The sequence below is a fragment of the Paraglaciecola sp. 20A4 genome, assembly GCF_011378905.1.
Taxonomy (GTDB): Bacteria; Pseudomonadota; Gammaproteobacteria; order Enterobacterales; family Alteromonadaceae; genus Paraglaciecola.
Genome location: NZ_WTPY01000007.1, coordinates 57,672 through 115,342 on the forward strand (window position 1 = coordinate 57,672; position 57,671 = coordinate 115,342).

Annotated in this window: 49 protein-coding genes and 1 tRNA gene (2 of these 50 cut by a window edge); 29 read left to right on the top strand and 21 right to left on the bottom strand. The window is 41.8% G+C overall.

Going from position 1 to position 57,671, the window contains the following annotated elements:
* From GQS54_RS09635 to GQS54_RS09645, 3 genes are all read left to right on the top strand, one after another.
* A protein-coding gene (locus tag GQS54_RS09635; RefSeq protein ID WP_166423791.1) for an ANTAR domain-containing protein crosses the window boundary here: on the top strand, window positions 1-184 show its 3' end. The gene continues 455 nt to the left of window position 1, outside the view; the window shows 184 of its 639 coding nt (coding positions 456-639); its start codon lies beyond the left edge, outside the window; the stop codon is at window positions 182-184.
* Complete coding sequence (locus GQS54_RS09640) at window positions 177-1,289, top strand: CmpA/NrtA family ABC transporter substrate-binding protein (RefSeq protein ID WP_166423882.1); 1,113 nt, start codon at window positions 177-179, stop codon at window positions 1,287-1,289. The genes GQS54_RS09635 and GQS54_RS09640 overlap by 8 nt, the downstream gene beginning before the upstream one ends.
* A 118-nt stretch (window positions 1,290-1,407) precedes the next feature.
* Window positions 1,408-2,016, top strand: coding sequence for an NAD(P)H-dependent oxidoreductase (locus GQS54_RS09645; protein WP_166423792.1), 609 nt, complete (start codon window positions 1,408-1,410; stop codon window positions 2,014-2,016).
* An 81-nt stretch (window positions 2,017-2,097) separates the two neighbouring features.
* Here the strand turns inward: GQS54_RS09645 and GQS54_RS09650 are convergent, their stop codons facing one another.
* Entirely contained in the window at window positions 2,098-2,649 is a 552-nt protein-coding gene (locus tag GQS54_RS09650) for a glutathione peroxidase (RefSeq protein WP_166423793.1), read from the bottom strand.
* Window positions 2,650-2,810: 161 nt separating this feature from the next.
* Here GQS54_RS09650 and GQS54_RS09655 point away from each other — a divergent pair, with 161 nt between their 5' ends.
* The 5 genes from GQS54_RS09655 (at window position 2,811) to GQS54_RS09675 (ending at window position 14,390) form a co-directional block, all read left to right on the top strand.
* Complete coding sequence (locus GQS54_RS09655; RefSeq protein ID WP_166423794.1) at window positions 2,811-5,390, top strand: prolyl oligopeptidase family serine peptidase; 2,580 nt, start codon at window positions 2,811-2,813, stop codon at window positions 5,388-5,390.
* A 214-nt stretch (window positions 5,391-5,604) separates the two neighbouring features.
* A complete protein-coding gene (gene yeiP / locus GQS54_RS09660) occupies window positions 5,605-6,177 on the top strand; it encodes an elongation factor P-like protein YeiP (RefSeq protein WP_166423795.1) in 573 nt (190 codons plus the stop codon).
* 449 nt (window positions 6,178-6,626) lie between these two features.
* On the top strand, window positions 6,627-7,004 hold the full coding sequence (locus tag GQS54_RS09665; protein WP_166423796.1) for a hypothetical protein: 378 nt from the start codon (window positions 6,627-6,629) through the stop codon (window positions 7,002-7,004).
* A 71-nt stretch (window positions 7,005-7,075) separates the two neighbouring features.
* Entirely contained in the window at window positions 7,076-13,615 is a 6,540-nt protein-coding gene (locus GQS54_RS09670) for an FG-GAP-like repeat-containing protein (protein ID WP_166423797.1), read from the top strand.
* A 4-nt stretch (window positions 13,616-13,619) separates the two neighbouring features.
* Entirely contained in the window at window positions 13,620-14,390 is a 771-nt protein-coding gene (locus GQS54_RS09675; protein ID WP_166423798.1) for a tetratricopeptide repeat protein, read from the top strand.
* A gap of 327 nt (window positions 14,391-14,717) precedes the next feature.
* Here the strand turns inward: GQS54_RS09675 and GQS54_RS09680 are convergent, their stop codons facing one another.
* The 5 genes from GQS54_RS09680 to GQS54_RS09700 form a co-directional block, all read right to left on the bottom strand.
* Window positions 14,718-16,844 (bottom strand): TonB-dependent receptor, encoded by a 2,127-nt coding sequence (locus GQS54_RS09680; protein WP_166423799.1) that lies wholly within the window; start codon window positions 16,842-16,844, stop codon window positions 14,718-14,720.
* Between the two features lie 79 nt (window positions 16,845-16,923).
* Window positions 16,924-17,193 (bottom strand): hypothetical protein, encoded by a 270-nt coding sequence (locus tag GQS54_RS09685; RefSeq protein ID WP_166423800.1) that lies wholly within the window; start codon window positions 17,191-17,193, stop codon window positions 16,924-16,926.
* Between the two features lie 243 nt (window positions 17,194-17,436).
* A complete protein-coding gene (locus GQS54_RS09690; protein ID WP_166423801.1) occupies window positions 17,437-17,727 on the bottom strand; it encodes a YciI-like protein in 291 nt (96 codons plus the stop codon).
* 423 nt (window positions 17,728-18,150) lie between these two features.
* The gene (locus tag GQS54_RS09695; protein WP_166423802.1) at window positions 18,151-18,348 is read right to left on the bottom strand and encodes a hypothetical protein; all 198 of its coding nucleotides are present in this window, start codon (window positions 18,346-18,348) and stop codon (window positions 18,151-18,153) included.
* 342 nt (window positions 18,349-18,690) lie between these two features.
* Window positions 18,691-19,326 carry an SDR family oxidoreductase gene (locus GQS54_RS09700; RefSeq protein ID WP_166423803.1) on the bottom strand — a complete coding sequence of 212 codons (636 nt, stop codon included), beginning with the start codon at window positions 19,324-19,326 and terminating at the stop codon, window positions 18,691-18,693.
* Window positions 19,327-19,718: 392 nt separating this feature from the next.
* Here GQS54_RS09700 and raiA point away from each other — a divergent pair, with 392 nt between their 5' ends.
* A complete protein-coding gene (gene raiA / locus GQS54_RS09705; RefSeq protein ID WP_166423804.1) occupies window positions 19,719-20,075 on the top strand; it encodes a ribosome-associated translation inhibitor RaiA in 357 nt (118 codons plus the stop codon).
* Window positions 20,076-20,228: 153 nt separating this feature from the next.
* Here raiA and rrtA read toward each other — a convergent pair whose 3' ends face one another.
* The gene (rrtA, locus tag GQS54_RS09710) at window positions 20,229-20,810 is read right to left on the bottom strand and encodes a rhombosortase (RefSeq protein WP_166423805.1); all 582 of its coding nucleotides are present in this window, start codon (window positions 20,808-20,810) and stop codon (window positions 20,229-20,231) included.
* A 460-nt stretch (window positions 20,811-21,270) separates the two neighbouring features.
* Between rrtA and GQS54_RS09715 the strand changes: the two genes are divergently transcribed.
* On the top strand, window positions 21,271-21,693 hold the full coding sequence (locus GQS54_RS09715) for a CBS domain-containing protein (RefSeq protein WP_166423806.1): 423 nt from the start codon (window positions 21,271-21,273) through the stop codon (window positions 21,691-21,693).
* A 377-nt stretch (window positions 21,694-22,070) separates the two neighbouring features.
* Here the strand turns inward: GQS54_RS09715 and GQS54_RS09720 are convergent, their stop codons facing one another.
* From GQS54_RS09720 to cysK, 3 genes are all read right to left on the bottom strand, one after another.
* A complete protein-coding gene (locus GQS54_RS09720) occupies window positions 22,071-23,246 on the bottom strand; it encodes a crosslink repair DNA glycosylase YcaQ family protein (protein WP_166423807.1) in 1,176 nt (391 codons plus the stop codon).
* A gap of 127 nt (window positions 23,247-23,373) precedes the next feature.
* Window positions 23,374-23,826, bottom strand: coding sequence for a hypothetical protein (locus GQS54_RS09725; protein WP_166423808.1), 453 nt, complete (start codon window positions 23,824-23,826; stop codon window positions 23,374-23,376).
* A 112-nt stretch (window positions 23,827-23,938) separates the two neighbouring features.
* Complete coding sequence (cysK, locus tag GQS54_RS09730) at window positions 23,939-24,901, bottom strand: cysteine synthase A (RefSeq protein WP_166423809.1); 963 nt, start codon at window positions 24,899-24,901, stop codon at window positions 23,939-23,941.
* Window positions 24,902-25,268: 367 nt separating this feature from the next.
* On the opposite strand from cysK, the gene GQS54_RS09735 reads away from it, so the two are divergent.
* The 7 genes from GQS54_RS09735 to GQS54_RS09765 are packed head-to-tail and all read left to right on the top strand — an operon-like array spanning window position 25,269 to window position 33,059.
* Complete coding sequence (locus tag GQS54_RS09735; protein WP_166423810.1) at window positions 25,269-26,105, top strand: MoxR family ATPase; 837 nt, start codon at window positions 25,269-25,271, stop codon at window positions 26,103-26,105.
* Window positions 26,105-27,283, top strand: coding sequence for a VWA domain-containing protein (locus GQS54_RS09740; RefSeq protein ID WP_166423811.1), 1,179 nt, complete (start codon window positions 26,105-26,107; stop codon window positions 27,281-27,283). The genes GQS54_RS09735 and GQS54_RS09740 overlap by 1 nt, the downstream gene beginning before the upstream one ends.
* 12 nt (window positions 27,284-27,295) lie before the next feature.
* Window positions 27,296-28,669 (top strand): RDD family protein, encoded by a 1,374-nt coding sequence (locus GQS54_RS23260; RefSeq protein ID WP_166423812.1) that lies wholly within the window; start codon window positions 27,296-27,298, stop codon window positions 28,667-28,669.
* Window positions 28,670-28,676: 7 nt separating this feature from the next.
* The gene (locus GQS54_RS09750) at window positions 28,677-29,660 is read left to right on the top strand and encodes an XdhC/CoxI family protein (RefSeq protein ID WP_166423813.1); all 984 of its coding nucleotides are present in this window, start codon (window positions 28,677-28,679) and stop codon (window positions 29,658-29,660) included.
* A complete protein-coding gene (locus tag GQS54_RS09755; protein ID WP_166423814.1) occupies window positions 29,660-30,256 on the top strand; it encodes a nucleotidyltransferase family protein in 597 nt (198 codons plus the stop codon). The genes GQS54_RS09750 and GQS54_RS09755 overlap by 1 nt, the downstream gene beginning before the upstream one ends.
* A 47-nt stretch (window positions 30,257-30,303) precedes the next feature.
* Window positions 30,304-30,804 carry a (2Fe-2S)-binding protein gene (locus GQS54_RS09760; RefSeq protein WP_166423815.1) on the top strand — a complete coding sequence of 167 codons (501 nt, stop codon included), beginning with the start codon at window positions 30,304-30,306 and terminating at the stop codon, window positions 30,802-30,804.
* Complete coding sequence (locus tag GQS54_RS09765; protein WP_166423816.1) at window positions 30,801-33,059, top strand: molybdopterin cofactor-binding domain-containing protein; 2,259 nt, start codon at window positions 30,801-30,803, stop codon at window positions 33,057-33,059. The genes GQS54_RS09760 and GQS54_RS09765 overlap by 4 nt, the downstream gene beginning before the upstream one ends.
* 20 nt (window positions 33,060-33,079) lie before the next feature.
* Here GQS54_RS09765 and GQS54_RS09770 read toward each other — a convergent pair whose 3' ends face one another.
* The 3 genes from GQS54_RS09770 to GQS54_RS09780 form a co-directional block, all read right to left on the bottom strand.
* Window positions 33,080-33,580, bottom strand: a complete 501-nt coding sequence (locus GQS54_RS09770; RefSeq protein WP_166423817.1) for a PTS glucose transporter subunit IIA — start codon at window positions 33,578-33,580, stop codon at window positions 33,080-33,082.
* A gap of 5 nt (window positions 33,581-33,585) precedes the next feature.
* Complete coding sequence (locus GQS54_RS09775; protein WP_166423818.1) at window positions 33,586-33,969, bottom strand: ACT domain-containing protein; 384 nt, start codon at window positions 33,967-33,969, stop codon at window positions 33,586-33,588.
* 476 nt (window positions 33,970-34,445) lie between these two features.
* Window positions 34,446-35,495, bottom strand: coding sequence for a patatin-like phospholipase family protein (locus tag GQS54_RS09780; RefSeq protein WP_166423819.1), 1,050 nt, complete (start codon window positions 35,493-35,495; stop codon window positions 34,446-34,448).
* 514 nt (window positions 35,496-36,009) lie between these two features.
* Here GQS54_RS09780 and GQS54_RS09785 point away from each other — a divergent pair.
* The 5 genes from GQS54_RS09785 (at window position 36,010) to GQS54_RS09805 (ending at window position 42,601) form a co-directional block, all read left to right on the top strand.
* Window positions 36,010-36,086: transfer RNA gene (locus GQS54_RS09785), tRNA-Val, on the top strand.
* 746 nt (window positions 36,087-36,832) lie between these two features.
* A complete protein-coding gene (locus tag GQS54_RS09790; protein WP_166423820.1) occupies window positions 36,833-38,185 on the top strand; it encodes a porin in 1,353 nt (450 codons plus the stop codon).
* Between the two features lie 51 nt (window positions 38,186-38,236).
* Window positions 38,237-39,862 (top strand): BCCT family transporter, encoded by a 1,626-nt coding sequence (locus tag GQS54_RS09795; protein WP_166423821.1) that lies wholly within the window; start codon window positions 38,237-38,239, stop codon window positions 39,860-39,862.
* A gap of 73 nt (window positions 39,863-39,935) precedes the next feature.
* Complete coding sequence (locus tag GQS54_RS09800) at window positions 39,936-41,825, top strand: DUF294 nucleotidyltransferase-like domain-containing protein (protein WP_166423822.1); 1,890 nt, start codon at window positions 39,936-39,938, stop codon at window positions 41,823-41,825.
* A gap of 20 nt (window positions 41,826-41,845) precedes the next feature.
* Entirely contained in the window at window positions 41,846-42,601 is a 756-nt protein-coding gene (locus GQS54_RS09805; protein WP_166423823.1) for a 3'-5' exonuclease, read from the top strand.
* Here the strand turns inward: GQS54_RS09805 and GQS54_RS09810 are convergent.
* From GQS54_RS09810 to GQS54_RS09820, 3 genes are all read right to left on the bottom strand, one after another.
* Window positions 42,598-43,596, bottom strand: coding sequence for a DUF3080 family protein (locus tag GQS54_RS09810; protein ID WP_240919890.1), 999 nt, complete (start codon window positions 43,594-43,596; stop codon window positions 42,598-42,600). The genes GQS54_RS09805 and GQS54_RS09810 overlap by 4 nt on opposite strands.
* 57 nt (window positions 43,597-43,653) lie before the next feature.
* Window positions 43,654-44,397: a pteridine reductase gene (locus tag GQS54_RS09815; protein WP_166423825.1), complete on the bottom strand. Its 744-nt coding sequence runs from the start codon at window positions 44,395-44,397 to the stop codon at window positions 43,654-43,656.
* A 139-nt stretch (window positions 44,398-44,536) separates the two neighbouring features.
* On the bottom strand, window positions 44,537-45,196 hold the full coding sequence (locus GQS54_RS09820; RefSeq protein ID WP_166423826.1) for an START domain-containing protein: 660 nt from the start codon (window positions 45,194-45,196) through the stop codon (window positions 44,537-44,539).
* 163 nt (window positions 45,197-45,359) lie between these two features.
* Between GQS54_RS09820 and thrS the strand changes: the two genes are divergently transcribed.
* The 4 genes from thrS (at window position 45,360) to rplT (ending at window position 48,525) form a co-directional block, all read left to right on the top strand.
* Window positions 45,360-47,276, top strand: a complete 1,917-nt coding sequence (gene thrS / locus GQS54_RS09825) for a threonine--tRNA ligase (RefSeq protein ID WP_166423827.1) — start codon at window positions 45,360-45,362, stop codon at window positions 47,274-47,276.
* 35 nt (window positions 47,277-47,311) lie between these two features.
* Window positions 47,312-47,839, top strand: a complete 528-nt coding sequence (gene infC, locus GQS54_RS09830) for a translation initiation factor IF-3 (RefSeq protein WP_158772201.1) — start codon at window positions 47,312-47,314, stop codon at window positions 47,837-47,839.
* 116 nt (window positions 47,840-47,955) lie between these two features.
* A complete protein-coding gene (gene rpmI, locus GQS54_RS09835; RefSeq protein ID WP_007105571.1) occupies window positions 47,956-48,153 on the top strand; it encodes a 50S ribosomal protein L35 in 198 nt (65 codons plus the stop codon).
* A 15-nt stretch (window positions 48,154-48,168) separates the two neighbouring features.
* Window positions 48,169-48,525, top strand: coding sequence for a 50S ribosomal protein L20 (gene rplT / locus GQS54_RS09840; RefSeq protein WP_007105570.1), 357 nt, complete (start codon window positions 48,169-48,171; stop codon window positions 48,523-48,525).
* A gap of 67 nt (window positions 48,526-48,592) precedes the next feature.
* On the opposite strand, the gene GQS54_RS23420 is transcribed toward rplT, so the two are convergent.
* Window positions 48,593-48,721 carry a hypothetical protein gene (locus GQS54_RS23420; RefSeq protein WP_277344131.1) on the bottom strand — a complete coding sequence of 43 codons (129 nt, stop codon included), beginning with the start codon at window positions 48,719-48,721 and terminating at the stop codon, window positions 48,593-48,595.
* A gap of 163 nt (window positions 48,722-48,884) precedes the next feature.
* Between GQS54_RS23420 and pheS the strand changes: the two genes are divergently transcribed.
* From pheS to GQS54_RS09855, 3 genes are read left to right on the top strand one after another with little or no spacing between them, the layout of a single operon-like run.
* Window positions 48,885-49,865: a phenylalanine--tRNA ligase subunit alpha gene (pheS, locus tag GQS54_RS09845; RefSeq protein ID WP_166423828.1), complete on the top strand. Its 981-nt coding sequence runs from the start codon at window positions 48,885-48,887 to the stop codon at window positions 49,863-49,865.
* Window positions 49,866-49,877: 12 nt separating this feature from the next.
* Window positions 49,878-52,265, top strand: a complete 2,388-nt coding sequence (pheT, locus tag GQS54_RS09850; protein ID WP_166423829.1) for a phenylalanine--tRNA ligase subunit beta — start codon at window positions 49,878-49,880, stop codon at window positions 52,263-52,265.
* Between the two features lie 5 nt (window positions 52,266-52,270).
* Window positions 52,271-52,567 carry an integration host factor subunit alpha gene (locus GQS54_RS09855; protein ID WP_158769694.1) on the top strand — a complete coding sequence of 99 codons (297 nt, stop codon included), beginning with the start codon at window positions 52,271-52,273 and terminating at the stop codon, window positions 52,565-52,567.
* A gap of 225 nt (window positions 52,568-52,792) precedes the next feature.
* On the opposite strand, the gene fadE is transcribed toward GQS54_RS09855, so the two are convergent.
* The 4 genes from fadE to purM form a co-directional block, all read right to left on the bottom strand.
* Complete coding sequence (gene fadE, locus GQS54_RS09860; RefSeq protein WP_166423830.1) at window positions 52,793-55,255, bottom strand: acyl-CoA dehydrogenase FadE; 2,463 nt, start codon at window positions 55,253-55,255, stop codon at window positions 52,793-52,795.
* 206 nt (window positions 55,256-55,461) lie between these two features.
* Complete coding sequence (locus GQS54_RS09865; RefSeq protein ID WP_166423831.1) at window positions 55,462-56,187, bottom strand: DUF3108 domain-containing protein; 726 nt, start codon at window positions 56,185-56,187, stop codon at window positions 55,462-55,464.
* Entirely contained in the window at window positions 56,147-56,803 is a 657-nt protein-coding gene (gene purN / locus GQS54_RS09870) for a phosphoribosylglycinamide formyltransferase (RefSeq protein ID WP_166423832.1), read from the bottom strand. The genes GQS54_RS09865 and purN overlap by 41 nt, the downstream gene beginning before the upstream one ends.
* On the bottom strand, window positions 56,803-57,671 hold the 3' portion of the coding sequence (gene purM / locus GQS54_RS09875; RefSeq protein ID WP_166423833.1) for a phosphoribosylformylglycinamidine cyclo-ligase. Its footprint extends 169 nt past the window's final position; 869 of the gene's 1,038 nt are visible here — the last part of the coding sequence; the start codon falls outside the window, past its right edge; its stop codon occupies window positions 56,803-56,805. The genes purN and purM overlap by 1 nt, the downstream gene beginning before the upstream one ends.

Genomic DNA, 57,671 nt, shown 5'->3' on the forward strand with positions numbered 1-57,671 from the left:
TGAATCAAGAAAGAGCATCGATTTGGCTAAGCGTCTACTCATGAAAACCAATAAAATGAGTGAAGAACAGGCATTTCATAGTATGCGAAAAACTGCAATGGACACTGGTCAGAAGCTCGAAAACGTTGCGAAAACGATCGTTTCTATGTTGCGTTCGTTGGAAAAAGGAAATGAACATGATTAAACCAGAGCAATCGGATATTACCCTTGGCTTTATTCCCCTAACCGATTCAGCCCCTCTTATTGTCGCCAAAGAATTAGGTTTTTTTGAACAATGGGGGTTGAATGTTACTCTGCAAAAGCAGAACTCTTGGGCAACACTGCGCGATAAACTACACGCCGGTGTATTAGACGCGGCACAAATGCTAGCACCGATGCCAATTGCTAGTGCGCTAGGCTTAGGATCTTCGCCCGCTAACGTCATTACGCCTTTAGTACTGAGCTTAAACGGTAATGCTATTACGATTTCTGAGGCCTTGCTACAAGAGGTGCTTAAAGAAAACAATATCGCGAATATCACGTTACCCATGGCGGGTTATTTACTACAAAAAGTCATCGACAAACGCAGAAATAGAGGCTTGCCTAAGCTTAAATTTGCCACTGTATTTCCTTATAGCTGCCATTTTTATCAATTAAGAGATTGGCTTAAAGCGTCGAAAGTTGATTTAGACAATGTTGAAATGGTCGTTGTGCCGCCTGTTAGTATGGTGGCCTGTTTAGAGAGCGGCGAAATTGACGGTTTTTGTGTTGGCGGGCCCTGGAATGCTAAGGCGGTACGTGCTGGTATTGGAATGACTGCGCTGACGTCATTCGATATATGGCAAGACTCTCCTGAAAAAGTATTAGGCTTATTGGAGAGTTTTCATCAGAAAAACCCAAACACAGTTTTGCTTTTATGTGCGGCGCTAAAACAAGCCTGCGCGTGGCTTGAGTCTGTACCCAATCGCTTTGAAGCTGCGAGATTACTGTGTCAGCCAGCGTATTTAGACGCAGCATTAGATGTGATTGCGCCATCGTTGTTAGGGAGTTGTTTAACCCATAAGTCACTCCCACCGCGCAGTATTCCGTCTTACAATCAGTTTTCGGTGAGTAATAATGGCTGTATTAATCAGCCAGAGTTGGTGCGCGGTGAATGGTTAATTAAGCACATGGTCAGTGCTGGACAAATCCCGCCAGATATAACTATTCCGTTAGATTTAGTAGGAAGGGTTTTTCGCCCAGACATATACCAAAAAATGCGCTTATTGATTGCAGATCAGGCTGAGCAATTTTATCGTCGGTCAGGTTAGCGACAGTGTTTTACGTTCTAATAAATAGAATGTTTATTGCTATTTAATGTGATTTTCGTTCGGTTAAATTTGTTTACACTAGCCGCAATTGAATCACATTTGATAGAGGAACACTGATATGAAAAACGTATTATTCCTAAGCGCCAGTCTGCAAGGCGACAAAGGCCAATCGAGTAAGTTAGCTGCTGAGTTTGTTGAAAAATGGCAAGAAGCTGAGGAGATTGATTTGCTTAAAGTCGACCTAAATGATCTGAATCTACCTCATTTAAGTGCCCAAGAAATGCAAACCTGGAGCATGGTCAGTGACAATATGACCCCAGAGCAAGTTAAGTTAGCAGCTTATTCAAATGACTTGTTAGCGCAACTTGAGCACAGCGATGCGGTTGTAATCGGAATGCCAATGTACAACTTTACTATACCAACGACTTTCAAAGCGTGGATAGACAGAGTTGCACGAGCAGGGCGCACATTTAGCTATACAAGTGAAGGCCCCAAGGGACACTTAGTGGGCAAAACCGTCTATGTGATGGCTGCTCGAGGAGGGGTTTATCAAGGCACAGAGAACGACACTCAAACACCTTATTTACGCTTAGTTTTGGGCCTGCTAGGGATAACTGATGTGCATTTTATTTATTTAGAAGGGCTGAACATGGGCGAAGAATTTGCACAAAATTCTTGGCAACAGGCCCGCGAACAAATCAATGAGCTGTTACCAGCAATAGCATAGCGTTCTGCTTGTACCACCTAAATAAAAGCCCGATCTACTTCGGGCTTTTTCGCAAATTTTTTACGTCGTTAAATAAGGTGCCTATTGCACCTGAACCGTTAATGTACGTTCAATTGTGTTGATAAAATCTTTATCCGTTGGCTTAGTCGATGACGCGTAGGTGTTTACTAAGTGGCCGTTCTTATCCATTAGGTATTTATAGAAATTCCATTTCACTGTGGTGCCTGATTTTTTTGCTAGCATCTTATAAAGCTGATCGGCATCTTGCCCACGTACTGGCATAGCTTCAAACATGGGGAACTCCACCCCATACGTTAATTCGCATAACTCAGCCGTTTTACCTTCGTCTTTATCTTCTTGGTTAAAATCGTGAGAAGGAAAACCTAATACCACTAAGCCTTGGTCTTTATATTTACTGTACAATGACTCTAAACCTTTAAACTGCGGCGTAAACCCACAATAGCTAGCGGTATTGACGAACAGTACCGTTTTACCGGCGTAAGCTTCACACATGTTAACGGTCTCTTGGGAATTAAGCTTACGTTTCACAAACTTAAGTAAGTCTGGGCATTCTGCGCTGTAGGCTATATTGCTGATAAATATTAAGCAGACAATAGCGAATAATTTCTTCATGGGAACCTCGGCTTTCTTGGGTAAATAAAATCAGCTGGTATTGTCATTATAGTGCTGACTATTTTGTAAGTGTGTTTGTGTAGGTATTTAATCTGATTGATTTTACGTTTAAAGTAAATTGTTATTCAAAATAATTTATAAAATCCGCAGGGAAAACAACAATGTATAACTATTCTAAAAAACTACTTGTGGTACTTATTTCTACCAATCTATTCGCTTGCAGTGCTATGTACACCGCTGATTCACCCCCAAGCCAGAATATAAGTACGGCCCCAGCTATCTCTAATGCAGCTAAAACGGATCCTGCAGTTGCGCAACAGATGCAGACCATTGCTAGTCAGCAAGGTATTACTTCATACGGCGCAAAGCTCACTTTGGAGCAAATAATGGCGGATCCCGACTGGATAGGTCGTCAGCCTTTAAGCAGTTATTGGGGAGATGATAATCAAACAGTTTATTATCAGCGCAAAGAGAAAGGATCACCCCTAAAGCATTTATGGCGGCTTGACAGCGCACTAGCAAAAAACACCGAAGTCACATCTAATCGTGACGAACAAGACAGTGATCACGCCAGTATGGTGGCGCTAAATCAACTGCAAAGCGAATCGTATGCGAACCGAGTAAGTAACCGTTCGCGCACGCAGACTGCATGGGTGTTCGAAGGTAATATATTTATTAAAAATGTTGCTACTGAACAGGTTCGTCAGTTGACACAAGACGGTGAAGTACTCCGAAATATACAATTTTTAAATGATGGTAGATTGGCGTATCAGCGCATAAATAGCATTTATAGCCTTGATCCAACGACGGGTTTCTCACAAAAGTTAGCATCATGGCAATTTGCTGAGGCGCCAGAACCGAATACAGCACCAGCTGATTACATTGCTGAACAGCAGATTGACTTAATTAATTACGTGGCTAAAAAACGCCACGATCGTGAATTACGCTTTAAGCAACAACAGGCTTTGTCAAAGCAAAACACCAGCCTGGCGCCTGATGCATTCTATTTCGATGAAAAAGATGAGTTGGTGCAAAGTAGTGTGTCACCGGACGGTAAATGGTTAGTGCTTGCAACAACCAAAAGCCAAGAAGACCGCAGCGACGAAGATTTAATGCCTGCTTATATCGGTGAAGATGGCCGGATTGACCGTAAAGAAGTGCGTCAACGTGTGGCAGATGCTAAGTCGGTGAATCATCAGTTGTGGTTGCTGGATTTGACCACGCATAAAAAATATCCGCTAAGTTATCAAACGTTACCCGGATACAATGAAGATGTATTGGCCGATGTGAAACGCGAAAATGCGCAAGCCAAGGGCGAAACCTATCAAACTAATCGGTTACCGCGAGATATAGTGGTAATGACTGATTGGTATTGGTCTCAGGGCGCGATTCAATGGCATAGTGACGCAGGGCAAGTTGCTGTGATGTTAGAAGCATGGGATAACAAAGACCGCTGGCTAGCCACGATAGACTTAAAACAGCATAAATTGGTTAATCAACATCGCTTACACGACGATGCTTGGGTCAACTATCAATTTAATAGTTTTGGTTGGCTGAATAATACTGAGCAGCTGTATTATTTATCAGAAGAATCTGGCTACGCCCATCTTTACAGAAAACCACTAAATGCAAAAGCGACAGCGTTAACGTCGGGACATTTCGAAGTCGACAATTTAACGTTAAGCCATAACGACCAATACATGTATTTCAAAGCGAATCAAAAACACCCTGGGATTTACGAAGTTTATCGAGTGACGTTAGACACTGGCGAAATTGAAGCATTAACAGACCTAAACGGCATGACAGACTACGCGTTAAGCCCGAACGAGAGCAAGTTACTGCTGACGCATTCGTCACTGACCATGCCGCCTGAGCTCTATTTGCAGGACGCGGAGCCAAATGCACAAGTCATCCGCTTAACGCATACCATCAGCCCTGAATTTTTAGCATTGAAATTAGCCGCGCCGGATATCGTGCCAGTTGAATCAAGTCACACGGCACAGCCGATTTTCTCGCGGGTGTATAACCCTGTTAACACTCAAAACAAATCTGATGAAAAACGCCGAGCCGTTATTTTTAATCATGGGGCAGGGTATTTGCAAAATGCTCATCTGGGTTGGTCAGGCTATTTTCGTGAATTTATGTTTCATAATATGCTAGCCCAACAAGGTTATGTGGTGATGGACATGGATTACCGTGCTTCTGCAGGCTATGGACGTGATTGGCGCACTGCTATTTATCGTCATATGGGAAAACCTGAAATTGACGACTTACGTGATGGCGTTAACTGGTTGGTTGAAAATGCTAATGTAGATCGTGAGCGTATTGGTACTTACGGTGGTTCTTACGGCGGCTTTATGACCTTTATGGCTTTATTTACCCAAGCCGATTTATTTCAATCGGGTGCGGCTTTACGCCCAGTTAGCGATTGGGCACATTATAATCATGGTTACACCTCAAATATATTAAATATGCCCGATGTGGACCCTATCGCATATGAGCGCAGCTCCCCTATATATTTTGCTCAAGGCTTACAAAAACCACTCTTAATAAATGCACCTATGGTTGACTCAAATGTATTTTTTCAAGACACGGTGCGCCTTGTTCAGCGCCTGATCGAGCTAGAAAAGCAAAATTTCGAAACCGCTATATATCCCGTAGAATCCCATGGTTTTATACAGCCAAGTTCTTGGCTAGACGAATACCGACGTATTTATAAGTTATTTGAAACAACCTTATAAGCATTTTACATTACCCCTGAAGCTGAAACGGTATCGAAAATACCTTCATCTAACGTTAAATACCAAGCCCAGCCATTAACGCTGGGCTTTTTTATATGCGGTGCGAGAGCCATGAAAAAGATGAATCTACTTGCCTTAAGTTCGCTTTCTGGTAATTTCGTAGCGAAATTTATTTTGAAAGCTCGCAAGAGAATAACGTCAGAGACGAGATACCATGCCAAAAGCAAGTGAAGTAAAAAAGAACGCTGCCATCGAACATAACGATAAAGTGTATGTAGTAAAAGAAATAAACAAACTTACGCCAAGTGGCCGTGCGGGCGCTAGCTTATACCGTATGCGTTTATACGAAGTGACTACAGGCGCAAAAGCCGACGAAAGCTTCAAAGCAGACGAGATGATCAAAACCGCAGATTTCGTACGCCAACCTGTCACGTTTTCATATATCGACGGTGACGAATATGTGTTTATGAATTCAGAAGATTACACGCCGTACAATCTGAATAAAGAAACCATTGAAGAAGAATTGCTGTTTATCGCCGAAGATACCGTCGGCCTACAAGTAATGATCGTTAATGGCTCAGCAGTGGGGATTGAATTACCACCCAATGTTGAATTGCTTATTACAGAAACCGATCCGTCAATCAAAGGCGCGTCAGCCAGTGCTCGCACCAAACCGGCTACCTTAAGCACTGGCTTAACGGTACAAGTACCGGAATATATTTCCAGTGGTGAGCGCATCAAGGTCAGCACCAGCGAGCATAAATTCGTTAGCCGAGCAGATAAATAGCTAACTTATAATACCCGTTCTCACTACGAACAAGCCCACGGTGTTAAATCACAGTGGGCTTTTTTATGGGTAGATATAATTATTTTATTGTTGCTGGATATCCCTAGTTTTTTATCTAAAAAATATGATTAGTGGTGAATATGCTTGTAGAAATTGAGCAATCTGCAGATTGTAAGAACCGTATACTTTCGAGAGTATTTTGGATGTATTTCATGAACATGGTTAATCTTGGTCTTAACTTGCAGCCTGTGTTTTTAGTAACTTTTTGAGGTAATTCAAACTTCACGTTTAATTGGCGTGAACGCAGTATAAGAGTATGACTGATACTAAATAAAAATATTGACTTTACGTGAAACACTACTAAACCTAAGTCTTCAGGTAAATTTATTTTCCATTTGGAACGTAAAGCAAAGGAATGAAATACGATGCAAAGGGATACGCTGACCATATTGAATCTTTTAAGATTCAAGCACGCTCGATTCACTCCGCCAACACCACTATTTATTGTCATTCTATTACTGATAAGCAGTGTTTCTCTGTTCTTCTCATCTACTACGTACGCGAAAAAACAGAACGAAGACACAGTAAAGATCAAGATACTTGAAAATAAAGAGTACAACGAATGCAAGTTCGTCAATGAAGTGATCATTGGCGTTAAATATAGGTTAAGGACGATGGATTACGGTACGCTCATAGCTGAAATAACTAATGATGGTGTTAGTTATTATGAAGCCGCAATTGTAGATATTGAGCGAGGAGAAGGCGAAGTTATCATGACTTTTGATGCAGGGGACTGTGCAATCGATATGCGTGTAGTCGTTAGATAATGAGTGAAGCATATTATTTAAAAAGCATAAATTTGGACACTATTTAAACTGCGCTTTCAATGGACTGTGTCATGGATACAGATACTAAAGAGGGATTTTCTATGAAGTTTCATAGCAGTTTAAGATTGGCCATATGTTTACTTAGTGTTTCAAGCATAGTGAAGGCGGAAGTGGTTGGACTGACCGATGGTCAATTTAGGGTCGACGAGTCAGGTGCAGCTACCTACACGGTACCGATAATTACACCTGCTGGTAGAGCAGGGGTAACGCCAACCATTGCATTATCTTATTCCAGTAATAATTTATCTGAGGGACCACTTGGTGTGGGTTGGTCAGTCAATGGCATCTCGGCTATTTCTCGTTGTTCCCCAACACCTGTTTACGACAACAAAATTCATGCAGTGAAATTTAACAAACAGGATAAACTTTGTCTCGATGGGCGGCGACTCATTCTTAGGTCAGGTGACTATTTAACTCCGAATAGTACTTATCGATTTGCGGTAGATGATTTTAGTAAAGTTATTGCTCGGGGTGGTTCCAGTACAAATGGCCCTAAGTATTTTGAGGTTCATAACAAAGCCGGTGAAGTTCACTATTATGGTGACTCTGACACCATCAGTTCAATGTTTAATAACCACAACGATGCGTTTATTGAGCCAGGTGGTTTTACTTCTGGCCTAAAAGCTAAAACCTGGATGTTGAAAGTTGTAAAAGATATAAAAAGTAATTTCACTCTCTATAATTACACTAAAAATACATCTAAAGGTTCCGTTTACCTCAACAATATACAATATTCGGGCAATATGGCACGGAGTAAACAACCATTTGCTAAAATTCAATTTGTTTACGGTACGTATGATAAGGGATTTAAAGGTTACTACGCTGGGGGGCATACGTTTCATGACCAACTTCTTGAGCGCGTAGATACATCTATCGACAACGAAATTCATCGCTCCTACTTTCTGCGTTACGAAAAGTCTAACGTTATTGAAGAACGAACATTACTGACGTCTATTCAGGAATGTCCGGATAACAATAGTGTTATGAATAATTGCCGTAAACCTACTTTATTCGAATGGCAACGCCCTGCTCTTGCACACAGTGGAACAAGACGAGTATGTGAGTCAGAACCCGGTTTTACTAACTTTTGTTATGATGCGCCATATACTACCAACTACAACCCATTTGCGTCCTACGGTACGATTACAAACTCTGCACCGAATCATCATACGTCTCAGGTATTTGATATCAATGGAGATGGCTTTCAAGATTTAGTTTATGTTGATGGACGATATTGGTACGCCAAACTAGGTCCACATTTCAACTCCCCAAAACGCTTATCGAATGTAGGAGTAAGTAAAAAGAATTACGCAATGAGCATCGATTACAATGGTGATGGGGTGCGTGATCTCTTGGTGGCTAATGGCCAAACATCTAACTGGTATGCGATTTCTTATCAACCATCTAATGCTGCGTCTACTCACTGCTTTTCTGGAGAGCCCTGCGATAACTATATTTACACATCATCCGTAAGAGTTAAAAACCTTGGTGTGATGGCGATAGGTTTAGAAGGAGAAGCGCAGGTTATGGATGTTAACGGAGATGGTAACGAGGATATTGTTTTCAGAAATGGAAAATATCTGAAGACACATCTCAATGATGGTGATGGAACATTTACGCCAAATAAAAATTTATTTACATTTACAAATACCCCTTCTATTGGCTCGTTAAATGGACGTTACACAGAGCAGTCAGGTGATATGAAGTCTTCTAGTCAAATCGATATTAATGGTGATGGCCGCTCAGATTTGATAATGAAAGTAACCACAACGACAGGTGGATGTTACTTACGGGGACGACTTATTCGAGGGATTTCTAGTCGGTGGGAATGTCAGTCTGATTTAATGGGGACTTGGAGCACACATACTCGCACTAAAAACCATATTTACTTAGCGTCTGGATCATTGGCGTCACCTAGTTTGACCGAACTAACGAGTTTCAGTGGTTACGTAGAGAATATTCGAGTCGCTGATTTTAATGGTGATGGTCTTAGTGATTTAGCATATGTGAGTAATAATGAATGGTTTTACCGTTTGTCAGACGGTAAAAATTTACTTAGCCCAAAAGGGATGAGCTTAACGACAGCTTCTAACCGTAAAAACTTAAACCAGTTCGTTGATTTAAATGGTGACGGCAGAGCAGATATCCTTCACGCTGCAAGCACATCTAATTGGAAAATATACTTTTCGAGACCGACTTCAACAGGAGAGTGGATATCATTCCAATATAGAGGGATGAAATCATTCGATAAAAATGCCGTGGTGCGATTTGGTGATGGCAATGGGGACGGGAAATTAGACATGCTTACCTCGACGGGTAGGTCTTGGAAACAGTATTACAATCGTAAAAATATTAAAGAGTATGTGATTCACAGAGTTACTAATGGCTTCGGTGTGCCGACCACAATTACTTATAAACCGATGACAAACACTGATATGTATGTAATGCAGGCATCAGATTATAATATTGATTCGGATACGTTTTCTCCGATATCTGGTGCCTCCTTGGTTAGTCAAGTAAGTACACAAAGTAATACTCACTCCTCAGTGAAAGTAAAGTATCAATACGGTGGAATGCTATTTCACAAGAAAGGTCTCGGTGGTCTTGGCTTCCAGATGTTGCGCACTACTGATCTGCAGACCGGCGTTATCTCTGAAACACAATATTTTCAGAAATACAGTGGAAATCATGCTGCTAAAATTGGGCTGCCAGTGTACTCCGAGCAACGTAAAAGTGGCTATTTATTGTCGAAAGCAATCAATACGCTAGGAGTCAAAGGCACTGCTCAAGGTGGAATTCATCCTTATATTGCGCGCTCAGAAGAATTTGCTTACGTTTACAACTCAAATGGCACTAATACGCCCTTAAGCATAACAACTACGACCAAAAATAATGATACTTGGGGCAACCCAACAATGATCAATGTTAGGGTTACTGATCAAATAAACGATCATTACCTTAATACCAAAACAACGAATGCATGGGGCAATTCTACAGAACAAAGATATGGAAGATTAAAGCAAACCACAGTTGTAAAAAATAGAACGGGGGACGCGAATAATAAAACAAGAGTCTCTACGTTTTCATATCGTAGCGATAAACTCCTTGCTGGAAGTGTGATGTCCCCGACTAACCCTCGGACAAAATTGACTACGGCATACAGTTACGATATTTATGGTAACAAGACACAAACGTCAATAACGGGATACTCCACCTCAACTGCTGGTAATCAAACGCGTACGTCTAAAGTCGTGTACGACGGGGAAGGTCGTTACGTTAACTATAAAGAAAATACTTTAGGCGAGCGTAATACCTATAAGTACGATGGAAAGTCTGCAAGCACAGCCAGTGGCGTTATTGATAATATAACTCAGATCGGCCCAAATGGAATAGCTACTAGAACCTATTATGATAGCTTTCAGCAGGTTCGTCGTGTTGATTATGCTGATTCCAAAAATGCATATACTACCCGCAGCTTCTGTAATGGTTGCGTCACTAACTCATATTATAAAGTGGTCGATACTCTGAGCGGATCCCCCAGTAAAGAAAGTTATTTTGACAAGTGGGGGCGGGCTGTAACTTCAAGAGTTAAAGGATTTGATGGTTCTTGGTGGACGAGAAACTCTACCTATGATGCTCAGGGACAGCTGAGTCGAATATACGAGCCTAATTCATCCTTGTATACCGAAACGATTTATGATGACTTAAATCGACCTGAAGAAATCCGTAAACCTGACGGTAGTAAAGTACACCATGATTATAATGGCACTGAGTCTCGCACTACAGATGAATTAGGTCGCTATAGTTACCTCTACAGTAACGGTTTTGGGGAATCTGCCTCTTCTAAAGATCACCATCATAACACCGTGACCTTTAGTTACGATGCTTTTGGCAACTTAACGAAAACACGCACTCGCGCACATAATAAAAATAGCTACATTACCAATACATTCGATGAGTGGGGCCGTAAAACTCGCACCGTCGACCCAGTAAAAGGTACGTGGAACTACACCTATAATGCCTTCGGTGAACTTTATACACAAAGGACAGCGCGTAATCATACTACAACGTTTAACTACGATAAGCTGGGCAGGATGGTACGCAGTTACGAACCAAGTGAAGGAACCTCATGTTGGTTATACGGTACAAAGAGCAATTTGTCGCATAAAGCGGTAGGTAAATTATTATCAAAAGCTAAATATGAACGTGCAAATATATCCTGTAGTTCACAACCAACACCTACTATAAAGAAGCTATATTACTACGACTCACTGGGACGGGTGAGAAAGGAGACCACACAAATTGGAACAACTCACTACAACCAATTGCGCACATACGACAGTTATAGTCGCCCCAATTTAACCACCTATCCGACTGGGACAGAGTCTGTAGTGGCCAAATCACAGTATAATAAATATGGTTATCGTTACAAATTATCACGGCTAAGTGACAATTATCTATTCAGTGAAGTAAAGAAAATGAATAGTCGTGGCCAAGTTACGGAAATGAAAAACGGTAATTTAGTCGTTACTAAATATGGTTATAACACTCAAACCGGTTGGTTAAATTCCATCGACGTAGCAAAGAATAACAGGTTACTCCACTATCTTGACGTCGGCCACGATGTTCGGGGAAATGTTAAGTCTAGACGCAGTAATTATGCATCCTCGATTGGGATTAGAAGTGATTTTACTGAAACCTATTCATATGATGGTTTGAATCGTTTAAAAAAAAGGACCGTTAATGTCGCTGGTGGAACTAGCTCATTACCATCTGCATTTAAAGCATCTCAGTCGTATAACTATGATAATTGGGGGAACATTACCTATAAAACGGGAGCTGGATATTACAAATACGACAGTAATCGAGTTCATAAGCTGTTGGGCGTCTATTCGAACTCCAATTTCACAGGCACCAAATACTATTTTGGCTACGACGCAAATGGAAATGTTACTAATGATGGCAGTAGATTATTTACCTATAGCAGCATAGACAAACCAACTCGAATAACAAAAGGCAGTGCTATCTCTAATATGAAGTATGGCGTCGATAAAGAGCTGTATTACAAAGATGATAGTTTTGTAGAGAACGGTAAAAATGTCCGGTACAGACGCTACTATATTGGTGCTTACGAAAAACTTGTTCGAAATGGAGGTAATGGCAACCTGACCGAACATAAATACAATATTGGAAACGCTGTGATTACTTACCGGAACGGCTCGCGCACCACAAGTTTTATTCACAAAGATAATCAAGGCTCTGTTATCTCTACCACTAATCATTTGGGGCATGTCACTACGCAAGCCATCTACGACCCGTTTGGTAAACAAAGTGAAGTATTTAAACATTCAACCTATGTAACGTCGCTCCCCGCCATTACCGACAGAGGTTATACCGGGCATAAACAAATGAATCATCTGGATATAATCCATATGGGTGGTCGGATATATGATTCGACGTTGGGGAGATTTTTGCAGGCTGATCCGTTTATTCAGGCTCCTATGAACAGTCAGAACTATAACCGTTATTCGTATGTTTTGAATAATCCGTTGAGTTATACCGATCCGAGTGGGTATTTCTTTAAGAAGCTTGGTAATTTTGTTAAAAACTATTGGAGAACCATTGCTGCTATAGCTATCAGTGTTTATCTTCCGGGAGCAAGAGGATTACTTCAAGGTTGGGGAGTAACTAACACAATCGCTCAAGGATCTATTACAGGCTATGTTGCAGGAGGGGTTGCAACAGGCTCGTTAAAAGGTGCGCTTGTCGGTGCGCTTACTGGTGCTGCATTTGGAGCGCTCCATAGTTGGAATATAAATGGATTTCATTCTGGTAAGGCTCTAGCTCATGGCGCAGTTGGTGGTATTGGCAGTGTATTAAGCGGTGGTAAGTTTGGGCATGGATTTGTTGCCGCTGGTTTTACACAAGCAGTGAGTCAAGGTGGTGATATATTTGTAGACGGTGATAGAGTTAGAAATGCAGTTAAAGCTTCTGTTATTGGTGGAACAGCTTCTTCGATAACTGGTGGTAAATTTGCAAATGGTGCTATTACAGGTGCTTTCTCAAGACTTTTAAATGATGACGCGATGATTGCGCGGGCAAATAAACTATTTAAACAAACTGAATTTGAGAATATGGCTTCTGCTAAGTTAGAGGCAGGAGTTGATACCCCAACAGGTTCATCCGTGGCAACTGATGGAGAAAATGTTATTTTCTCTCAATCTAGAAAAATAAAAGCAGGAATTGTTGATGTTTCTCTAAGCGAATCTTGTAATTCAGGTTCCGGCTGTTCAAGTGCCTTAACTGTTGCTAAAGGAGTTTCATTTATTGATGAAAATTTGGCATCAGCTCAAGCAAGTGGAACAATAACTACAGATGGTGATTTGTCAGGGGCATTAAAAGGGAAGATTGTAGGACATTATATAAAAGGAAGTGTCACTATTCATGGCTCATCCGTTTTAAATAATGCCGCCACAATAATGAATATACCTGAAAGTAGCCACAGGGATTCTATTAAATGGAAGTTAAATCAAAAACTTCTTGGAAACTAAATTTATGAACGTAAAAAAATTATTACTATCCTTAATTGTGTTGATGAATTTTACATCCATTACAGCTGCCAAAGAAAATGAAGTAATACGTATGACCACTATTGAAAAATATATGCTTGCTAAAGATTTAGCTGATAAAGGTGATACTAATGCGATGCTTGATGTTTTTGCAATTTTTTACAGTACTTATCCAGAATTAGAGAGCAAAGCCCAAGAATCAGCAAACTATCTCATGCAATCAGCTTCTAGGGGAAATATAAATGCACAGTACAATATGGGATATTTACAACAAACAGGAGATTTGTTTGAAAAAAATGTTGATAAAGCAATTGTGTGGTTAAGAAAAGCTAGTGAGCAAGGGCATGTAAAAAGTAATCGACAACTAGGCTTTATATATTTGGAACTGTACAAAGTAAATTTATCCAAAGACTGCTTGTATGCTGAATCAAAAAATTGGTTTAGCAAAGGAGCTAAACTAGGAGATTATCCTTCGTTAAGGCAATTGGCCTTAGGTATTTTAGCCCATGAACAAGAAGGCCATGATGAAGCTTTAAAAATGTTAGAAGAGGCATTTGCTCATGGTGACGCTAGATCAGCAAGATACTTAGGAATGTATTCTATCTTACGATATGAAGAATATGGGGATGAAGAATATTTTAATCAAGCAGTTGGCTGGTATCAAAAATCCGCAATGTTTGGTGACAATATCTCAATTAGATGGCTTCAAGAGAATTTTAATAAAGCCAACGTTAAGCAACCTTGTGTTAAAAATTAGTTTTGGGGGCATAACTTGTGAGGCCGCATGTGGCCCGGGATTTTACTGCGCAGTTAAGCACGGATCTGATTATGGACATGGGTTATGAAACTGCATATGCAAAAAGTGTGATGTTTAACCCAGTTGGAAGTGTAGGAGCAAATATATACTCTTCTGGGAATGTTAGTGGCTTCTACCAGTCTTTGGATATATGTGCCGTAGGCTGTGTTAATATCGAAGGGAATTATCAAAACTGTCGTTTGGAACATCCATTGGGCCAGCTGGAGGCTCCTAAACACTCCATGTATAGCGGATGTCTTACGACATCCGCTTTTTTTACACGCTGTTTTAGAACTTAGCTCTTACGCCAAGGCTAACAGAACGGCCTGAAAGCGGTACTTTATCCTTAATATAGGAAGAATGTACGCGACCCTCTTCATTGGTTAAGTTGTTACCCTTTAGATAGATAGTCATATCCATCTTATCGAGATCTAAATAATAATTAGCCGAGGCTGATAGCATGGTATAACCATCTGTGTCGGTTTCATTTGAAGCTATTTTGTCTTGTTTACTATTGCGTACGACTTCAATTTCACTGTGCCAATTACCTTGTTCATAGTGTATTGAACTACCAACTCTCATGGGGGGGATACGTGGTACGTTTCCACCTTCATCCAATTTAGCACGGGTATAATCGCTGAAAATCTCCCAACGTAGCTCGTCGGTTATATGCAAATCTAGCTGGGCTTCGAAGCCATAAAGAGTGGCGTCCTGTTGTTGGAAAAGCACCACGGGTAAACCGTCTGTTTCTTCTTCAGGTTCACCATTTAGCGCTACATCTGCATCAAAACTCGCTTGTGTTATTAACTGCCCGTCAACAGACACCAAGCCGGTACGTTGTTCAAATATATAATTGCCCACCTGATTATGAAACAAGCTCACGGACGCATTCCAAGCATCGTCCTGGTATCGATAGGTAAAGTCTAGATTGTTAGATTCCTCTTTATCCATATCTTGTGAGGCTTGGCTAAGGGTATACACGCCTTCTTGTTCATCAATCGTAAAACCGCCACCAATTTCATAGACGCCTGAACCTATATGTGGACCATAGGAAAATATCTCTGAAGCTGAGGGGGCTCGCTGGGAGTAAGCGTAGTTAAAGGCCAGTGAGTGATGATCGTCAAGATTCCATACAACACCAGCGGAACCTGATACTGCAGTATAATCTTTATTATCAAAAGAGAGATTGCTTAATTGTTCTAAATCAGCATAGAAATCATTATTTACCTTGTGTTTAAGGTTTTCTGCTCTGGCGCCTAACTGCCACAACAATGCACCCATTTCATGTTCTTCCATTAGAAATACGGCTGTCGTGTTGGTTTTAGTCGGTGGGGTAAAGGCTTCTTCACCTAAGGCTGAAAAATCTAAATGGTTATAGTGAAGTCCCATTACGCCTTTCCAACCAGCGACGACTTCATGTTCGGCCCATAACCTTGATTCTATGGTTTCATTTTTGAACGTTGTACCGGCTTCAGCACCTTCAAATTCAGTATGTTGGTAATCGGTATAAGCACTTTGTAAATGAACGGCCTTGAAAAAGCCACTTAGTTTGTTCCAATCGACCACACCCTGGTAACGATTTTGTTTTAATTTGATATACACATCTTCTTCTACAGGTAAGCCATATTCAGAGTCCATACGACCGTAAGAAAGTGCAACGCGTGTATCGTCGGTGATCCAGCCTCCGCCAAGATTATACCCGTGAGCACTGATAGATGAGTTTGCAAGCTCGCCACTGCCGCCGTCTTCATTGATATCAGCCGGTACCGGAATTTTATAGTCACCGGTTTTACGATTATAGCCGTCAACATGGAAGACAAAATCACCACTTCCTACATTTAAATCGGTTGAAAGTGTTTTTGCGTCAGCGACATTATCGTACTGGGCGAAAACTTCTCCAGTGAGTCCTTCTTGTCGTTGGGTGGGTAACCGATTATCAACCACATTAACAACACCACCTATGGCGCCGCTGCCATACAACAACGTTGCTGGTCCTCTAAGTACCTCAATTTGGGTTGCCGTTGAGGTCTCTGTCGCTACCTGATGATCAGGACCAACGCGAGAGGCATCAGAGGCATCTAAACCATTTTGTACCACTTTGATACGTGGGCCATCTAAGCCTCGGATAATTGGGCTACTGGCTACAGGTCCGAAAAAAGAACTGTGTACACCAGGCATGTTTTTAAGGGTTTCACCAAGGGTTGCGGCTTGATTCTGATCCAGCTCTTCGCCACTAAGAATACTCACCGGTGTACTCGATTGAAGCACCGTTCTGTTTAATGGTGACGCGGTGATCAGTAGGGTTTCAATATCCTGCTCATCTTTTTGGATATTTTGATCATGGTTCTGTGCTTGTGTGTGCGTACTAATAGCGGCTAATACAGCTAATAAAATGGTAGTGTGCTTCGTTTTCATCTTGATGTCTCTTGCATGCATATCAAATAACAGCCGGTATATCGTTAAATAACCGGAAAAATAGTGGGTTTAATAGGGACTAAAATACTGAAGGGGGATCACGATTTCCTGCTGTGCGCACAAACAGCGGAAGATAGCGTTTAATCTTTATTTCAATCGTAAACCCTACAAGGGGCAAAGCTAATACAGGTGGGAAACCAACAGGTATGGAATTATCAAGGTTATGAACCGTTAAGCATAGAGCACAATGATTTTCGCTCTGTGAATTATGGGAATTATCATGCCAATCGTAAAGAACACTGGCCGCAACACAAAGCAGCAGCACAAGCACGAGTGTGTATTTCAACATCGTGGACTGTTTTCTTAGTGAGTGGAATGAATTTTTTTGCATGATTGTTATAATATAACATCATTGTTTTTATTTTGTCGAGTGTTAATCCGCTCAATTAATAACTGAACTAAAAATAATAGTGATTGTAATCAATGAAATAGAAAAAGGCAGTGAGATTTCAAAACTGCATTTTGAAATCTAGCACTAAGGGTAGGCTAAAAATCACGCTTATGGGCTAAGCAAATCATTGTGCGTTATGGTTTATTTTGATTCCACACCCGCGCCCAAAACAATAGACCACTCATTTACATGCCAACTTTTCACCAAACCATTTAATACGTAAGGGTCTCGAGTAGCAAAATCTTCTGCTACTTTTGCGCAGCTACCTTCAAATAATAACGCAGCGCCAATAGTCGGCTCGGTTAGTGCGCCGCCTAATCTTAACTCCCCTCGGTCAGCCGCAGATATTGCTAATTTTAGGTGTTCTTCACGATACGCTTCGCGCTTTTGCAAATATCCTTGCACAACGTCGTAGGTCAATAAATAGTACATCTAGGTTTCCTATTTTTAGTGGTGATGCATATTGGCCGCGATGTTAATAACTGCTATCACAATGATGCGTAATTTGGTTAAGCGGTTGTGTTAACGTCGAGCAAAAGACATCTTTGACAGAATGGAATTTTGAAGCGCGGCTCTATTTTACGATGCCTTAATTGTACGCGTTATTAAGCAAAAAAGGGTTATGGCTGTCTAATCATATATTCTGATATCGAATACCTTAAGTATCCCACAGTAGGGTATTTCGTGCATAAATCTAATGGATATTGCATTTTTGTTGGTTAGAAACCATTTAACGTAGGTCAAAAAAAGACCAGTATTGCTGGCCTTTGTTGTTATCAATATAAGCGTTAGTTTATTTAGGTAGCTTGAATGTCCAAACTGAACCACCTTGATTGAAATGCTTAATGCGCTTGGCTACATCGCCGCCCCATAAAGGTACAGCGCCGCCCCAGCCTGACAATATGCCGCTTTAATCGTTTCTTTATAGTAAAATGAAACGAGTTCGTTAACGCCATCAAAGTCCCATCCGTCCCAAAAGGGTGAAAGCCAATGCGTTATTCTTGTTGCTAGAATAGAGGTAACGGGTGCATAGGCGCTATGCTCCCTTTGCACAGAAAAACTCATACTTTAGAAGTAATAACTAGGTCTATAGGGGCTGTGAGGGTAGAAATAGGGTGGTTTTAGTACTCGTAAACTTAAAGATTACAGTCATCCGGTGAATATTCTCGTCATCAGTATTTGCACCCTTGCTAGTTAATCGGTGCATTACTTAAACCTAATTCAATGCGTAAATATCCAAGAACCTAAATTAATCCGCGATGACGGTATGCTATAGATTTTGATCGTAAATGAAAAAGAAAACCCTCGCTTATTGCGAGGGTTCAAAAGAGTGTTTAGCGGTTGCGGTTAATAAAACCAACCGAACCTTGTAAAGATATGAATGGACTATTTAATTTATACGAATGTTTTTTCCAACGTTTTATCGCCGTTAAATAATTCAAATATTTTGTTGTTAAGCGCACTGTTACCTACCGCGTAGGCGAGGGCACTTGCTACATCTTCACGGGTGATGGTCATTTTATCTTTGCTATCAGGCTTTGCTGATTGGAAGCTGCCCTTTGCATTGTCATCGGTCAAGCTACCAGGGCGTATGATGGTGTAAGTCAGGCCGCTTTGAATAAGGTGCTCATCTGCCATATGCTTGGCCACCAAATACGGTTTCATTTTGTCCGATCCTTGCGCGGGGTCGTCTGCACCGATTGAGCTAACCATAACAAAATGAGATACACCGGCATTTTTTGCGTAGTCAGCCGCTTTGCATGCTGCCCATAAATCGATCAGCATGGTTTTGTCTGCGCCTGTGCTACCGCCAGAACCTGCACTGAAAATAACTTGGTCACATCCTTTGAATGCGTGGCTAAAATCTTGTTCTAAATCACCTTCCACAATCGTTAGCTTATCGTTGGTAATGTCTGCTAACTTTGACTTATCTCGTACTAAGGCCACTACTTCTTGACCATTATTAAGCATTTTTTGAGTGGTCATTTTGCCAATTTGTCCACTTGCGCCTATGATTAACGTCTTGTTCATTTGTCATTCTCCTAAAGTCTACTATTCCTCGTGTAAAGAAACCGCTTATGCTGACGGTACGATTTTGTTGGGCTGAACATATTTTTGCTCATTGGCTAATAACACTGGGGTCTTATAATTCCATTTCAACGATAAAGAGGTTATTAGCATTTGTACGCTGATATATGCGATAAAGAACACAGGGAAGGGGAAAATGATTTAATAGGGTGGAAAATAATCATTTTGGGCTTTAAATAGGCTGATTGATTATCTATTAACAAGTATATGCAAATTCCCATGTGAAATACTTGTTTTTTAATACGCTGCCCCAAGCTCTATTGTTAGTGCCAAGAAGATGTACCGTTAAAAGTACAGCAAAGAAAAGAAGTAACGTTAATTCAAAAGGAAAACCTATGAAAATAAATCTTTCAGGTCACCATGTAGATTTAAGCGATACCGTAAAAGAACACGTCGATGAAAAATTTTCTAAGTTAGCATCTCATTTCCCAACGCTAATCGCTTTGGATATCATTATTTCAAAAGAACATGGCGAGTACGATATTGAGATAACCACTCAATATGAAGGCACTCGGATCTCTGCATCAGCTCAAAATTCTGTGATGTACCCCGCAATTTCTAAAGCGGCTAAAAAGTTGGATGCTGCATTGAAACATCGCAAAGGTCAGTTGAAAGGTGATTTACATAAAAAACCTGAATGTACTACACCTGATATAGCCCACGAAATTATTCAAGAAATGGATTTAACGTAGTCCATTTACTTTACTGAAAAAACTAACCTAGCCGCTCAATTGAGCGGCTTTTTTGTTAGTAATGTGAAGCTGCAAACCCATCAGGTTCACGCCTTTGCTAAGGCCAAGCCTATCTAAATGGTATGTGATAGGCTAATTAGCTTAGCTATATTTTTATTTTTGTTGCTTGATAAGTGCACATATAATCATCACTAATCCACAAAATGCGCCAAATAGATGCGCATTAATGGCGACATTGGCGTCGATTAAAACCGCTACACTATTACTTGCCCCCGCTATCTGTTCGTTGGCTATTTTCGCCCAGACTCCGGCCATTAATATCCACCCGCTTACGAGGCCGTGTTTTATATCTTGATATGCGCCCCATACAAATATGCCGTGCAACACGCCTGAAAGCCCTACGTACCATTGCAATTGAGGGTCTAAATAATAAATGCCGATACTGACGGCAATTCCGCAGATACAGATCATCATTAAGTAGTGCACGGTTTGGTAATACTGACCGTGAAGGGTCCATAAAAGAACGACAGCGGCAAGGTTGAGTAATAAGTGATTCAGATTAGTATGTAAAAAGTTGCCCGTTAATAGCCGCCACCATTCGCCTTGTCCAATTGATTCTCTATCAAAAGCGAGCCACATGCTACTGGTGGGCTCAGCAATAAATAGCATAGAAGCTATCGTGCATACGAGAATGGGGCCAAGGGAATGTGTCCATGAATAGGGCAGTTTTAACATACAAGTGGCTCTCAGGTGGGGATGAAATATCAACGGTAAAAAGGACATCATCTTACCCAGATGTGTCGCTCATGTCATGAGCAGGCTCAATCAATGACATGAAATTGAATTTGCGTTATAAAATAATTGACGCTTATGCCATAAAGGAACGATGAATAACGTAAATCGTTTCATGAACTACGCACAAATTATCACTAATTACACATTATTTTTAACAGATCTGTGCCGTTAATTTCTTTGCCCATTATTGCAAGGCGCCTCGGAGTAATAAGGATATATAGTCAATCAGAACTGATTACCCTCTGTCCACATTTAGATGGTAAACTCAGTGGTGGTAGTGTTACCGAAAGTTAAGGGCAGCGGTAGATCATCAAATGACCCTTTAGCGCAGACTCTAAGCCGGACGCAAGGATTATCCACGAGGATTATTTTGCTTTTAATTAACGACGGAGCGTACGTTATGCAAATCAAACACATGATGTCGACAAATATTGTCACTGTAAAAATGGACGACTCGTTAGCCCAAGTTATAGGTTTGTTCGAGCACCATAATTTTCATCACCTGTTAGTGGTTGAAGAACTTCAGTTAGTCGGCGTGCTATCGGATCGAGATCTCTTAAAAGCCATCAGTCCTACAGTGGGAACGGCGGCAGAAACCGCTAAAGACGTTGCGTGCTTACACAAGCGAGTACACCAAGTAATGACCCGTAATCCAGTTACCTTATCGGCTCAAAGCGGTCTGTTGTTAGCGATTAAAACGTTCAATAAATACTCTGTGTCGTGCTTGCCTATTGTTGATGAAGGCAACCGTCCTGTTGGTATATTAAGCTGGCGAGATATATTCAAATTTATTGAAAGTAATCAATTAAATAAGCATGGCTAGTATGATGTTTCGTTGCATTTATTCGTCAACCCCCAGTTAACCATGAGTGGTGCACTTATTATCCGAATTCGGGTGTTACATAGAGTGTAAAGTTCAATGAAGAAGATTAACGCTGCGCTTTTGCTCGTGGGATAGCTTGAGCATGCTTAGCCCAAATGAACATTAAGACATGCACCTAAATATGCCAATACGTTGATTGTTGACCTAGTACGTCAGCGTTTTCTAAATAAACTCTTGTCGAAAGTCTGATTTACTTCGGGATTTACGGGACAAAACAAGCTCTTTCAAAAGACCAAACCGAATATTCTTGCTAAATTGTCCATTCATTTTTGTCGCCGTTGCATGTTAAGTGAATAGTATGTCACGAGGGCAGTAGATTATGATAATTGGGTTGTTTTGTGTAAGACAAAATCATGACAATGATTAAGTGTTAGAAACGTTTTTAACGCTGTTGCTAAAGCTAAATGAAATGCCTCCACTTTTTTACTCAATGATGGTTCTAAAACGAGATGGTAAATATGCAATATCCTATCCTTTCGATCTACACGGCAGTCCATTCTAGCGACCAGTTGTGCATCCCACAGTATTGGCAATGCAAAATAGCCATACTGTCTTTTTGCTTGAGGTAAATAACACTCGAGCAAATAATCAAATTCGAATAGAGTCCGCATGCGTTTTCGTTGTATTAGCAAGTTGTCAAACGGCGATAAAATATGCATTTTTTTACGTCTTAGGGGCATATTCAACGAATTGAGATGCTCAGGAAGACAAAAGTAGTAATTACCGGCAACGTCGAGTGTAATTAATGTACCTTCTTCTTGCATAATATTCAGCTGGTGCTGAATAAGGTTTTTAGTATTTTTGCGTAAATAAGCTATTTCAGAGGCTTGACCTATTCCATTGGCGTGTAGAAAACGGGTAATTAAAAAACGTGAGTATTCTTCTTGGCTGGGTAGAGCACTATTAATGTCAGCGGGTAAAACGCGTTCCGTAAGCTCATAGACTTTATGAAACTTATCTCGTTTTACGATCATTAAATCACCCTGCATAAATAGGCACTCTAATGCTTGTTTAGCGGGTTTACTCGACCAATCACCCGATTTTATTTTATTTAAACGACTAGCACCATTATCGAAGTTTTTTGCTTTTAAAGGCCCTTCATTACGGATACGCGAGAGTACTTGTGTCATCAGTTTTGGATTGCGTGGATACCAGTGATCAAGTTCTCCTGATTTCAAGGCTTCTTTACGTATAAGCGTAAATCGATAGTCGCGCATAGGTAAATAAGCGGCTGCGTGAGACCAATATTCAAATACATGCTTTTGTGCGATAAGTTGTTCAAGATGATGGGGTTGGTATTTCGGGTTACGATTCCACAGGGTGTGATGATGAGCACGCTCAATCACGCTAATAGTATCTATTTGCACGTAGCCCATAGCTTCAAGCGCATTTAACGTTGCAGTAATGGCATTTCCTTTAGCAGGAGCAGTGGGAAGCCGTTGGGCGTGCAAAACTAATTTTCTGGCTTGTTGTTGGGATATTGATTCAGCCATGTTTACTCTACATTGCACCTAGGTAAAAACATCCATGCGCACTTAACAATATAATAATCGGTGCACAGCACTTTTTAGGACCAGGTTAAAGGATAGTGACCTTTGGGCTGGGGCAGGGAGCTTAATATTAATTAACGCTGACTTCGTCAACCTTCCAACCATCTTTGGTTCGTATTAGTTTCACCACACGTAAGTCTTTGATAATTCGACCGTTCAAGGTGCCCTCAAAAAATAATGAGACTGAGGCTTCTTTGGCAAATTCATTCCGGCCGGCATTAGCGGCTTTAGGTTTAATTTCAACTTCATCGTATGGCATGTTTAAGACGTGACGCTGCACGTTACGATTGATTCGGTACGATTTCATTAATCGGGACAGCTTGGGGCTGGCAAATTTCAATGCACCGTCTAAATTTTTATCTTTGTATATATGAGTGAAAAACTCCACCGCAGCATATTCAGGAATATTATTGTCCATCATGCCATATTTACCCGCACCGCTTTTTTTAGGGCCATCACAGGCGCTAATAATCAATAAGGAAACGAACAATATAAGCAAATGTAGCGGACGACGTAATGTCATGGAGGATCTGTGGTTAAAGGTATGGCACAGTCAAGTGTACCTGCGTTAGGTACAAAGTAAAAGGGAGACAAAATGCCTCCCTTTATAACAATTTAAGTAGCCTTAAATATGCTTATTGGACTTCTTCTGAATCACCAAATTCACCGGCAAACAATGGACTACTCAAATAACGCTCAGCGGCGCTTGCGAGTAATACAACGATAACTTTGTCGGCGTTTTCTGGTTTTTCTGCCCAGCGCTTGGCTGCTACTACTGCTGCGCCAGAAGAAATTCCTACTAAAATCCCTTCTTCTTTCATCAATCGATGCGCCATTTCCATACTTTCATCGTTAGTTACTTGCTCCACGGCATCAACGATATCTAAGTCTAGGTTACCTGGAATAAAGCCCGCGCCGATCCCTTGGATTTTGTGCGGTCCTGGTGTGAGAGGTAAACCCGCTTTGGCCTGAGTGATTACAGGTGAATCAGTCGGTTCAACAGCAACTGAAGTAATGGCTTTACCTTTGCTTTTAAGGTAACGGCTAACACCGGTGATGGTACCACCAGTGCCTACGCCAGCAACAAAAACATCCACTTTGCCGTCTGTGTCATTCCAGATTTCTGGACCAGTGGTTTTCTCATGAATTTCAGGGTTTGCTGGGTTTTCGAATTGTTCTAGCGGCACGTATTTACCTGGCGCTGATGCCATTAGTTCTTCTGTAGCAGCGATAGCGCCTTTCATACCTTTTGCGGCTTCGGTTAACACTAGGTTAGCGCCTAATGCTTTAAGTAATTTACGACGTTCTAGACTCATTGAACTTGGCATTGTTAAGGTTATTTTATAACCACGTGCGGCGGCTACAAAGGCTAATGCGATACCCGTGTTACCACTGGTTGCTTCGATTAATTCTTTGTCTTTGGTTAATATGCCACGCTTTTCAGCGTCCCAAATCATATTGGCGCCGATGCGGCATTTTACGCTGAAGCTTGGATTACGGGATTCGATTTTCGCATATACATTGCCGCCAGTAACACGGTTTAATTTTACCAGCGGTGTTTTACCGATAGTGAGAGAGTTGTCGTCATAAACTTGCATATTTTTTCCTTTCTAGTGTCGTGAGGGTGCCGAATTTGATACGCCTTTATAGCTCACGCATAAATTTGTACATTTTAGTTAATGGCACTTACTGTCTAATACCGTAGGTCTGTTGATTACCTTCTGCGTCAGGTTACTAAGGTTAAGGCGAGTTGGCCAAATTCAAAGTGCTATTTCGCTATATCTTATGGAAATAGTTAACACTAAGAATAATTCATTGGTAATTTTCCGTATCACACGGTTAACTATTGCTTAATTAATGACAGTTGTGCGCTTTGCTGGTTCAGTCTTATGCGCGATTCAACGTAACAAATAATGTCTAGGCGATTATGCCGTCTTTTAACCTAAATTATATACTGAGGTATTAATGTCTTTTAATGGAACGAGTAATTATATTGCTAGCGATGAGCTGCGACTTGCGGTAAATGCGGCTATAACCCTAGAACGCCCGTTATTGATAAAGGGTGAGCCGGGAACGGGCAAAACCATGCTGGCCGAAGAGTTGGCGGGAAGTTTAGGCACGGAGTTAATCCAATGGCATATAAAATCGACCACTAAAGCGCAACAAGGTCTATATGAATATGATGCGGTATCGCGCTTACGGGATTCTCAATTAGGGGACGATAAAGTCCACGATATTAAAAACTATATAGTCAAAGGTAAGCTTTGGCATGCTTTTGAAAATGGTAATCGTCCTGTCTTATTGATTGATGAAATTGATAAAGCGGACATCGAGTTTCCAAATGACTTGCTGCAAGAACTCGATAAAATGGAGTTCTTTGTTTACGAAACCCGTGAGACGATTAAAGCCGTTCAACGTCCCATTGTGATTATTACCTCGAATAACGAGAAAGAATTACCCGATGCGTTTTTACGTCGCTGTTTCTTTCATTACATCCAGTTTCCCGATCAAGAAGAAATGCGTCGAATAGTTGATGTGCATTTTCCTACCATTAAGAAAGACTTGTTAAATCAAGCGTTAGAGTCATTTTTTAATCTACGCGATATTCCGGGACTTAAGAAGAAGCCTTCGACCTCGGAGTTATTAGATTGGTTGAAACTTTTGGTAGCGGAAGATATTTCCCCAGAAGCACTGCGTGAAAAAGACAATAAAAAATCCATTCCACCACTATATGGTGCGCTTTTGAAAAATGAGCAAGACATCCATCTTTTTGAAAAACTGGTATTCATGGCGCGTCGCTAATGTTGGTAGATTTCTTTTTTAAATTGAGGGAACACCAGCTTAAAGTCAGTTTAAGCGAATTGATGGATTTGCTTAGTGCGTTGCAAAAAGGTGTAATTTTCGCAGACGTTGAAGCTTTCTATTACTTAGCACGCTTGTGTTTGGTAAAAGATGAAAGTCAATACGACAAGTTCGACCGTGCCTTTGCAGATTATTTCGAAGGTGTGCAACAAATTGATTTGTTCGGTAAAGACATACCTGAAGAGTGGCTCCGCAAAGAAATTGAACGTCATTTTAGCGAAGAAGAAAAAGCGAAGATCAAGGCTCTTGGTGGGCTAGATGAGTTGATGAAAACCTTAAAGGAGCGTCTTGCTGAGCAGGAAAAGCGCCATCAAGGAGGCAACAAATGGATAGGCACAGGGGGTACTTCACCCTTTGGCGCTAACGGTTATAATCCTGAAGGTATTCGCATAGGGCAAGAAAATAACCGTAACTTTTCCGCAGCTAAAGTGTGGGATAAACGCGAATTCAAAGACTTAGCGGGTAATGTTGAGTTGGGTACGCGCAACATTAAAGTCGCGCTTAGAAAACTACGCAAATTTGCTCGCAGCGGCACCAGTGAAGAACTCGACATGCCTCATACTATTGAAGGCACAGCCAAAAATGCAGGGTTGCTTGATATTCAGATGATGCCTATTCGGCGAAACGCAATTAAAGTGCTGATGTTTTTTGATGTAGGCGGCTCAATGGATGCACATATCAAAGAATGTGAGGAGTTATTTTCTGCAGCCCATACAGAGTTTAAACATTTAGAATATTTTTATTTTCATAACTGTTTGTATGAAGGCGTTTGGAAAGACAACAAACGTCGTGGCAAAGAAACCATGTCAGTATTTGACGTCATTCATAAGTATGGTACTGACTACAAAGTTATTTTTGTGGGCGATGCCACAATGGGTCCCTATGAAATAACGTATCCGGGGGGCAGCGTAGAGCACTGGAATGAAGAGCCCGGTGCCGTATGGATGGGGCGTATTTTGCAGCATTTTAAACACGGGATTTGGTTAAACCCTCAGCCGCAACAATATTGGAATTACTATGCGTCTATCGGTATTATGCAGGAAATAATGGAACAGCGTATGTTCCCGTTGACGATTGATGGCCTCGGGGACGCAATAAAAGCGCTACATAAAAAATAAAAAGGTGGGCGCGTGAGCGAACCAACACATTCAGCTACAGAAGACGCGCCCGTAAACCCTGCTCATTTAACCCAGAAAGAAACTCGTAATATGGTGACGCCTTATGCGTTCCACGTTGCTAAATCTCTTTTTGGTACTCCCTTAGCAAGACCTCTCAAACGTGCTTGTGCATTACTGATCGATGCCGCCATTATCGGATTGTTAAGCCAAGCAAGTGATATTTTGTTAGCGTTTATCGCAGCCATTACCTTCTTTAGAGCCGGCAATCGTTTAAAAATGAAAAAGCGTTTCAACATTGCGCGTATTTCTCTGCGGTTCGTGACGGCAATTTTGATTTTTGTGATCGCAGTACAAACGATTGAGTTTGTGCAAGATGTGCTAGAAACGCCGGATGAAAACCAACAAGTACGCTCTGAGTTAATTGAAGAGGGAGAATTTCGAGCGCTTGAGCTAAACAACCCTGATGATTTAGCGTTGATAGGCTTAACCGCGAAATACCTGTTGAAAACCAAAAACGTAGCGAAAAATATTGAGTACGGCAAATGCATTGAACCACTTGAATGTTGGACAACGCTGGGGCAAGAGTTGGCATCAGATTTGGCTTCGTTACCTATAACAAAACGTGTTTCTGAAAAAGTATTCGACGAATTTAGGAATGCGGTAAGTGACGATCTTACGCCGCAACAGAAAAGTCAGCTGGAAGTGGCCATGACTCAGGCTTATGAGCAGGCACATACCTCAGATGAAAAAACTACGTCTGAAATTGAAGAGGGTGACGTAGGGGGGATTGATTTTGAGGCAGCGATTGAAAACCCAAACTCACAAGGCGCACAATCTGTAAACGGTGATCCACACGAAAATTTTTCAGCTGACGTAAACACCCAGGACAACGAAAAAGAAAATGGTCAAAAAGAAAAAGCCCAGTCTTTTTTTACAACCTTAAGTGAGATTGAGGGACCAGGTGCGAACGGCTCTTCTGCGCCGAGTATTTTAGATTGGGTACAAGGAATAGCGGCCGATCTTGGCCTTGGTTTTGGATGGGCTGCATTTTATTTTAGTATTTTCACCGCGTGGTGGTCAGGACAGACACCGGGTAAGCGTTTGCTGGGTATTAAAGTGATTAAACTCGATGGTAGTGCCTTAAATTTATGGGAAAGCTTCGGGCGTTATGGTGGTTATGGTGCAGGTATCGCGACCGGACTGCTGGGCTTTTTACAAATCTACTGGGATCCTAACCGTCAAGCGATTCAAGACAAAATTTCTGAGACATTGGTGATAGATTTGCGTAACGAAAGTGTAGAGTTTGTGCATCCTTATACATCTGCAGCACATACACCGAATGCAACGTCAAACGAACCGTCAGACAAACCAACTAATAACGAGTAGTAGCTAAGTGGCAAACAGATTAAATCAATTGTTAAAACAGTGGCGCGATAGCAAAGATTCACAGAAGTGGGTTTTGGCCACCATCATTGAAACAGACGGCTCATCTTATAGAAAAGCCGGGGCAATGATGATGATAAACGACTTAGGTCAATATTTTGGCTTACTCAGTGGTGGCTGTCTTGAGTCCGACATTATGCTACAAGCACGCCGTTGTTGGGATAGCGGACATAACCGTATTGTTGAATATGATATGCGTGAAGAAGAAGATTTAGCGTGGAAGCTAGGTATTGGTTGTGGTGGTATGGTGCGTATTTTATTGCAACCCGTGGACGGGGAAAACGATTACTTACAGCTCGATAATCTATATGCGCTTTTAGAGGCCAATGAGGCCGCTGAGTATTGTCAGGTTATTGACCAAAAATCGCCAAAAAACACCTTAAGTACGGCAGCGCCCTCGGACCGGCCAGTCGCAGAATTAGGTGTATTTAAACAAGTTCTTAAACCCGCTCCACATCTAGCGGTATTTGGTGGAGGCGTTGACGCGCGTCCGGTAGTCGCCATTGCAATGCAACTTGGGTGGCAAATAACGTTAGTGGATCCACGCACCAGTTATGCACGAGATGGGCATTTTGATGCCAGCGTAAACCTCGTTCGGCAGCCGATAAATTCCCTTGGCCAAAGTGTATGGCTACAGCAAATCGATATGGCGCTTATTATGACGCACAATATTAAACTTGATGCGCAATCCTTGGCATTAGTGCAAAGCAGCGCAGCTAAATATGTTGGTATGTTAGGACCGATACATCGTACTGACAGAGTGTTAGATTTGCTCCCGATCAATAGAGATCAATTAACGAAGCCCCTGGCCAATCCGGTTGGGTTGCGCTTAGGTGGTGAATTGCCTGAATCGATAGCCTTGTCGATGCTATCTGAGGCCCACGCTTTTATAGAGCAACAAGATGGGCTGTCCATTAGTGGTATATTGTCGTAATGAAAGTAGCGGCTTTGATGTTGGCAGCAGGCCAGAGTAAGCGTTTTAACGGAATTAAACAGCTTGCTGAAATAAACGGCCAGCCGATGTTGTTACATACCCTTAATCATCTGACAAGTAGCGGAGAACTCCTTGATAAGCTTTGGGAGTTTAATATTATTCTGGGCGCCCATGCCCCGCAAATTAAACATGTACTGCCTTCCTATGTTACTCCACTGCAGTTTATTGACTGGCAAAAGGGTATGGGAGCAAGTCTGGCTTTTGGCGTGAAGAATGTTCACAGCGAGTCATCCCATTTATTAGTGACTTTAGCTGATCAGGTAGCGATTAGACGTGAGCATGTGGAAACTATGTTGCATCATTGTGCTCAAGCACCCGGAAAAATAATTGCCGCCCGGTACGATAAAGTACTAGGTGCGCCGGTCATATTTCCCAGATGTTACTTTACACAGTTATTAGCGCTCGATGCTGATACAGGGGCGCGTAAGATATTGCAACTGCACATAGATGATGTTGTTGCGGTGGATATTTCTAACGCACAATATGATATCGACACACAATTAGAACTCGCTGCTTGGCGACATTCCGCTAATTAAGACCTAGCATTAATTTACAACACCGTATCACTACAATGGAGCGTTAAATGATTCGTTTTAACTTAAATAATAAAGCCGTAGAGGTTGATGTTGATCCCAATATGCCCTTGTTATGGGTGCTGCGGGATATTTTGAATATGACAGGCACAAAGTTTGGTTGTGGTATGGCTCAGTGTGGCGCATGTACGGTGCATCTTGACGGTCAACCCATTCGTTCTTGTGTTATGCCGCTTTCGGCAATAGCAGATAAAAACGTCGATACGATTGAAGGCCTATCAACCGATGCTAGCCATCCCGTTCAACAAGCGTGGCTTGAACACAATGTGCCTCAGTGCGGTTACTGCCAGTCAGGCCAAATAATGAGCGCGGTGGCACTTTTAAACGAACATCCTAATCCAGATGATGAAACGATTGATAATTATATGCAGGGCAATATTTGTCGCTGTGGCACTTATCCCCGCATTAAAGCAGCGATCAAAACTGCAGCGAAAAACAACCGAAGTGCCTTCGATTATTCCTTAGCGAAAGACGTAGGGGCGCATGTATGAGTAATCATAAGCAAATAAAATCCGTTAGCCGTCGAGACTTTCTTCGTTATACCAGTGTCACCGGTGGTGTGTTTGTTCTAGGTGCTGTGCTACCTAGTTTCTCGCCTGTATGGGCAAATGCCGCTACTGCAAATGATGCATCGAACACTCTTAACTTATTTGTCAGTATTGATGATGACAGTACGGTAAATATCGTGTGTCATCGAAGTGAAATGGGTCAGGGTGTACGCACCGGGATACCGCAGATTGTTGCCGATGAGTTGTGTGCTGACTGGTCAAAGGTAAATGTAGTACAAGGGCTAGCTGATGAAGCTTACGGTAGCCAAAATACCGATGGCTCACGCTCGATTCGCCGCTTTTATACTACCATGCGCGAAATGGGGGCCACTGCCAGAGCCATGCTTGAACAAGCCGCTGCACAAAAATGGGCTGTGCCTGTCGCTGATGTATTCGCCGAAAACGGCATGATCGTACATAAAGCGTCAGGTAAGGCGTTGAGTTTTGGCGAACTTGCCAGTGCTGCAGGTCAGATCACACCGCCCGCCATAAAAGACTTAACCTTTAAATCCCCCGAGCAATTCAAGCTGATTGGTAAACCTGTTACCTCAGTGGATTTATCTGATGTATTGACCGGTAACACCACGTTCGGACAAGACATAAAACTTGATGACATGCTTTACGCCAGTATTGAGCGCTGTCCAGTAGTTGGCGGCAGTGTTAAAACGTTTAATAAAGACGCGCCTTTAAAAGTGGCTAACGTTTTGGCCGTCGTGGAAATGCCTAAGCAGAGTTTACCTGTGCTATTTAAAAACCTTAATGGAGTAGCAGTATTAGCGAGTAACACCTGGTCTGCATTGCAAGGTCGACAGGCGTTAGATGTTTCATGGGATTTAGGCGCCAACCAAACCCATGATTCAGAAGCATATCTAACTGAGCTCAAACAGCGGATAGTGACCAAGGGCAAACCATTTCGTCAAATCGGCGACGCTTACAAGGCGTATGAAAGTTCAGAACAATCGCTTGAAGCGACCTATACCTTACCTTATTTGGTCCATGCTCCAATGGAGCCACCTGCGGCTACAGCTGTTTTTAAAGACGGCTATTGTGAGGTGTGGGCATGTACTCAGACGCCACAATCAACGCAACAAAACGTTGCAGGAGCGCTGGGCATAGATAAAAGTAAAGTGAAGGTGAATGTAACGCTATTAGGAGGAGGATTTGGTCGTAAGTCTAAACCTGATTTTTCTGTAGAAGCGGCTGTATTAGCCCAGAAAACGGGTAAGCCAGTGAAAGTCGTTTGGAGTCGGGAAGACGAAATTCGCCACGGTTATTATCACGCAATTAGTGCTCAGCATTTCCAAGCGGGTATAGATGCAAATAATAAGGTGACCAGTTGGCTACAACGTACTGCATTCCCTAGTATCAGTTGGACATTCACCGGCACCACCGATGAACCCCAGAATAATGAGTTGTCATTAGGTTTTGGCGATCTACCATTCGATATTGATAATTTGTCGTGTGAGACACACAAAGCGCCGGCTCATGTGCGTATTGGCTGGATGCGTTCAGTAAGTAACATTCAGCATGGATTTGCTATTGGTTCATTTGTGGATGAATTAGCAGAAAAAGTGGGTGTTAGCACCGCGCAAATGTGGCTTACGTTAATTGGTGATGACCGGATTGTAGACCCCAAACCTGAAGGTTTTGATTATGCCAATTATGGTGAACCCGATGGCGCCTTTCCCATTGAAACCAAACGTCTAAAAAATGTGTTGAATGAGTTAATGGGTAAATCTGGAGCTGATCAACCGACTGCCGATAATGAAGGGTGGGGAATAAGTGTGCATCGTAGTTTCGTGTCATACGTAGCTGTTGCAACTAAGGTTAAAGTAGAAAATAACAAAGTGAGTGTGCTTGAAATGCATTCTGTTATTGATGCTGGCCGTGTTATTAATCCCGATCGGGTTAAATCCCAACAAGAAGGGGCGATGATATTTGGTTTATCTATAGCCTTAATGAGCGAGATTACCCTAAAAGAAGGGGCAATTGAGCAGTCAAATTTCCATGATTATAACGTGTTGCGCATGCATCAAAGTCCAAAAATAGTGACGCATATTATTGAGTCTACTGAAGCTCCTGGAGGAGTGGGTGAGCCTGGCGTACCACCCGTTGCTGCATCGGTAGTTAATGCGATTTATCATGCATCTAAAACACGTATTCGAGCATTACCAGTAAGTAAACACTTCACAGTGTGAAAATAGCGATACGATAAATGTCAAATAAACAACGTCATGGCGACATCTTGTGTTGCCATGACTTGGTGAAAATGCCCCTGGATTGCCATCAGTTTCTTGGTATTTTGTAGCATGAAAGGGCATAACGTAGAGTCTAGGGACTTACGCATTTTAATTAAATCAAACTCCAATAGTACGTCTCCAGCCTTATAGGTTTGGCCGATACTAGCAACACGCTTAAATCCCTCTCCTAACATTGTGTGACTGTTCATGCCGAGCTGCATGTAAAATCGAAGACCATTTGTTGCAGTAAGTGCAATGCAATGCCCTGTAACAGGCAACAGCGTCACTACGCCAGCATAAGGCGCACAAAGTTGATAACCCGCTGGCTCAATAGCCACCCCATCTCCATACATACCATGGGTAAACAATGCATTAGGCAAGTGCTCAATAGATACGACTTTGCCTGATAACGGACTATTGACCGGTAAGGCTTTCTGATAAGTCTTAGGTGCAGTGGATTTTACGATAGAGGTAAACACGTTGTTTACTCAGTGACTTTATAACCGTCGTTACGCAAAGCATTAACGGCGTTAAGTAAATCAGTCTGCTTGAGCAAAAAGTAATCCGTATCAAATGTAGACACCACGAAGATACTCACATTGGCTTTAGCAAAAACAGAGCCTAATCTGGCCATGATACCTACCATCGACAAGCTAAGGGGGCCCAAAACCTCCATTGCCCGCCAATTAGTATCGCTTGCTTCACTCTTAACGTGCACGTCATCTGGCACTACAACGCTCAACTCGTCTTCTGTTTTACTAATAAAGAAAATAGGGGCTTGCAGTACTTCATTAGGGATAGGGGCATCATGTTCTAAGCTGTGTATACAGAAATGTGTTGGATGCAGTGCTAACGTCTGTTTGGCCATGAACTATCCGAATAATAAGAATTGAAGTGGTTATTCTGCTGGCTTTACTGAACAACGCAAGTACTTAAAGGTTATTATTTGGTTATATCTGCTAATTAAAGGGCGATTTGCAGGTGGTATGACCATGGTTATATATTCAACATTGATCGCTCGTTTGCTGATCTAATAGCGAGATCGAATGATTTTTTTATTTGTTGCTTATTCACAAAGTTATGGGCTGTTATTCACATTCAGTGCCATTTATAGTGGTGTTATCCACTGAATCTGTGGATAACCTTGTTGAGTTCTCTGTTTTTACGCTTTAATCGATTGATATGACTCACTATTTTAGGGTTGGTCGTAAATTGCACAGTTTACACAAGGAATCATTGATGTTGATAACTTGCAAGTCTCTATTAGTCGAAAACGGATAAATTATTTGTTTAATTGTTAAACGAAAGACGCCTGATCCAGGCCGATCGCATAATTAACCTCAGTTAGGCAATTAATTTAATTTTCGACAGGTCCTGTTTTTCAACAAACTCACAGAAACTCGAGGCTAAATATTCAGTTTGTTTGAGTACTTGTTGCCAATAGGCTATACGTGAATCTGTTGTCATTTTAGTAAAGTCTTCGCGATCTGGAATTTTACCAAAGGGCAGGGAATCGATAAATGCATCCGAGGGAACCAACATAACGGTTTTATCGTAGTTTTTAGCATTCACTTGTCGTTTAAGAGATTTATCAAACCATCCTGCTTTAGGTTGTGCATTAAAATGTGGATATAAAGTGAGTCCAGGAGCATTTTTCAAAGCTATGTCGAAGTGGTAATCGATAATACCGCCATCACGATACATACCTGGTGGGGCACCTGGTATATTTTTAATGCCAAGCATGACCATGGGTATTGAGCCAGAGGCTAATAATGACTCTTTAATATTGTCTTTGGTTAAGGCTACTTGGTGGGTTAAAAATCCACTTTCATCCTCAATTTTCAGCGTGCTTAATGCATTTTGAAAGACAAAGCGCTCATATTGTTTTGTCAGTAACTTTCGATTGACTCTATTGAGTGCATAGCTTTTGACTAGGCCTGCAATTTGCAACGGCCTACGTTCCGATGCTACCAGCCCATTCGATTTAGCCACTAAAAAGTGTGCTCTAAATATCGGATTGTCGATCACTTCCTGTGCGCCATTTTGATCAAAAACGCGATCAAGTAGTACGCGAGCACTATTACTGATATCAAGCGGGGTAACATCATCTTCATAAGATGTCTGCGAATAATATTTTGCTAAACGACTGATTGCAGCGACTGGATCCTTTTGGGCAAAGCAAGCAGCACGGAACGCACCAGCAGATGACCCGATTAGGTTTAATGGTTCGTTGCGATCAGCAAAAAAATGGCCAAAAAGATACTTGTCTAAACCAAATAAACTAAACCATTTAGGACCGCCACTGGCGCCAAGAAATGAACCAAAAATTTGTTGCTTGAAACCATCTTTCTCGATCAGCGCCAAGGCTGATTTTCCCGCATATATGTCTAACATAAAGAAAACAAAATAATTATCTAACTGATAGATTAAGCTTACCGTAAAACGCTTTCGTAATGCTGAAAAAATTGTCGGCGGGTTGCGCCTTACTCGAAAAATACGCCATTAAACGTGTTCAATTAAAACACCGTGATACGAGAATTTATAATGGTTACTGAGCGTTGATTAAAGTTAAATTATGACAAAAAAGTAAAAACGACACATCGACAAGTCAACGATTTGCTCTTCAGGCTTATCCAATTCCAATGTGTGCCATTCAGATAGCTGCAGTGATGATAAAGATGCATATTTTGCTCTCTTGTCACATATATAAACCCTGATTTTACTCACCATAATCTACTGTAGTGCTTACTCAAAGGTTAAAATAACGTCGGTTGCGGTGTATAAATGTGCAATTTGTGTATTAATTCAGCATCCAAGCTTCTTCCATAAAAAAGCGCTTGCAGTCACCCATAAGCATCGTTATTATACGCGCCGCTTCGAGGGATTCCTCAGCGAAGTTCTATACAGTGCGTCCGTAGCTCAGTTGGTTAGAGCACTACCTTGACATGGTAGGGGTCGGTGATTCGAGTTCACTCGGACGCACCACTTTCTAAAACATTCAGTCAGTTTGTATATTTTACAATATTCTCCCCTTCTTACATTTCTTCTTAGCTTTTAAGTCGTTTTATTCTTTTAAATACTATCGTTCGACTATGTTTTATCGCGTTTTAATTTGTGTGCTAACCACTTTATTTCAACTTTTTGCCATGGCTAGTTTATAAGTGCCTCCTTTAACCTCAGGTATTACTCATTTTATTAATTAGATTTGTTGATGGGGTTATAAAAAAGGTTGAAAATTTTTTAACGTTTTGATTTTAAGGTATTTAAAAGTTTATTTTGCGGTGTGTGATAATCAAATTTATGGGAAGAAAAAGCTACATATACTAATGTTAAATGGTTAATTCAGTATGTTTTTAAATTTTATTTAGAATTTTTATCTAAATAACTGACTAAGTTTATTGCGCAAAATCGATTCTGCTCAATGTAACTGTTTGTCATTTCTGACTTTGATAGATGGATGGTGTGCATTTTGCTACACCAGCAAAGCATCACATCTAAATCTGATATACGCTCGGCATTGCTTGCGATTATATTAGGTGTGTTTTTTTGAAGAGAAATTTACAAACAGTAGGATCAGGTTAGAAATATTTGTTTCTGACTATTCAAATAATAAGAAGTAACAATAAGTGCTATATGTGGGTTTTAAGCCTATTTAAACTTAATTGTTGTCACATGGATGTTGTTTTGTCACGAGGTACCACAATTTATTTTTTATCGTCAAAGGAAATAGCATGAGACTCACACAGTGTATTGGTCCTGCCCTATTATCAGGGGCAATAGCAAGCTCTTTCAGCGCGTCAGCTGTAGAGGTAAGCAAACAAGAACTTGCGACACTTAAAGCACAAATTTCTGCTTTGCAAGCTCGGCTCGAGCAACTTGAAAATCAATCTTTATCATCTACTAACGAGATTAAACAGCCTTTATCTTCTGATGTTGATACTACTCAGTCGGTTGATTTGGTCAAACAAGACAAAGCACTAGAATCTAATACTGTCGAAATTGCGACGGCTGAGGTCGAAAATCAAGACGGGATCACCTTTGGTGGTGCCATAAGAACCAATTACAGTTATACATCCTACGATGACGGCAATAAAAACCGTGGCGGAGATTTCGATTTCGATATTTTCCGTATTAATATGAGTGGTGAAGTAGGTGGTATAACATTAAATAGCGAAATCCGCTTTTTTGATTATATGACGGCAGTAAAATATGCCTATGCTGGTTACCAATTTAGCGAAAACTGGCAAGTCCAAGCGGGTATAACAAAAGTCCCTTTTGGTAATCAGGCCTATAACTCGCAAAATTACTTCTTCAGTACGAATTATTATTTAGGCTTAGAAGACGACTTCGATTTAGGGGTGGTTTTCAAACGCAGTATTGCTGACAACTGGCAACTGGATGTCGGTTTTTTCAAAAATGATGAACTTGGCGGTGTAGATGGTTATGTAGATAATCGCTCAGACCGTTACTCATATGATATTGTTGGGATCAGATCTGAAGGGGATGGCATCTATGATGAGCCTATTGAAGGTCTTGGTGAATACAATACTTTAGCCGGCCGTTTCGCGTATCACTTCACGACGGGTGAAATAAAGACTGAAGTCGGTGTATCTGCTTTGCAAGGTGGTATCCATAATGGCGAAAAGCGTGCCGGGGACTATCAAGCGTGGGCTCTACACACCAGCAGTCAATATCGCAATTGGCATCTTCAATTTCAGCATAGTCAGTATGATTATGATATTGGTCAGGCAGACAGATTAGCGGTGGGGGCATACTCGTTTTATGACTCAATCGCAGCGGATGCTAAGTCAACGACATTGAATGTCGCATATGATATGGCGGTCGATTTTGGTCCTGTTACGGATTTGCAATTCTATAACAACTTTGGATTGGTTTATGACAAGTCGGATGACTCTGAAAATACTATGATGAATGTATTGGGTATGTCAGTCGCTGCCGGTGGGTTATTCACCTATTTCGATTTTGTACACGCGAAAAATCAACCATTTATAGGTGGCAGTGCCGCTGGCGATAGTGATGAAACAGAGCAACGTTTTAATATTAATATTGGTTATTATTTCTAATGGTTTTAACAAACGCATATGTTTGTAGATGTTTTATAAAAGGATATTTTGATGAGTGAAAATAAAGATCCGATGATACCGGACGGAGAAGTCAACCCCATTGATACAGACTATCAAGTGGGACAAGACAATATAGTGGTGAACGTAGGGCCATTTGGTTTAGATATACATAACCGAGTATTTGCCGTATCAGGCTTGTTGGTTATCGCCTTTGTTGCGCTGACGTTGATTTTTCAGGCTGAAGCAGAACCCTTTTTTGGTGATATCCGCAATTGGTTAACAGGGAACCTTGATGGTTTCTTTATGACTGCTGCGAATATTTTCGTTATTTTGTGTTTGGTGTTAGTTTTCTCTCCTTTAGGCCGCGTGCGCTTAGGCGGCACAGAAGCTAAGCCAGATTACACTTACGCAGGTTGGTTCTCGATGCTGTTTGCCGCGGGCATGGGTATTGGCTTGATGTATTACGGTGTGAGCGAGCCGTTAGGTCACTTCGGTACAGCCTTCGCTGGTCCGGTATTTGAAAATGGTGTGCGCACGGATTACGCACCTTTAGGTGGGGCGCTAGGAGATGCCGCAGGCGCAGAAAGTCTTGCTATGGCAGCGTCCATTTATCATTGGGCACTTCACCCTTGGGCTATTTACGCGATAATGGCGCTTGGCTTAGCGTTATTCTCGTTCAATAAAGGTTTGCCTTTAACCATACGTTCGGTTTTTTACCCGATTTTAGGTGAACGTGTATGGGGTTGGCCTGGGCATATCATTGATATTCTTGCTATTTTAGCCACGTTGTTTGGCTTAGCTACGTCATTAGGTTTAGGTGCTTCACAGGCAGCATCAGGCTTGCATTCGGTATTTGGTATACCACTGGGTGAGACAACAGAAATACTGTTGGTGATGGGTATAACGGCGTTGGCTCTATTCTCAGTTATTGCGGGACTGGATGCTGGTGTGAAAAAACTATCGCAAATTAATATGTTTCTAGCTGTATTGCTTGTGGTCTTCGTACTCGTTGTTGGACCCACTATAGCCATCTTTACTGGCTTCTTCGACAATATAGTGTCTTATATTCGTTACTTGCCTGAGTTGGCTAATCCGGTTGGGCGTGAAGATACAGGCTTTGCCACAGGTTGGACTGCATTTTATTGGGCTTGGTGGATTTCCTGGAGTCCTTTTGTTGGTATGTTTATCGCCCGTGTCTCTCGTGGTCGTACAGTCCGTGAGTTTATTATTTCGGTGTTGTTAATTCCCTCACTTGCTTGTGCATTCTGGATGACGGTCTTTGGTAGTACAGCGATTAAACAAGTTGTGGTTGATGGATATCAAACCGCGGTTAATGCGGAATTACCGCTGCAATTGTTTGCCGTACTTGAAGGATTACCGTTAGCGAATATCACCTCGTTTATCGCCATTATATTGGTTGTTGTGTTCTTTGTTACCTCATCGGACTCAGGATCTTTGGTAATTGACGTTATCTCTGCAGGCGGAAAAGTCGAATCACCTACGCCTCAGCGCGTGTTCTGGTGTGTATTCGAAGGCTTAGTGGCTATTTCGCTTATCCTTGGCGGCGGACTTATCGCATTACAAGCGATGGCGGTGTCCACGGGATTCCCGTTCACGATTGTATTGCTTATTGCCGCTTTCTCCATGGTAAAAGGCTTGATGTCTGAACCACGTTAACCCATACGTTAGGTAATGCAAATCCAGCCATATGGCTGGATTTGTCATTTTTACGTAACTCAGAGTGAATGATATGGCTATCGAACAAGTTGAAGTCACAGATTTTTTTCATCGGCATAAACCGTTTTCAGACTTGGCTGAGCAGGAACTTTCTCAGTTGGCTTCCGGAATTGAAATTGCTTACTACAAAGCGGGTTCGCCCATCCTTACATTCGGCCAAGATAATAACCAATGGTTTGTGATCCGAAGTGGTGCGGTGGAAGTTTTTCGCCGTGACGGCGAATTATATAATCGCTTAGGGGAGGGCAATTTTTTCGGTGAATTAGCGATTATGCGCAATCGTCCAGTGCGATTCCCTGTGGTGGCACTTGAAGACACCTTGGTATATTTAATAGATGCGGAGACCTTTAACAATCTTTTTGATAGTAATGAGCAATTTGCTGATTTCGTTGAAGTAGAAGATCGTAGCCGACTGCGTGATTCGAATGCAGATAGAAAAGAAAATGACTCATTATTAACCGCCAAAGTTGAAAAACTAATTGGCCAATTACCCTTAATTTTACCACCCAATACGACTGTGCAAGAAGCGGCAGTGCGCATGACTGAAGAGGGAGTGTCATCCGTTCTTATTTCGAACGATCAGCTCAGCGTTAATGACGACGCTGATGATGAGGAATTGGTTATTGGTATCGTTACTGACGTTGATATTCGCAGTCGACTGGTGGCGCAAGGATTAAAGTTGTCATCTCCGGTGACTGATATCATGACGTCGCAATTAACCAGTGTGCAAAGTCACCAATACGTATTTGAAGCAATGATGCTAATGCTTAAGCACAAGGTAACGCATTTGCCAGTGCTTAAAAAATCTCAACCTATTGGTCTAATTAGTCATCAAGATATTTTACGTTACGAATCTCAAAACAGTTTATTTGTAGTCAAAAGTATTTTCAACGCGCTAAATGTTGATGAGCTGGCGGCGCTTAAAGGCGAAGTGCAAACCTGCTTCTCTCGAATGGTGCATGAAGATGCAAATTCACAGATGATAGGCAGTGCGATGGCCGTGATCGGACGTAGTTTTAAACAACGCTTACTTGAGCTGGCTGAGCAAGAGTTTGGTCCGCCTCCTATCCCTTATTGCTTTCTAGCGCTTGGTTCAATGGCCAGAGACGAGCAATTGATTGTAACTGACCAAGACAATGCTTTGGTGTTAGACAACCGCTTCGACCCACAAATACACGATGAATACTTTGATGCGCTAGCAAATTTTGTGTGCGATGGCCTAGACAGATGTGGTTACACCTATTGTAAGGGTGGCATCATGGCGACGAACAAGAAATGGCGTCAACCTTTGAAAGTATGGGAACAGTATTTTAGCCAATGGATAGATAAGCCGACCCCTGAAACATTGCTCAACAGTGCTATTTTCTTCGATCTTGACGGTGTGTGGGGCAAAAAAGTTTGGGCTGATTCGTTAAATCGCCTTATTCGTAAAAAAGCTTATAAAAACGCACGATTCTTAGCATGTTTGGCGCGAAATGCGTTGTTACGGACGCCGCCCTTGGGTTTCTTTAAGGACTTTGTAATGGAGACCGATGGTCGTCAAACGAACTCAATTAATATGAAACGCAGAGGTACCGCGCCCATTGCTGACTTGATTCGTGTTCATGCTTTGTCGGTAGGCGCAAAAGGGCGTAATAGTTTTGCTCGTTTACAAGGTGTCATTGAGTCGAAAATATTGCCTCCTGGGCGCGGCGCCGACCTGCGGGATGCACTGGAGTTTATTGCCATGGTTCGCATTCGACACCAAGCGTTTGACATAGATATGCAACGTGTACCAGACAATGATATAGAGCCGGAATATTTGTCAGATTTTGAACGTAAAAATTTAAAAGATGCGTTTCAAATTCTAAGTGACGCCCAAAAATTCATGAAATATCGATATCAGCCAGGTCGTCATCTGTAGCGTGATGTTAAGGGGAGTAGATGTTTTACTTAGATAAGAAAGCACTGCAAGATCAACCGGATGTTAGAACGCTAAATAAAAGTGTCGATTGGTCTGCTGAATTTGCTAAACGTAACAAGAGTGCGCACTATCCTGCGCTCAAAGAATATTATGCTCAAGGTGTCGTATCGCCAGAAACCCCGCTTTCAGAGGTACCGTTAGTTGCGCTAGATTTTGAGACGACCGGACTTAACCCCAAAACGGATAGCATCGTGAGTATTGGTTTGGTGGCGTTAACCGCTCAACGAATAAGGTGCAAAGAAGCGTACCACTGGATAATTAAACCCGATACCGAACTAAAAACAAAATCGGTGGTTATCCATGGTATTACCCACTCAGATGTGGCCAGTGCGCCAAGTTTTAATTCGATTTTAGACGCGCTATTGCAACATCTTCAGGGAAAAATAGTGGTTGCGCATCATAAAGATATTGAAACCCGTTTTTTAAATTCGGCTCTTAAACATTACATTAATGAAGAAATTGTCTTTCCCTGTATTGATACGATGGCGCTAGAGGCGCGCTTTTCTCGCACATTCAAGCGCACGTTTTTACGCAGTTTATTGGGGCAAAAAACGCCATCAATTCGCCTTACAGATTGCCGTACAAGATATAATTTACCTTATTATCGTCAGCACAATGCATTAACAGATGCGTTGGCTTGCGCAGAATTGTTACAAGCACAAATCGCCACTCATTATCCCGAACAGTCGGTGCCCATTTCAGCTATTTGGTGTTAGGTATTAGGCGATATAGAGCAATGCTTGAATAATTTTTGCCAAAACAGTACATGCTCCTTCATTGCGTATTGATAAGTAGAAAATGCCGTTATGCTTTGCTCAGTGAGTAGACGCCTAAAGCTTTTATGTAGCTCAGGTTGCTCGCTAAGAGATTGATATATTGGAGATAAGGTATAGTGAACTCGATTTAAGTCACTGCCAATAGGTTGAATTTTTTCAATAAAAAATAGCGTAAATACGTTTTTTAAATATGTTATTTTTTGGCTGGCTTGTCCATTAGGACATTGTTTAAATAAAGGTTGCAGCTTCAGCCATGTCGTCGTTCTCGTTAGCTCCTTAGCCATCAATGCTTGAGTCCGCCATGTTTTAGCCGGTAAATGTATTTTCGCTAGCTGCTCAAGATTACGTTCTAATTTTTTTGCGGAAATAGTTGCTTGAGGATGCGTTTTTAAATCCAATAAATAGCTAAGAGCGCTTTGAGTTTGTTGTAGATCCGTTGCGCTCACCGAGCTGATAAATGCACTGTTGTTACTAAAAGCGTTGATCGTTTCTTTACTGGTCTGTATTAGATTTGCCCAAACGAAGGGCAAATCAGTTTGTTTTTGGCTTATCCATCGATTTAAATTTTCGCGTTGCTGGGGCATTAATTTGCTACAGCGAGCCAAAGAAGCAAGCATCTTATGCTCGTAAACATAGCGAACTGAAGGCAGTTGAGTGCGCCCTAAAGGTGTATTCCGCTGTGCTATCAAAACATTTACATCACATTTATCAAGCGCAAAAAATTGCTTAACATCTATTAATGGCGTTTCGATAACCGTGTTTAACTCACGTTTTGTTGGGTATTGAAGTGTTATTGAAGACGACGTTGACGTGTGCAGTTGTGTGTTTGAAAATGGAGTGTCGAGCACATTAGCCATGCGCTGCTGATAGTCTTCGAACGTTTTCTCGAGGTTATTTTTACCACAGCCAAACAAAGTTAGAATCGATAAAAGCAAGCAGCATAAATGCCGTGGCGGCAAATTAGCTAACGAAAATCGATTCATGTTAGCCAATTAAACTTTATGACTCGATACAACACTGCGTCCGCCATCTACGGTAATGATTTGTCCCGTGACGTACTTCGCTTCGCACAAATAATGTATTGCTTGAGCGATATCATCTGGCTGACCTAACGACTTGATAGGAATTTGGTTTAGAACCTGATCTTTATCTTGTTCAGACAATACCTGTTCTGGCCATAAAATAGCTCCTGGAGCTACACCATTAACGCGAACGTTAGGTGCCAGCTCGATAGCTAAGGATTTTGTCATCGTCACAAGTGCTGCTTTGGCCATACTGTAGACTGTATGGTGTTTTAATGGTCTATCTGCATGTATGTCGACCATATTAATGATCACGCCTCGATTAGTGCTTAAGGCTGGTGCTAAGTGCTGAGCTAAAAATAACGGCGCCTGAACATTACTACCAAATAAATCTTGCCAATTGTCTAGGGTGATTTCCCCTATTGGGGTAGGGTAAAATGATGAAGCATTGTTGACTAATACATCGATACGACCAAAAGCATTCATAACCTGCTCAGCCAATTGTCCTAAAGTTTCAGTTGCGCATAAATCTGCAATGACTAATCGAGCGGAGTTTTGGCGTTTACTATTAAAGGTCGCTAATAAAGCTTCTGCGTCTTCGACGGAGTGATGACAATGCAGGACAATATTAAAACCTGCATTATGTAAGTAAAGAGCAGTGGCGGCTCCAATGCGTTTGGCGCTACCTGTGATAAATGCGACTTTGGCAGACATAAGGCTCCATATAATTTGCTATAAACTGGGTGATGATACGTAACGTCGGGCAATTAGGATTATGTCGCGTCACCGTAATTTACAATTTTTATGCTAATACTAACCATCTATGCTAATAGTAACCATCTGATGCAAGCCATCACATATCTGAGCTAGGCTCGGTGATATTATCTAATTGTTGTACGATATTTTCAAAGGTTTCACGTACTGACGATATTAGCGTTCGATTTGCTAGCCAGCTAGGGATTTTACCCACTGGATCAGCCTGTCCCGTATATTCTATCGTTAACCGTCCATTTGCAGTTGAAAATAATTTCCACTGACCGTTTACTTTTTGCATGCGCACATAGCCGTCATTTTGTGGGTATTGATCACCCACATCAATAATGTCGATAAATAGAATGTCATGTTGATAATAACTGACTGATTTGGTCACCATATCTCGGTCTTTTATGGGCCAAGGCGCAGCAAATTTACTGTGTACTATGCGAATGTTATTTTTGTTAGAAAAGAGCACTGTGACTTCTCGACAATTCGCTATCCACAGAGGGGCGCGCTTAGTGTCGTCTAATAGTTGTAAAAACGCTTTTATGCTCGTATTTAAATGAGCAATACCACGCACCGCTAATTGATTATTTTCGATTTCACGTTGGTAAACAGTCACATTCTCCGATGAGGATGCTAAATTCCACGTTGATGCAGGCTCTAGACTCTGCGCTTGAAGTACGCAAGGCAGGAAAAATAGGTGATACAGGCATGTACGTAACCCGCATAGATTGAATTTGAATGGCGATTGCATAGTTTGCACAATTTTCGTTATAATGTAGCGCTGTTCTGATGGTAACAGAACATGGATCTCGGCACCCGTTAGAGGTGTTTTTTTATTTTATGCCTGCGAGTTACTCGCAAAACAGATTTTGCATGTGGCGCTTGGTAGGCGTCACCACTGCTCAAGGATTATTATGCCCATTATTACACTCCCAGATGGCAGTCAACGCCAATTCGATAGCGCTGTTTCAGTACTAGATGTAGCAAATGATATTGGCCCTGGTTTAGCCAAAGCGACCATTGCTGGTAAAGTAGACGGTGTTCGCGTTGATGCGTGTGACCTGATAGAACAGGATGCGAAGCTACAAATTATCACGGCTAAAGACGATGATGGTTTAGAAATTATTCGTCATTCATGTGCGCATTTAATCGGTCACGCCATTAAACAGTTATGGCCGGATGTAAAAATGGCAATTGGTCCTACGATTGATAACGGTTTTTATTATGATATCGATATGGAGCATTCACTAAACGACGACGACCTAGTTAAACTAGAAAAACGCATGCTTGAATTGGCAAAAACCAATTATGAAGTAGTGAAGAAAGTCGTTAATTGGCAAGAAGCACGCGATACCTTCGAAGCTCGTGGCGAAGGTTATAAGCTGCAAATTCTAGATGAAAATATCCCGAAAGATGCGACCCCAGCTTTGTATCATCATGATGAGTACATTGACATGTGTCGTGGTCCTCATGTGCCTAACATGCGTTTCTGTCAGCATTTCAAATTAATGAAAGTGGCAGGGGCTTATTGGCGTGGTAATAGCGACAACAAAATGTTGCAACGTATTTATGGCACAGCATGGGCTGACAAAAAACAACTTAAAGCGTATTTGAATCGCTTAGAAGAAGCAGAGAAGCGCGATCACCGTAAAATAGGTAAAGCGCTAGATTTATTTCATTGGCAAGAAGAAGCCCCTGGCATGGTCTTTTGGCATAACGATGGTTGGACAATTTATACCCAACTTGAAAAGTTTATGCGAGAGCGCTTAGGTGATTATGACTACGATGAGGTGAAAGGGCCATTAATGATGGATCGCTCATTGTGGGAAAAATCAGGTCACTGGGAAAAATACGCTGAGAATATGTTCACTACTGAATCAGAAAAGCGTGAATATGCTATTAAACCAATGAACTGCCCTGGACACGTGCAAATTTTCAATCAAGGATTGAAGTCTTACCGTGATTTACCTTTGCGTATGGCTGAATTTGGTTGTTGTCATCGTAATGAACCATCAGGTGCATTACACGGTTTAATGCGTGTACGTGGTTTTACCCAAGATGATGCGCATATTTTCTGTACAGAAGAGCAAATTCTTGCTGAAGTCAGTGGTTGTATTAAAATGGTGTACGAAACATATCGTACATTCGGTTTTGAAAAAATCGTAGTTAAGTTATCTACTCGCCCTGAAAAGCGAGTCGGATCAGACGAAATTTGGGATAAATCGGAAGCTGCGTTAGCTGAAGCACTCAAAGCCAATAACGTTGAGTTTGACTATCAACCAGGGGAAGGCGCGTTTTACGGACCTAAAATTGAATTTACTTTGCATGATTGCTTAGATCGAGCGTGGCAATGTGGTACTGTACAGCTCGATTTTTCGATGCCAGAGCGTTTAGGGTCAACTTTTGTTGCCGAAGATGGTGAACGTAAAGTCCCAGTGATGATTCATCGGGCTATTTTGGGTTCACTTGAGCGTTTTATTGGTATTTTAACCGAAGAGTATGCGGGCTCATTCCCACTTTGGTTAGCGCCGACACAAGCGGTTGTTATGAATATTACTGACAATCAGAGTGAATATGCGCAAAAAGTAGTCAAAAAACTAAAAGAAAATGGATTTAGAGCCAAGTCAGACTTGAGAAATGAGAAGATAGGCTTTAAAATCCGCGAGCACACGCTTAGGCGTGTCCCGTATTTGCTTGTTGTCGGTGATAAAGAAATAGAAGCTGGTGAAATAGCAGTACGTTCACGCAAAGGCGATGATCTTGGTAAGATGTCTGTCGATGCTTTCATTGAATTGGCTTGTGAACAGATCAAAAACAAACAAATTCAGTAAATTTCGTGGAGGAATAACATATTAAAGGCGCTAACATTAAGGCTAAAGATTCGGGTAAAGCTCGGATTAACGAAGAAATTACATTAAATGAAGTTCGTTTGGTTGGAAAGGATGGAGAGCAGATTGGCGTTGTATCAATCACTGAAGCTCTCGAATTGGCTGAGCAAAATAGTTTAGATTTGGTTGAAATTAGCCCTAATGCTGAGCCGCCTGTATGTAAGGTAATGGATTACGGAAAATTCATCTTCGAAAAGAGTAAAGCTCAGAAAGAGCAAAAAAAGAAACAAAAGCAAATTCAGGTCAAGGAGATTAAATTTCGCCCTGGCACTGATGAAGGCGATTACCAGGTAAAACTGCGCAACCTGCGTCGCTTTCTAGACGGTGGTGATAAGGCTAAAGTAACGATACGCTTCCGCGGTCGTGAAATGGCTCATCAAGAGATCGGTATTGCTCTTCTTAATCGTGTTAAAACCGATTTAGAAGACATTGCTAACTGTGAGTCTTTCCCTAATCGGGTTGAAGGCCGTCAGATGATCATGGTGCTCGCCCCAATTAAGAAGTAATTAAGGTCTACAAGTAGACAGGGCACTGCACCCTTGCTCACCTTATTACACACTATGTAACTACGACTTACTGTTCTGCAAAGCAGTTTAGTCATTAACAATGCGGAGTTTTAGCAATGCCTAAAATGAAAACAAACCGTGGAGCTGCCAAGCGTTTTAGAAAAACCGCTTCAGGTCGTTTCAAGAGCAAGCAGTCTCACTTGCGTCATATTTTGACTAAAAAGAGCTCTAAGCGTAAACGTCACCTTCGTGGCAAGAAATTGGTCCATGTAGCTGACACAGCGTTGATTCAACGCATGTTACCTTACGTTTAAGAGAGGAGTTAAAAAATGGCAAGAGTAAAACGTGGTGTTGTTGCACGTGCCCGTCATAAAAAGGTACTAAAGCAAGCCAAAGGTTATTACGGAGCTCGTAGTCGAGTTTATCGCGTTGCTGTTCAGGCAGTAACGAAAGCTGGTCAATATGCTTACCGTGACCGTCGTCAAAAGAAACGTCAATTCCGTCAATTGTGGATTGCTCGTATCAATGCAGCGGCTCGTCAAAATGGTATGTCTTACAGCCGTTTCATCAACGGTCTTAAGAAGGCGTCTGTTGAAATCGATCGTAAGATTTTAGCTGACATCGCAGTACATGACAAAAATGCATTTAGCGCATTAGTAAATGCCGCTAAAGGTGCATTAGCTTAATTATTTAACAATTAAGTTTAAGTTCTTTCGAAGAACGGCGAGCGGGAAGCTCGCCGTTTTTTTTTGTCTAATATTTGTCTAACGATTGATCCTCCCAATCTACAAGTTTACTGACCTTGTATAAGTAGTAACAGTTTACATGGGCGTCACGCCAATCTTCTGTGTCATGTTTGACTAAAACTTCAGGTTTTGTCATTAATATCTCGAATAAAAGCGTTTAATATCCGTACTTTCCAATAATTTCATCTAGCCTGACGTACTCGCTTTCGTGTAGAATTGCGGGTTCTTTTTAAACGTCCGGCCATGCTTTTCCGATCGGTGGTGAGTGACTCCAATATTTAACCCAATTCGAGGAAACTATGGATCTTGATGCCATAATCAAAGAGGCTGAAACGCAAATTAACGTCGCTCAAGATGCAAGCACGCTTGATGCGGTTCGCGTTGACTTCATGGGCAAGAAAGGCCGCATGACTGAATTACTCAAAGGCTTGGGGAAACTGTCTAATGAAGAGCGCCCAGCTGCGGGTCAAAAAATAAATTTAGCCAAGCAGCAAATTCAACAAATGATTCACGTGCGAGGCGAGTTGCTGCGCGAACAAGAGATGAACAGCAAACTAGCTGCAGAATCTATTGACGTTTCATTGCCTGGCCGCACAACTGAATTAGGTGGCTTGCATCCCGTTACGCGCACCATTAATCGTATTGAAAGCTTTTTTGCAGAATTAGGTTTTAACGTTAAAACGGGTCCTGAAATTGAAGATGGCTTTCACAACTTTGATGCATTGAATATTCCGGCTAATCATCCGGCACGTGCTGATCATGACACCTTTTATTTTAATCCTGACGTGATGCTAAGAACGCAAACTTCTGGTGTTCAAATACGTACTATGGAAGCAGAGCAACCTCCGTTGCGTATTATTTCTCCCGGCCGCGTTTACCGTAATGATTACGATCAAACTCACACGCCGATGTTCCATCAGGTTGAAGGTTTGATGGTAGATAAAAACGTCAGCTTTACGCAATTGAAAGGGATACTTCACGATTTCTTGAACAACTTCTTTGAAGCTGATTTACAAGTGCGTTTTCGCCCGTCTTATTTTCCATTTACGGAGCCCTCCGCTGAAGTTGATGTCATGGGTAAAAATGGCAAGTGGCTTGAGGTACTTGGCTGTGGAATGGTGCATCCGAATGTATTACGTGCGGTGAACATTGATCCTGAGGTTTACACCGGTTTTGCATTTGGTATGGGAGTAGAACGTCTCACCATGTTGCGTTATGGCGTAAATGATTTACGCGCATTTTTCGAAAACGATCTTCGTTTTCTTAAGCAGTTTAAGTAAGGGCAAGATAGTATGAAATTCAGTGAAAAATGGCTTCGAGAGTGGGTGAACCCTGACATCTCAACTGAGCAACTTGCAGAACAGATTACCATGGCCGGCCTTGAGGTCGATGGGGTTGAACCCGTTGCAGGCGATTTTAGTGGTGTGGTTATCGGCGAAGTCGTCGAATGCGGTCAACACCCTGATGCAGATAAACTGCAAGTAACCAAAATCAATGTAGGTGAAGATGAGCTACTCGATATCGTCTGTGGTGCACCGAATTGTCGCCAGGGGATCAAAGTTGCCGTGGCTAAAGTTGGAGCAGTCCTACCAGGCAACTTCAAAATTAAAAAAGCAAAGTTACGTGGTCAGCCTTCCTTTGGTATGTTGTGTAGCTTTTCTGAGTTAGGTATTTCTGACGATCATGATGGTATTTTAGAATTACCTACAGACGCACCAATTGGTGAAGATATTCGCGAATATTTAAACCTTAATGACGTAACGATCGAAGTAGATTTAACGCCAAATCGCGCTGATTGTTTAGGTATGCGTGGTTTAGCCCGCGAAGTTGGCGTGTTAAATAAAAGTAATGTTGATATGCCTGTTTATCCAGATGTGGTGGCGACCATTGATGATACCAGAGCGATAGCATTAGAGGCTCCTCAAGCCTGTCCACGTTACCTAGGCAGGGTGATAAAGAACATTGATGTAAGTGCACCGTCTCCGTTGTGGCTACAAGAGAAGCTTCGTCGAAGTGGTGTGCGCAGTATCGATGCTGTAGTGGATATCACTAATTTTGTTTTGCTTGAACTTGGTCACCCCATGCACGCGTTTGATAACGATACGTTAACTGGTGATATAGCTGTGCGTATGGCTAAGCAAGACGAAGAGCTTGTTTTGTTAGATGAAGCGAAAGTGAAATTAAATAGCAATACGTTAGTTATCGCGGATCAAAATAAAGCCTTAGCCATTGCAGGTATATTTGGTGGGTTAGATTCAGGCGTGACCTCGAAAAGTAAAAATATATTTCTAGAAAGCGCTTTTTTTGCACCAGATGCAATAATGGGTAAGGCGCGTCAATATGGCTTACATACAGACGCTTCTCATCGCTATGAGCGGGGCGTTGATCCTCAAATGCAGCGTCAAGCGATGGAAAGAGCAACCGCATTATTACTTGATATCGTTGGCGGCGAAGCAGGACCTGTTATAGAAGCGTTGAGTAATGAATTCATCCCACCGGTTAAAAATGTGGTGCTACGCGCTTCACGTCTTGCGCGCGTTTTAGGTATTGAGATTGAAGCGAGTGTTGTTGGTGATATTTTAGATCGCTTGGGGCTTTCGACCGTTGAATCAAATGGACAATGGCAAGTAAGTGTACCTGCTTATCGCTTTGATATTTCGATTGAAGAAGACTTGATCGAAGAAATTGCTCGCGTTTATGGTTATAACAATATCCCTAATTTGGCGCCTAATGCTGAATTACGTATGTCTGCTCGTAAAGAGCAAGCGCTTGATGTGAATGAATTAAAACTCACATTAACCAACCGAGATTACCAAGAAGCGATCACTTATTCATTTGTTGATCCTAAAGTGCAAAGTAAGTTGTATCCTGAGATTGATGCAATTGTGCTACCGCACCCTATTTCTGCTGATATGTCAGCAATGCGTGTTAGCCTATGGACTGGTTTATTACAAGCTGTTTCTTACAACCAGAAACGCCAGCAGAGTCGCGTTCGATTATTTGAATCAGGGTTGCGGTTTATACCGGATACCGGCGAAAAAATGGGCGTTCGCCAAGAGTTGGTTTTTTCTGGCGTGATTGCTGGTAACGTGCATGAAGCGCATTGGGACCGAGCTGACAAGCAAGTCGATTTTTTCGATGCTAAAGCGGATGTTGAAGCATTGCTGAGCCAAGTTGCACCTATCGAAGCATTTCGCTTTGAAACGACCGAGCACAGTGCATTGCATCCTGGGCAAAGTGCAGCGATTTTTCGTGGTGATACCCTCATTGGTTTACTCGGGGCCGTGCATCCTAAGTTCGAAAAATTACTTGGCCTAAATGGTCGCGTATTTGTTTTTGAACTAGAAATTGCTGGTTTTGGGGATAAAAAGCTACCTGAAGCGAAAGAAATTTCAAAATTTCCTGCAAATCGACGTGACATTGCAATCGTAGTAGACGATGATAAAGTTGTTGGTGAGATTTTAGATTGCATCCAAAAATTTGGCGCAAATCAATTAGTTGGCCTAAACTTGTTCGACATCTATCAGGGTAAAGGCATCGAGCCAGGATTTAAGAGTTTGGCAATTTCATTGACTTTACAAGATATGACTAGAACGCTTGAAGAAGCAGAAATTCAAGCCGCGGTCGATGGTATTCTGACTAAGTTGTCAGAGCAATTTGGGGCTACATTGAGGGATTGACGGATATGGCGTTAACCAAAGCCGAAATGGCGGAACATTTATTTGAAAAGTTAGGCATGAACAAGAGAGATGCCAAGGATCTTGTTGAAGCATTTTTCGAAGAGGTCCGTGAGGCGTTAGAATCAGGTGAGCAAGTTAAGCTATCTGGTTTTGGTAACTTTGATTTACGACTCAAGAGTGAAAGACCTGGGCGTAATCCTAAAACGGGCGAAGATATTCCCATTAAGGCAAGACGTGTAGTAACGTTTCGACCGGGGCAAAAACTTAAGAGCCGCGTTGAGAATACGGAACCTACCGAATAATCAGACTGGTTTTTGATAATTTATCCGCTGGCTATTTTCTAGTCAGCGGATTTTTTGTGCTCGTAATAAAGACACCGTAGGTTTGTTTTTTCGTGCTCAGTTCAAACGAACTTAAATGTTAAATATGCTAGGTTTGCCGCTAGCGTGCAAATAAGGAATATAAAAAAACCGCTTACGATGAAGCGGTTTTTGTGTTTTAGCAATAGGCTAATCAGTCATCATCTTTTAAGCCGCGTCAGATGCTTTAGGACGACGTTTGGCTTTTGTTGCCTGCGTATTAGCGATGAGTTCTTTGGGGTCAAAATCATCGACATTGATGGTGCGTAAGCGGCCAGCCTCAGTACGCTTAAGTAATTCAGCTTCTTGCTCATTAATAACACCTAGCTCTATGCCTTTGCTGGCAATAAAATCAAGTCCTGTGAAAGGATAGCGTTGCTTGGCAGCTTTACATACCTTGTCAAATAGAGGCTCACTAGCGAGTACATCTTTTAACGTTTGCTCCAAATCTCCCATTAAGCAATCTTTATCACCAAAGTGTTGGCCTTCACCAAGACGAGTGCGTGAACTGTTGGGGCTTTGTAATATAGCGGCAATTTCATGGTCTAACTTATCTGAAGGACGACGATACGCACGACCGAATGGCATTATCATAGCCTTAAGAACCACACCCAGAACCTTAGATGGGAAGTTTTCAAACAATTCAATTAACGCCGTTTCTAATTTGAATAATGTGTCTTGCATTGCCCAGTGGACCAAAGGTAAATCTTCCTTCAATCGTCCTTGGTCGTCATATCGTTTTAATACAGCGGACGCTAGATATATATGACTTAATACATCACCTAAACGCGCAGATATACGTTCACGGCGTTTAAGTTCTCCGCCTAATACGGCCATTGAAACATCAGACAATAACGCTAGATTGCTACTAAATTGCTGTAAAGAACGATAGTAACCTGCGGTCTCATCATCAAATGGCGAACCGGCTAAGCGAGCCCCTGTTAATGAGAACCATATACTTCTAAATGTATTGCTAATCGCAAAGCCAATATGGCCAAAGACGGCATCGTCAAACTCATTCAAACCTTGTTCTTTATCTTCGTTACTTGCTGCGTAAAGCTCTTTAAGTACAAATGGATGACTGCGCATTGCACCCTGACCGTAAATCATCATATTACGAGTCAGGATATTGGCGCCTTCCACGGTGATCGCGATAGGCGCACCTTGATAACCACGACCCAAATAATTATTTGGCCCAAGCATAACGCCTTTACCGCCATGTACATCCATAGCATCGTTGACCAACTGACGCATCTTCTCTGTTAGATGGTACTTACAAATCGCTGACACAACGGAAGGTTTCTCACCTAAATCAACTGCTTTGGTGGTTAGACTGGTAACCGCATCCATGAGATAAGCGTTCGCCCCTATGCTGGCAAGCATTTCTTCAACACCTTCCATTTTGCCGACAGGCATTTTAAATTGGCGACGAATACGCGCATATGCGCCTGTAGCCAAAGCGATACTTTTCGCTCCGCCGGCAGAAGCTGAGGGCAGGGTAATACAACGTCCTACTGACAAACATTCTACTAACATGCGCCAGCCCTGACCCGCCATTTCAACGCCACCAATAATGTAGTCCAAGGGCACAAAAATGTCGTTACCGCGGATGGGGCCATTTTGAAAAGGTACGTTTAATGGGAAGTGACGATTGCCGATTTCCATTCCTTTTGTGTCACGAGGTAATAATGCACAGGTGATCCCTAAGTCTTCTTTGTCACCAACTAAGCCATCTGGATCGTACATCTTAAACGCTAAGCCGACGACAGTCGCAACCGGCGCTAACGTGATATAACGTTTGTCAAAGGTTAGACGTAACCCGACCACTTCTTTACCTTCCCATTCGCCTTTGCACACAATTCCAGTGTCAGGCAGTGAACCTGCATCAGATCCTGCTTCAGGTCCTGTTAGGGCGAAACATGGGATCTCTTCACCCGTAGCAAGACGGGGTAGATAATGATCCTGTTGTTCTTTAGTACCATAGTGTTGCAATAATTCACCTGGCCCTAACGAGTTAGGAACACCTACTGTGGTAGACAGGACAGCGCTAACACCAGACAACTTCTGTAATACACGAGATTGAGCAAAAGCAGAAAATTCAAGCCCGCCGTATTGCTTTTTGATGATCATCGCAAAGAATTTATTGTCTTTAAGAAATTGCCAAACTTCGGGGGTAAGATCCGCGTCTTTGTGCGTCACATCCCAGTCATTCACCATTTGGCAAACCTCGGCAACAGGACCGTCTAGAAATGCCCGCTCTTCAGCTGTTAAACGACCTTGTGGAATACTGTGCAGTGCTTGCCAATTTGGATTGCCACTAAAAATTTCGCCATCCCACCATACGGTACCTGCATCGATAGCATCGCGCTCTGTGCTCGACATTTCCGGCATGATTTTCTTATATGTATCTAAGATAGGCGCCGTAAGATATTTTTTTCGAATGGATTCAACATTCAATGGTATCGCAATAATCAAAAATACCAACCATGCTAAGCCACCTACCGGACCTATTATGCTGCCCAATAACATAGCGATAGCCACAGCAATGGTGGCATTCATTAATTTCATTCTAAAGTAACTCGCCGCCCCAAGGGTAGCGATAATAATAAGTGTCCATAATAACGTTTGCATAAAGACTCCAAGATAGAGGTCAGACCAGATTTTCAGGGTAGTATTATGTTGAAATAATATCAAGCTTTAGCTTACTAGAATTAAGTGGATAACATTAGTTTTTTAATCAATGATTAATTATCTAGAGTGCTTATTTGTCAGATTTGGATTGGGCGTTAACGGTGAGATGTGCAGTGGCTTAAATAAGCCACTGCAATAAAGATAGTTTATTGCGTTAAAACAAACGTTTTAAGTTGAATATCACCTTGCTCTTTATCATCTTTAAATTGCTGTAGGCGTACGAGTTGATAATTAAGTTGAGGAGAAAACCAGGCAAACGTTTCTCGAGTTGAATTATGGCGAACAATCTCAACCTTTATGCCTTCAAGCATACCGTAGGGCAAAGTAAGCTGCTCAGTACCCATCACCTTTAGGTTATAATCACGTTCCTGACCACGGTAATTGACAACACTATAGCTGAACTCTTTCTGTCCTTGGGCAAGTTTTTGTTGCATATCTAATCGATATAGTTGGTTATCGAATTGGTCATGCCATGCAATTCCTTGCTTATCATCTACAACAATTTCAGCCTTGTCGGAATCAAAAACGATTTTGGTGCTTTTGTTGCTACCAGTACCAGTGCGACTATAACGATAGTTCTTAGGGACAATTTTATTATCAATAAAAGCAAAGTCGCTAATTTCAGTTCTTTTATCTGATAAGAAGAACAGAGAAACTTTCGAGTGATACTCCATGCGATAGGTATTGTTTTCGATGTTCTCAACGCTGAGCAATGCATAACCGAGCTTTTTGCCATAACGAAATGCCGTATATTCAGCATCGAATGAAGGTAATGCTGACGCTTGAGCTACCGAGCCAACTATAAATAAAAGGCCCGACAACCATCGTTTGCTAATCAGGCGCATAACCCGTGCTTGGTATTTCGTTTCCATCTAAATATGCCTTATTATTAAGCATTAGCAGTCTTTTTTGGCAGAACCATCGGACGACTAATGGATACATTTGGCGCTCTTGTTCTTGCACTCTTGATGCAAGTTGCGAGGCTGTTTCATCGGTAAAAACAGGCACCTTGGACTGCAATACAACTGGCCCGCCATCAAGCTCAGGAGTAACAAAGTGTACCGATGCGCCGTGTACTTCATCTTTGGCATCAATAGCTCGTTGATGCGTATCTAATCCTTTGTATTTTGGCAACAAAGAGGGATGAATATTTAACATCTTACCTGTAAATTGTTCAACAAACCAAGGAGTTAATATGCGCATGAATCCGGCTAAAACAACTAAATCGGGTGAATAACTCGCTATAACGCTGTTTAACTGGACATCATAATCTTCACGCGTTGCATAATCTTTATGACTGACAACGTGACTATCTATGCCCGATTGGGTAGCTCGTTCCAATCCATAGACATCTTTTTTATTGGAGATAACAGCGACAATTTCTGCCGCTATTTTATGCTCTGCTATATCATCAATTAGGGCTTGCAGATTCGAACCGTTGCCTGAAATCAGCACAACGATTCTAGTGTTTAGTGAATTATCCGACACTATTTAATCTCAACTTGGTTCGTGTCATCGCCACTTTCAATGTGACCTATTTTCCATACGTTTTCACCTTGAGCGCGCAATAGTTCAATGGCTTCATCGGCTTTGTCAGCCTCTAATGCGATGATCATGCCTACGCCACAGTTAAAGGTGCGGTACATTTCATAAGTGGTTACATTGCCGTGATCTTGCAACCAGTTAAAGATACTAGGCCATTGCCAACTTTTCTCGTCGATAATTGCTTTGGTACCAGCAGGCAGTACGCGAGGTATATTTTCCCAAAAACCACCGCCAGTAATATGGGTAATGGCATTCACTTGGACGGTTTCTAACAAGTTAAGGACAGATTTTACATAAATACGAGTGGGTTCTAGCAGGTGTTCAGATAATGGCTTTCCATCAAGAACGTCAGATGGTTGGCAACCAGACACTTCTAATATTTTACGTACTAAAGAATAACCGTTTGAGTGAGGACCCGACGAGCCCAATGCTATTAATGCATCACCTGCTTTAACTCGGCTTCCATCTATAACATCAGCGGCTTCGACTACGCCGACGCAGAATCCTGCAACATCATAGTCATTGCCGTGATACATGCCCGGCATTTCGGCGGTTTCGCCACCAATTAACGCGCAACCAGATAATTCACAACCTTTGCCGATACCTGTAACGACTTTCGCAGCTGTATCAATGTCGAGTTTGCCAGTTGCATAATAATCTAAAAAGAACAGGGGCTCTGCGCCTTGCACAATTAAATCGTTCACACACATGGCGACCAAATCGATGCCGATACCATCATGTTGCTCTAAATCCATAGCTAAACGTAATTTAGTGCCAACGCCGTCCGTTCCAGAAACGAGTAAAGGCTCGC

Coding starts and splice junctions, on each gene's coding strand:
- GQS54_RS09780 (WP_166423819.1), bottom strand. CDS start 35,495: ATGTTAGACATATATGCGGGAAAATCAGCCTTGGCGCTGATCGAGAAA.
- GQS54_RS09740 (WP_166423811.1), top strand. CDS start 26,105: ATGTTGGTAGATTTCTTTTTTAAATTGAGGGAACACCAGCTTAAAGTC.
- rplT (WP_007105570.1), top strand. CDS start 48,169: ATGGCAAGAGTAAAACGTGGTGTTGTTGCACGTGCCCGTCATAAAAAG.
- GQS54_RS09685 (WP_166423800.1), bottom strand. CDS start 17,193: ATGTTGAAATACACACTCGTGCTTGTGCTGCTGCTTTGTGTTGCGGCC.
- pheS (WP_166423828.1), top strand. CDS start 48,885: ATGGATCTTGATGCCATAATCAAAGAGGCTGAAACGCAAATTAACGTC.
- GQS54_RS09815 (WP_166423825.1), bottom strand. CDS start 44,397: ATGTCTGCCAAAGTCGCATTTATCACAGGTAGCGCCAAACGCATTGGA.
- GQS54_RS09675 (WP_166423798.1), top strand. CDS start 13,620: ATGAACGTAAAAAAATTATTACTATCCTTAATTGTGTTGATGAATTTT.
- cysK (WP_166423809.1), bottom strand. CDS start 24,901: ATGCAAGTTTATGACGACAACTCTCTCACTATCGGTAAAACACCGCTG.
- GQS54_RS09775 (WP_166423818.1), bottom strand. CDS start 33,969: ATGGCCAAACAGACGTTAGCACTGCATCCAACACATTTCTGTATACAC.
- yeiP (WP_166423795.1), top strand. CDS start 5,605: ATGCCAAAAGCAAGTGAAGTAAAAAAGAACGCTGCCATCGAACATAAC.
- GQS54_RS09700 (WP_166423803.1), bottom strand. CDS start 19,326: ATGAACAAGACGTTAATCATAGGCGCAAGTGGACAAATTGGCAAAATG.
- GQS54_RS09865 (WP_166423831.1), bottom strand. CDS start 56,187: ATGGAAACGAAATACCAAGCACGGGTTATGCGCCTGATTAGCAAACGA.
- GQS54_RS09720 (WP_166423807.1), bottom strand. CDS start 23,246: ATGGCTGAATCAATATCCCAACAACAAGCCAGAAAATTAGTTTTGCAC.
- GQS54_RS09655 (WP_166423794.1), top strand. CDS start 2,811: ATGTATAACTATTCTAAAAAACTACTTGTGGTACTTATTTCTACCAAT.
- GQS54_RS09690 (WP_166423801.1), bottom strand. CDS start 17,727: ATGTACTATTTATTGACCTACGACGTTGTGCAAGGATATTTGCAAAAG.
- rrtA (WP_166423805.1), bottom strand. CDS start 20,810: ATGTTAAAACTGCCCTATTCATGGACACATTCCCTTGGCCCCATTCTC.
- GQS54_RS09640 (WP_166423882.1), top strand. CDS start 177: ATGATTAAACCAGAGCAATCGGATATTACCCTTGGCTTTATTCCCCTA.
- GQS54_RS09795 (WP_166423821.1), top strand. CDS start 38,237: ATGAGTGAAAATAAAGATCCGATGATACCGGACGGAGAAGTCAACCCC.
- pheT (WP_166423829.1), top strand. CDS start 49,878: ATGAAATTCAGTGAAAAATGGCTTCGAGAGTGGGTGAACCCTGACATC.
- GQS54_RS09760 (WP_166423815.1), top strand. CDS start 30,304: ATGATTCGTTTTAACTTAAATAATAAAGCCGTAGAGGTTGATGTTGAT.
- GQS54_RS09765 (WP_166423816.1), top strand. CDS start 30,801: ATGAGTAATCATAAGCAAATAAAATCCGTTAGCCGTCGAGACTTTCTT.
- GQS54_RS23420 (WP_277344131.1), bottom strand. CDS start 48,721: ATGACAAAACCTGAAGTTTTAGTCAAACATGACACAGAAGATTGGCGT.
- GQS54_RS09715 (WP_166423806.1), top strand. CDS start 21,271: ATGCAAATCAAACACATGATGTCGACAAATATTGTCACTGTAAAAATG.
- GQS54_RS09755 (WP_166423814.1), top strand. CDS start 29,660: ATGAAAGTAGCGGCTTTGATGTTGGCAGCAGGCCAGAGTAAGCGTTTT.
- fadE (WP_166423830.1), bottom strand. CDS start 55,255: ATGCAAACGTTATTATGGACACTTATTATTATCGCTACCCTTGGGGCG.
- raiA (WP_166423804.1), top strand. CDS start 19,719: ATGAAAATAAATCTTTCAGGTCACCATGTAGATTTAAGCGATACCGTA.
- GQS54_RS09805 (WP_166423823.1), top strand. CDS start 41,846: ATGTTTTACTTAGATAAGAAAGCACTGCAAGATCAACCGGATGTTAGA.
- rpmI (WP_007105571.1), top strand. CDS start 47,956: ATGCCTAAAATGAAAACAAACCGTGGAGCTGCCAAGCGTTTTAGAAAA.
- GQS54_RS09645 (WP_166423792.1), top strand. CDS start 1,408: ATGAAAAACGTATTATTCCTAAGCGCCAGTCTGCAAGGCGACAAAGGC.
- GQS54_RS09800 (WP_166423822.1), top strand. CDS start 39,936: ATGGCTATCGAACAAGTTGAAGTCACAGATTTTTTTCATCGGCATAAA.
- GQS54_RS09790 (WP_166423820.1), top strand. CDS start 36,833: ATGAGACTCACACAGTGTATTGGTCCTGCCCTATTATCAGGGGCAATA.
- GQS54_RS09820 (WP_166423826.1), bottom strand. CDS start 45,196: ATGCAATCGCCATTCAAATTCAATCTATGCGGGTTACGTACATGCCTG.
- GQS54_RS09670 (WP_166423797.1), top strand. CDS start 7,076: ATGGATACAGATACTAAAGAGGGATTTTCTATGAAGTTTCATAGCAGT.
- GQS54_RS09650 (WP_166423793.1), bottom strand. CDS start 2,649: ATGAAGAAATTATTCGCTATTGTCTGCTTAATATTTATCAGCAATATA.
- GQS54_RS09725 (WP_166423808.1), bottom strand. CDS start 23,826: ATGACATTACGTCGTCCGCTACATTTGCTTATATTGTTCGTTTCCTTA.
- GQS54_RS09855 (WP_158769694.1), top strand. CDS start 52,271: ATGGCGTTAACCAAAGCCGAAATGGCGGAACATTTATTTGAAAAGTTA.
- GQS54_RS09735 (WP_166423810.1), top strand. CDS start 25,269: ATGTCTTTTAATGGAACGAGTAATTATATTGCTAGCGATGAGCTGCGA.
- thrS (WP_166423827.1), top strand. CDS start 45,360: ATGCCCATTATTACACTCCCAGATGGCAGTCAACGCCAATTCGATAGC.
- GQS54_RS09680 (WP_166423799.1), bottom strand. CDS start 16,844: ATGAAAACGAAGCACACTACCATTTTATTAGCTGTATTAGCCGCTATT.